The sequence below is a fragment of the Brevibacillus invocatus genome, assembly GCF_003710915.1.
GTDB classification, from domain to species: Bacteria; Bacillota; Bacilli; order Brevibacillales; family Brevibacillaceae; genus Brevibacillus; species Brevibacillus invocatus.
Map to the genome: position 1 here is coordinate 115,343 of NZ_RHHR01000013.1, position 57,671 is coordinate 173,013.

Annotated in this window: 59 protein-coding genes (2 of these 59 running past the window's edge); 15 read left to right on the forward strand and 44 right to left on the reverse strand. The window is 49.7% G+C overall.

Annotation, left to right across the window (positions count from 1 at the left end; genetic code table 11):
- The 6 genes from EDM52_RS09040 to EDM52_RS09060 all read right to left on the reverse strand — a co-directional run.
- On the reverse strand, positions 1–246 hold the 5' end (the start) of the coding sequence (locus EDM52_RS09040) for a peptide ABC transporter substrate-binding protein (RefSeq protein WP_412850192.1). The gene continues 1,407 nt to the left of window position 1, outside the view; the window shows 246 of its 1,653 coding nt (coding positions 1–246); its start codon is at positions 244–246; the stop codon falls past the left edge of the window.
- 169 nt (positions 247–415) lie between these two features.
- The gene (gene abc-f, locus EDM52_RS09045) at positions 416–2,320 is read right to left on the reverse strand and encodes a ribosomal protection-like ABC-F family protein (RefSeq protein ID WP_122908676.1); all 1,905 of its coding nucleotides are present in this window, start codon (positions 2,318–2,320) and stop codon (positions 416–418) included.
- A gap of 153 nt (positions 2,321–2,473) precedes the next feature.
- Positions 2,474–2,635, reverse strand: a complete 162-nt coding sequence (locus EDM52_RS24580; RefSeq protein ID WP_183184936.1) for an RAxF-45 family protein — start codon at positions 2,633–2,635, stop codon at positions 2,474–2,476.
- Between the two features lie 85 nt (positions 2,636–2,720).
- Positions 2,721–3,518, reverse strand: a complete 798-nt coding sequence (locus EDM52_RS09050; RefSeq protein ID WP_122908677.1) for a stalk domain-containing protein — start codon at positions 3,516–3,518, stop codon at positions 2,721–2,723.
- Between the two features lie 186 nt (positions 3,519–3,704).
- Positions 3,705–4,643, reverse strand: a complete 939-nt coding sequence (locus tag EDM52_RS09055; protein WP_122908678.1) for an AEC family transporter — start codon at positions 4,641–4,643, stop codon at positions 3,705–3,707.
- Positions 4,644–4,658: 15 nt separating this feature from the next.
- Positions 4,659–5,060: a hypothetical protein gene (locus EDM52_RS09060; RefSeq protein WP_122908679.1), complete on the reverse strand. Its 402-nt coding sequence runs from the start codon at positions 5,058–5,060 to the stop codon at positions 4,659–4,661.
- 294 nt (positions 5,061–5,354) lie between these two features.
- Between EDM52_RS09060 and EDM52_RS09065 the strand changes: the two genes are divergently transcribed.
- From EDM52_RS09065 to EDM52_RS09075, 3 genes are read left to right on the forward strand one after another with little or no spacing between them, the layout of a single operon-like run.
- Complete coding sequence (locus tag EDM52_RS09065; RefSeq protein ID WP_122908680.1) at positions 5,355–6,197, forward strand: amino acid ABC transporter substrate-binding protein; 843 nt, start codon at positions 5,355–5,357, stop codon at positions 6,195–6,197.
- Entirely contained in the window at positions 6,184–6,879 is a 696-nt protein-coding gene (locus tag EDM52_RS09070) for an ABC transporter permease subunit (RefSeq protein WP_415783049.1), read from the forward strand. Before EDM52_RS09065 ends, EDM52_RS09070 begins: the two co-directional genes overlap by 14 nt.
- A 20-nt stretch (positions 6,880–6,899) precedes the next feature.
- Positions 6,900–7,646 carry an amino acid ABC transporter ATP-binding protein gene (locus tag EDM52_RS09075; RefSeq protein ID WP_122908682.1) on the forward strand — a complete coding sequence of 249 codons (747 nt, stop codon included), beginning with the start codon at positions 6,900–6,902 and terminating at the stop codon, positions 7,644–7,646.
- A gap of 511 nt (positions 7,647–8,157) precedes the next feature.
- Here EDM52_RS09075 and EDM52_RS09080 read toward each other — a convergent pair.
- From EDM52_RS09080 to EDM52_RS09145, 14 genes are all read right to left on the reverse strand, one after another.
- Entirely contained in the window at positions 8,158–8,700 is a 543-nt protein-coding gene (locus EDM52_RS09080) for a nitroreductase family protein (protein ID WP_122908683.1), read from the reverse strand.
- 154 nt (positions 8,701–8,854) lie between these two features.
- Positions 8,855–10,225: a peptide MFS transporter gene (locus EDM52_RS09085; protein ID WP_122908684.1), complete on the reverse strand. Its 1,371-nt coding sequence runs from the start codon at positions 10,223–10,225 to the stop codon at positions 8,855–8,857.
- 159 nt (positions 10,226–10,384) lie between these two features.
- Positions 10,385–11,470, reverse strand: a complete 1,086-nt coding sequence (locus tag EDM52_RS09090; protein WP_245996739.1) for a glycoside hydrolase family 15 protein — start codon at positions 11,468–11,470, stop codon at positions 10,385–10,387.
- Positions 11,471–11,570: 100 nt separating this feature from the next.
- Positions 11,571–12,389, reverse strand: a complete 819-nt coding sequence (locus EDM52_RS09095; RefSeq protein WP_122908686.1) for an inositol monophosphatase family protein — start codon at positions 12,387–12,389, stop codon at positions 11,571–11,573.
- 189 nt (positions 12,390–12,578) lie between these two features.
- On the reverse strand, positions 12,579–12,791 hold the full coding sequence (locus tag EDM52_RS09100) for a CstA-like transporter-associated (seleno)protein (protein ID WP_122908687.1): 213 nt from the start codon (positions 12,789–12,791) through the stop codon (positions 12,579–12,581).
- The gene (locus EDM52_RS09105) at positions 12,788–14,878 is read right to left on the reverse strand and encodes a carbon starvation CstA family protein (RefSeq protein ID WP_122908688.1); all 2,091 of its coding nucleotides are present in this window, start codon (positions 14,876–14,878) and stop codon (positions 12,788–12,790) included. Before EDM52_RS09105 ends, EDM52_RS09100 begins: the two co-directional genes overlap by 4 nt.
- Before the next feature lie 154 nt (positions 14,879–15,032).
- Complete coding sequence (locus EDM52_RS09110) at positions 15,033–15,329, reverse strand: hypothetical protein (protein WP_122908689.1); 297 nt, start codon at positions 15,327–15,329, stop codon at positions 15,033–15,035.
- A gap of 34 nt (positions 15,330–15,363) precedes the next feature.
- The gene (locus EDM52_RS09115) at positions 15,364–16,167 is read right to left on the reverse strand and encodes a LytR/AlgR family response regulator transcription factor (protein ID WP_122908690.1); all 804 of its coding nucleotides are present in this window, start codon (positions 16,165–16,167) and stop codon (positions 15,364–15,366) included.
- Positions 16,142–17,869, reverse strand: a complete 1,728-nt coding sequence (locus tag EDM52_RS09120; RefSeq protein ID WP_122908691.1) for a sensor histidine kinase — start codon at positions 17,867–17,869, stop codon at positions 16,142–16,144. The genes EDM52_RS09115 and EDM52_RS09120 overlap by 26 nt, the downstream gene beginning before the upstream one ends.
- Before the next feature lie 126 nt (positions 17,870–17,995).
- On the reverse strand, positions 17,996–18,736 hold the full coding sequence (locus EDM52_RS09125) for an amino acid ABC transporter ATP-binding protein (protein WP_122908692.1): 741 nt from the start codon (positions 18,734–18,736) through the stop codon (positions 17,996–17,998).
- A 12-nt stretch (positions 18,737–18,748) separates the two neighbouring features.
- Positions 18,749–19,411, reverse strand: a complete 663-nt coding sequence (locus EDM52_RS09130; protein ID WP_122908693.1) for an amino acid ABC transporter permease — start codon at positions 19,409–19,411, stop codon at positions 18,749–18,751.
- Positions 19,412–19,493: 82 nt separating this feature from the next.
- Positions 19,494–20,312: a transporter substrate-binding domain-containing protein gene (locus EDM52_RS09135; protein WP_122908694.1), complete on the reverse strand. Its 819-nt coding sequence runs from the start codon at positions 20,310–20,312 to the stop codon at positions 19,494–19,496.
- An 87-nt stretch (positions 20,313–20,399) separates the two neighbouring features.
- The gene (locus EDM52_RS09140; RefSeq protein ID WP_122908695.1) at positions 20,400–21,062 is read right to left on the reverse strand and encodes a 3-oxoacid CoA-transferase subunit B; all 663 of its coding nucleotides are present in this window, start codon (positions 21,060–21,062) and stop codon (positions 20,400–20,402) included.
- Positions 21,062–21,727 (reverse strand): CoA transferase subunit A, encoded by a 666-nt coding sequence (locus tag EDM52_RS09145; RefSeq protein WP_122908793.1) that lies wholly within the window; start codon positions 21,725–21,727, stop codon positions 21,062–21,064. The genes EDM52_RS09140 and EDM52_RS09145 overlap by 1 nt, the downstream gene beginning before the upstream one ends.
- Positions 21,728–21,996: 269 nt before the next feature.
- On the opposite strand from EDM52_RS09145, the gene EDM52_RS09150 reads away from it, so the two are divergent.
- On the forward strand, positions 21,997–23,430 hold the full coding sequence (locus tag EDM52_RS09150; RefSeq protein ID WP_122908696.1) for a sigma-54 interaction domain-containing protein: 1,434 nt from the start codon (positions 21,997–21,999) through the stop codon (positions 23,428–23,430).
- 70 nt (positions 23,431–23,500) lie between these two features.
- Here the strand turns inward: EDM52_RS09150 and EDM52_RS09155 are convergent, their stop codons facing one another.
- Positions 23,501–24,265, reverse strand: coding sequence for a MerR family transcriptional regulator (locus EDM52_RS09155; protein WP_122908697.1), 765 nt, complete (start codon positions 24,263–24,265; stop codon positions 23,501–23,503).
- A 167-nt stretch (positions 24,266–24,432) separates the two neighbouring features.
- On the reverse strand, positions 24,433–25,524 hold the full coding sequence (hppD, locus tag EDM52_RS09160) for a 4-hydroxyphenylpyruvate dioxygenase (RefSeq protein ID WP_122908698.1): 1,092 nt from the start codon (positions 25,522–25,524) through the stop codon (positions 24,433–24,435).
- 74 nt (positions 25,525–25,598) lie between these two features.
- Here hppD and EDM52_RS25415 point away from each other — a divergent pair, with 74 nt between their 5' ends.
- The 4 genes from EDM52_RS25415 to EDM52_RS24590 are packed head-to-tail and all read left to right on the forward strand — an operon-like array spanning position 25,599 to position 27,249.
- Entirely contained in the window at positions 25,599–25,883 is a 285-nt protein-coding gene (locus EDM52_RS25415; RefSeq protein ID WP_276330100.1) for a suppressor of fused domain protein, read from the forward strand.
- Between the two features lie 47 nt (positions 25,884–25,930).
- Positions 25,931–26,617, forward strand: coding sequence for a class I SAM-dependent methyltransferase (locus tag EDM52_RS09170; protein ID WP_122908700.1), 687 nt, complete (start codon positions 25,931–25,933; stop codon positions 26,615–26,617).
- Positions 26,618–26,638: 21 nt separating this feature from the next.
- Complete coding sequence (locus tag EDM52_RS09175) at positions 26,639–27,097, forward strand: aminoacyl-tRNA deacylase (RefSeq protein ID WP_122908701.1); 459 nt, start codon at positions 26,639–26,641, stop codon at positions 27,095–27,097.
- A complete protein-coding gene (locus tag EDM52_RS24590; RefSeq protein WP_183184940.1) occupies positions 27,094–27,249 on the forward strand; it encodes a hypothetical protein in 156 nt (51 codons plus the stop codon). The genes EDM52_RS09175 and EDM52_RS24590 overlap by 4 nt, the downstream gene beginning before the upstream one ends.
- Before the next feature lie 44 nt (positions 27,250–27,293).
- Here EDM52_RS24590 and EDM52_RS09180 read toward each other — a convergent pair whose 3' ends face one another.
- From EDM52_RS09180 to EDM52_RS09190, 3 genes are all read right to left on the reverse strand, one after another.
- Positions 27,294–28,355 (reverse strand): hypothetical protein, encoded by a 1,062-nt coding sequence (locus tag EDM52_RS09180; protein ID WP_183184942.1) that lies wholly within the window; start codon positions 28,353–28,355, stop codon positions 27,294–27,296.
- Positions 28,345–28,920 (reverse strand): sigma-70 family RNA polymerase sigma factor, encoded by a 576-nt coding sequence (locus tag EDM52_RS09185; protein WP_122908702.1) that lies wholly within the window; start codon positions 28,918–28,920, stop codon positions 28,345–28,347. The genes EDM52_RS09180 and EDM52_RS09185 overlap by 11 nt, the downstream gene beginning before the upstream one ends.
- A 195-nt stretch (positions 28,921–29,115) precedes the next feature.
- Complete coding sequence (locus EDM52_RS09190) at positions 29,116–30,540, reverse strand: hypothetical protein (protein ID WP_122908703.1); 1,425 nt, start codon at positions 30,538–30,540, stop codon at positions 29,116–29,118.
- A 195-nt stretch (positions 30,541–30,735) separates the two neighbouring features.
- Here EDM52_RS09190 and EDM52_RS09195 point away from each other — a divergent pair, with 195 nt between their 5' ends.
- Entirely contained in the window at positions 30,736–31,725 is a 990-nt protein-coding gene (locus EDM52_RS09195) for a glycerophosphodiester phosphodiesterase family protein (protein ID WP_122908704.1), read from the forward strand.
- A 63-nt stretch (positions 31,726–31,788) separates the two neighbouring features.
- Here the strand turns inward: EDM52_RS09195 and EDM52_RS09200 are convergent, their stop codons facing one another.
- The 3 genes from EDM52_RS09200 to EDM52_RS09210 all read right to left on the reverse strand — a co-directional run bounded on the left by EDM52_RS09200 (position 31,789) and on the right by EDM52_RS09210 (position 34,642).
- Positions 31,789–32,814, reverse strand: a complete 1,026-nt coding sequence (locus EDM52_RS09200; RefSeq protein WP_122908795.1) for a C45 family autoproteolytic acyltransferase/hydrolase — start codon at positions 32,812–32,814, stop codon at positions 31,789–31,791.
- A 92-nt stretch (positions 32,815–32,906) separates the two neighbouring features.
- Positions 32,907–33,860: a methyl-accepting chemotaxis protein gene (locus tag EDM52_RS09205; RefSeq protein WP_122908705.1), complete on the reverse strand. Its 954-nt coding sequence runs from the start codon at positions 33,858–33,860 to the stop codon at positions 32,907–32,909.
- A gap of 20 nt (positions 33,861–33,880) precedes the next feature.
- Complete coding sequence (locus EDM52_RS09210) at positions 33,881–34,642, reverse strand: hypothetical protein (RefSeq protein ID WP_122908706.1); 762 nt, start codon at positions 34,640–34,642, stop codon at positions 33,881–33,883.
- A gap of 84 nt (positions 34,643–34,726) precedes the next feature.
- On the opposite strand from EDM52_RS09210, the gene EDM52_RS09215 reads away from it, so the two are divergent.
- Complete coding sequence (locus EDM52_RS09215; RefSeq protein WP_122908707.1) at positions 34,727–36,139, forward strand: RsmB/NOP family class I SAM-dependent RNA methyltransferase; 1,413 nt, start codon at positions 34,727–34,729, stop codon at positions 36,137–36,139.
- A gap of 110 nt (positions 36,140–36,249) precedes the next feature.
- Here EDM52_RS09215 and EDM52_RS09220 read toward each other — a convergent pair whose 3' ends face one another.
- The 8 genes from EDM52_RS09220 to EDM52_RS09255 all read right to left on the reverse strand — a co-directional run bounded on the left by EDM52_RS09220 (position 36,250) and on the right by EDM52_RS09255 (position 44,456).
- Positions 36,250–36,486 (reverse strand): hypothetical protein, encoded by a 237-nt coding sequence (locus EDM52_RS09220; RefSeq protein ID WP_245996740.1) that lies wholly within the window; start codon positions 36,484–36,486, stop codon positions 36,250–36,252.
- A gap of 74 nt (positions 36,487–36,560) precedes the next feature.
- Positions 36,561–37,178 carry a LysE family translocator gene (locus EDM52_RS09225; RefSeq protein ID WP_122908709.1) on the reverse strand — a complete coding sequence of 206 codons (618 nt, stop codon included), beginning with the start codon at positions 37,176–37,178 and terminating at the stop codon, positions 36,561–36,563.
- A gap of 4 nt (positions 37,179–37,182) precedes the next feature.
- Positions 37,183–37,617, reverse strand: coding sequence for an Lrp/AsnC family transcriptional regulator (locus tag EDM52_RS09230; protein WP_122908710.1), 435 nt, complete (start codon positions 37,615–37,617; stop codon positions 37,183–37,185).
- Between the two features lie 208 nt (positions 37,618–37,825).
- Complete coding sequence (locus EDM52_RS09235) at positions 37,826–39,304, reverse strand: DEAD/DEAH box helicase (protein WP_122908711.1); 1,479 nt, start codon at positions 39,302–39,304, stop codon at positions 37,826–37,828.
- A 188-nt stretch (positions 39,305–39,492) separates the two neighbouring features.
- Positions 39,493–40,932: a dipeptidase PepV gene (pepV, locus tag EDM52_RS09240; protein ID WP_122908712.1), complete on the reverse strand. Its 1,440-nt coding sequence runs from the start codon at positions 40,930–40,932 to the stop codon at positions 39,493–39,495.
- Positions 40,916–41,647 carry a GTP pyrophosphokinase gene (locus EDM52_RS09245; RefSeq protein ID WP_122908713.1) on the reverse strand — a complete coding sequence of 244 codons (732 nt, stop codon included), beginning with the start codon at positions 41,645–41,647 and terminating at the stop codon, positions 40,916–40,918. Before EDM52_RS09245 ends, pepV begins: the two co-directional genes overlap by 17 nt.
- A gap of 112 nt (positions 41,648–41,759) precedes the next feature.
- Positions 41,760–43,862 (reverse strand): methyl-accepting chemotaxis protein, encoded by a 2,103-nt coding sequence (locus tag EDM52_RS09250; RefSeq protein WP_122908714.1) that lies wholly within the window; start codon positions 43,860–43,862, stop codon positions 41,760–41,762.
- Between the two features lie 120 nt (positions 43,863–43,982).
- Entirely contained in the window at positions 43,983–44,456 is a 474-nt protein-coding gene (locus EDM52_RS09255) for an N-acetyltransferase (protein ID WP_122908715.1), read from the reverse strand.
- Positions 44,457–44,698: 242 nt separating this feature from the next.
- Here EDM52_RS09255 and EDM52_RS09260 point away from each other — a divergent pair, with 242 nt between their 5' ends.
- The 3 genes from EDM52_RS09260 to EDM52_RS09270 all read left to right on the forward strand — a co-directional run bounded on the left by EDM52_RS09260 (position 44,699) and on the right by EDM52_RS09270 (position 48,376).
- Entirely contained in the window at positions 44,699–45,292 is a 594-nt protein-coding gene (locus EDM52_RS09260) for a TetR/AcrR family transcriptional regulator (protein ID WP_122908716.1), read from the forward strand.
- Between the two features lie 230 nt (positions 45,293–45,522).
- Positions 45,523–48,015 (forward strand): U32 family peptidase, encoded by a 2,493-nt coding sequence (locus tag EDM52_RS09265; RefSeq protein WP_122908717.1) that lies wholly within the window; start codon positions 45,523–45,525, stop codon positions 48,013–48,015.
- Between the two features lie 130 nt (positions 48,016–48,145).
- Positions 48,146–48,376 (forward strand): DUF1128 domain-containing protein, encoded by a 231-nt coding sequence (locus tag EDM52_RS09270; RefSeq protein WP_057134208.1) that lies wholly within the window; start codon positions 48,146–48,148, stop codon positions 48,374–48,376.
- A gap of 152 nt (positions 48,377–48,528) precedes the next feature.
- On the opposite strand, the gene EDM52_RS09275 is transcribed toward EDM52_RS09270, so the two are convergent.
- The 3 genes from EDM52_RS09275 to EDM52_RS09285 form a co-directional block, all read right to left on the reverse strand.
- Positions 48,529–49,698 (reverse strand): amidohydrolase family protein, encoded by a 1,170-nt coding sequence (locus EDM52_RS09275; protein WP_183184944.1) that lies wholly within the window; start codon positions 49,696–49,698, stop codon positions 48,529–48,531.
- Positions 49,699–49,722: 24 nt separating this feature from the next.
- The gene (locus EDM52_RS09280) at positions 49,723–50,586 is read right to left on the reverse strand and encodes a hypothetical protein (RefSeq protein WP_122908719.1); all 864 of its coding nucleotides are present in this window, start codon (positions 50,584–50,586) and stop codon (positions 49,723–49,725) included.
- A 423-nt stretch (positions 50,587–51,009) separates the two neighbouring features.
- Positions 51,010–51,372 (reverse strand): MFS transporter, encoded by a 363-nt coding sequence (locus EDM52_RS09285; RefSeq protein WP_122908720.1) that lies wholly within the window; start codon positions 51,370–51,372, stop codon positions 51,010–51,012.
- Here EDM52_RS09285 and EDM52_RS24595 point away from each other — a divergent pair.
- Both EDM52_RS24595 and EDM52_RS09290 read left to right on the forward strand, forming a co-directional pair.
- Positions 51,371–51,511: a hypothetical protein gene (locus tag EDM52_RS24595; RefSeq protein ID WP_183184946.1), complete on the forward strand. Its 141-nt coding sequence runs from the start codon at positions 51,371–51,373 to the stop codon at positions 51,509–51,511. The genes EDM52_RS09285 and EDM52_RS24595 overlap by 2 nt on opposite strands.
- Positions 51,512–51,659: 148 nt before the next feature.
- Complete coding sequence (locus EDM52_RS09290) at positions 51,660–51,902, forward strand: DivIVA domain-containing protein (RefSeq protein WP_276330104.1); 243 nt, start codon at positions 51,660–51,662, stop codon at positions 51,900–51,902.
- A 59-nt stretch (positions 51,903–51,961) separates the two neighbouring features.
- Here EDM52_RS09290 and cimA read toward each other — a convergent pair whose 3' ends face one another.
- From cimA to EDM52_RS09315, 5 genes are all read right to left on the reverse strand, one after another.
- The gene (gene cimA / locus EDM52_RS09295) at positions 51,962–53,584 is read right to left on the reverse strand and encodes a citramalate synthase (protein ID WP_122908722.1); all 1,623 of its coding nucleotides are present in this window, start codon (positions 53,582–53,584) and stop codon (positions 51,962–51,964) included.
- A gap of 249 nt (positions 53,585–53,833) precedes the next feature.
- Positions 53,834–54,685 (reverse strand): alpha/beta hydrolase, encoded by an 852-nt coding sequence (locus EDM52_RS09300; protein ID WP_122908723.1) that lies wholly within the window; start codon positions 54,683–54,685, stop codon positions 53,834–53,836.
- Between the two features lie 181 nt (positions 54,686–54,866).
- A complete protein-coding gene (locus EDM52_RS09305; RefSeq protein WP_122908796.1) occupies positions 54,867–55,964 on the reverse strand; it encodes a YheC/YheD family endospore coat-associated protein in 1,098 nt (365 codons plus the stop codon).
- Positions 55,965–56,083: 119 nt separating this feature from the next.
- Complete coding sequence (locus EDM52_RS09310) at positions 56,084–57,277, reverse strand: M20 metallopeptidase family protein (protein ID WP_122908724.1); 1,194 nt, start codon at positions 57,275–57,277, stop codon at positions 56,084–56,086.
- 97 nt (positions 57,278–57,374) lie between these two features.
- Positions 57,375–57,671, reverse strand: partial view of a PHP domain-containing protein gene (locus EDM52_RS09315; protein ID WP_122908725.1) — the end only. It continues 696 nt past the right edge of the window; only the last 297 of its 993 coding nucleotides appear in the window; its start codon lies beyond the right edge, outside the window; its stop codon occupies positions 57,375–57,377.

Below are 57,671 nucleotides of genomic sequence, written 5' to 3' on the forward strand. Positions count from 1 at the left end.
AGTAGAGACTACCATGCTAGAAGTCGTATCATCTGACAAGCCTGGGTCAGCCGTAGATGGCTCAGACCCGATGTTGATGCGAAACACCTTCTCTCCTTTGGTTTCCGAGGAAGCAGGAGCGGTCGAGCTGGATGGGCTGGTCGTAGTCGCAGGATCCGCAGAGGTAGGTGCATTTCCAGAACAAGCTGTTAACACACTGGCCATCAGCACAACGGAACTGGTTAATACTGGTAATTTTCTAATCAATCGAATTCCCCCTTTTTTCCAGTTGCCATTACTATAACGCACCGAAATAGGAGGCTTGAAGGGTTCTGGTATAGATTTTATTTCAATTTATTTAAATTTTGTTTCTATTCTGCTTTATTTAAAGTCCTAAAGAATGATTAACAAAAATAACCATCCGTACCCTAATCTCCTATTCACTCTCCTGCATGTCGATCCACGCTAGGCTTAGCTCGTCAATCCTAACCTGCATGCGATCTACTTCCTGCTGCCATGCGAGGAGCTGCTGATAGCTTTCATGTCCTTGTTCGAGCCATTGCCTGCGCTCATCCCGTCCTGCTTCCAGTTGAGCAATCTCCCGCTCCAGTTCAGCCAGCTTATAGGGGTTCGCCTTTTTCACAGCTGGCTTTGTTTCTTGGACTACAGCGACCTCTTTTGGAGCTGGCACGCTAGCTTTGGCGAGCTCTCGCTGCTTGCGTTTATCTCGTGCCTCTTCATACGAACCAACATCGTGCAGGAGTTTGGCATCCTCCACCCAGTAGACGCCATCCACCATTTTTTGCAGGAAATAGCGGTCATGGGAGACAATGAACAGCGAGCCACGAAAATCTGCCAGGGCTTCCTCCAGTGTTTCACGGGCTTCGATGTCGAGATGGTTGGTCGGTTCGTCCAGAATCAACAGATTGATTTCCTGATGCATCATCTGAGCCAAACGCAAGCGCATTCGCTCACCACCGCTCAATTGTCCTAACCGCTTAAACACCTGCTCACCGTAAAACAGAAAACGAGCAAGAAGATGTCGCGCCTCTGCTTCTGTCACTGTGGCCACTTCTCGAAAAACTTCAATGACCCGTCGATTCTGATCGCCTTCCAGTGCCTGCTGAGAGAGATACCCCACTTTGACACTGCTGCCGATCGTCAAAGTCCCCTGATCAGGGGTCACATCGCCCAGGAGCATTTTGATCAAGGTGGATTTACCGCAGCCATTCGGGCCAAGCAGAGCTTTGCGCTCGCCGTATCGAAGCAAAAAGCTGGCGTCTACAAACAGCTCTTTTGCGCCAAATTTCTTGTGCACACCCGTTGCCACCAGCACGTCCTGACCACTGCGCTCCGTTTTTTGAAATTGCAGTCCCATCCGGTCTGCTTCCAGCCTCGGCTTGTCGATCCGTTCGATTCTCGCCAGGGCCTTTTCCATGCTTTTCGCGCGACGATGAAAAGCTTCATTCGGCGGATTCGAGCGGTTGCCCCATTCTTTTAGGCGCTTGATGGCTTCTTTCATTTTCTTGATTTGCTTCTGCTGCTCCTGGTAGGCAGCGAACTGGCGAAGCAGTCTTTCCTCCCTCTCCTTGACGAACGCACTGTAGTTGCCGATGTAAAACTCTGCTTCACCGCCGTCTACGTGATAAATCGACGTCACGACAGCATCGAGGAAGTAACGGTCGTGCGAGATAATCAGCACGGTTCCCGGATAGCTCTTCAGGAAGGTCTCCAACCATTCCATCGAGTCGACATCCAAGTGGTTGGTCGGCTCATCCAGCAGCAGAACGTCGCTTCGCTGGCATAACAGGCGCGCCAGGCCTGTTTTCGTCTTCTCTCCGCCGCTTAGCTGCGCAAAGGACGTATTCAAAAATTCGGGTGACATGCCCAGCCCCTCTGTTACCTGTGCCATACGGGTCTCCCACTGGTAACCGTCCAGCAGCTCAAATTCTTCCTGCAGCTTCTGGTAGCGCTGCATGAGTAGCTCCAGCTCTTTTTCCGAGTCGAAGGCAGCGCTCATCTGCTCTTCCAGCACGCGCATCTGCTTCTGGATCTTCCCGACTTCAGCGAATGCCTCCGCGATCACATCGCGCGCAGACCAGGCTGGATCGTATTGTGGCGTTTGCGGCAGATAGGCCCATACGCTGCCTTTTGCACGGTATAGCTCTCCTGCATCTGGCGCCTCCACTCCTGCCAGCACCTTACACAATGTCGTCTTGCCCGCGCCATTCGGTCCTACGATCCCTACGCGTTCACCTGCTTTTATTTCGAGGGTCACATCCTGCAGAACAGGATCTGCTCCGTATGATTTTTGCAATTGTTTGGTAGCCACGATAATCATGTTTGATTTCCTCCTAGAAATGGGGTTGCATCGGATCGGTATTTCCGGTAAAGAACGCAAAAAAGCTGCAGGCATCTACCCGCAGCATCATTCGTGATCCATTCGTTTTCGTCAAAGCACAAAAATCACGCTTTGCACGTCACGTAATCCTTGCTAGCTCGCACTAACAAGTTCTCCCCGATCGATGGTTGGTACGCCTCTGGTTTTCCGTTCAGTTGTTTGGTTAAAAAAGGGCAGACTGATCCCGTTGACAGTAAAATCATGTGTCATACTGGTAGTCTCTACCACAAACCAAGCGTGAACGGCTCCAACCACGTACCTACACCTCCCTTTCAAAAGAGAAAAAAAAGGAATATGTTTAGACTATACAGCAAGCGCAAAGGAATTTCAACAGAGAATGTTACTCCTGTTCCTTGGAAAAGAGCACCTTGTTCGTATCCGCATCGACGAAAACAACGGTCGTATAGGGAGGTAGCTCCGCTTTCGCCACGACATAGGGGTAAGTGATGACCTGCGGATACATTTTATCCGGATCAGGAGAAGTCAGTTTGACAGAGACGATGAGCTGCTCCCAGGTCCATTGCGTACCGGTTACCTTCAAGCCATAGCCTGGATTTGGCGACTCGCCACGTGCAATGACGAACAAATTTCCCTGCTGGTGAATGCCCTGGTTCATTTTGACCGATTCGACGAACTTCTGCTCTTCCGCTGTCAAGCTATCCGGTTCCAGCAAAGTCAAACCGCCCTCTTTGAGGACCGTTATGATCTCGATTTTCTTTTGCTGAGCGTTCCAAGAAATCTCATGTCCAGCCTGTTCAACAACCCATCTAAGGGGCAGATAGACTTCTTGATCCCGCAGCACGGCATGCTCTCCGTTTTCCTGCTTTTGACCGTTCACGGTGACCTGTTCCTGATCAAGCAGGAAGGTCAGCAAGCGGCTCTCCCCTATTTCCAGCGTGCCAGTATTTCCGTTCCGGTTCCATGTCGCTTGGAGGACCTTCGCTGCGTCTTGAGCGACAATGTACGTTTTTTCCTGTATAAGGATGGGTTCCTTAGTCAAATTTTTCAATTGTCCGTTCACCATTAAGGTCGCAGGGATAGGAGCATTCACTTGGAATGTAGCTTCAGCCGGTAATGTCATCGAAGAAAATCCGATCTGCAATCCCAGAACTATCGCTAAGACGGTCTTGCCCTTCATTAATGCCAACCTCCATTCATTCTGTTCATTCTTGCCGGTTCTACCCTGTAAGACTAGTGTTCGATTCAATTCGTTTCATATCCTCTAGCCTAGTAAGAAAACCTAAATAGCCGAATCCTTCTTATTAAAGGATTCGGCTATTTTGAACATCTTCATTAAGCTTTTTGATCATTTCAAACAGTTTGATTAATGTTGCAGCAGGCTTCCCATGTAGACGACAGCCGGGATGGTGAGCAGCGCAAGCAGGGTGGAGATTAATGTCGTCATCGCCCCCATCTCTTCATCGCCTGCATAACGCGCAAACAAGATCGAAGCCAATGTCAAGGTAGGCATCGCTACCTGAATCAAGGTGATGCTGGCAATCTCCGCATCAATCGGGTACACGGATAGCAAGAGCGCTGTCAGCAAAGGAAACAAAAACAGCTTGAAAATGATCGGAACACTGATCAACCGGATAGGTACAAGGCGTTTGGCCAGCAAAAAATGAGGCATCAGCATCCCGATATACAGCATCGCGAGAGGGGAAGCCAGCTTGGACAACGTCCTGAAAATTTGCTTGGCTGGCTCGGGGGGAACAAATCCGATCAAAGCGAAAGTAAGTCCACCAACAATCGCAAGCATCGGGATGTTGATCAAGGATTTTAATCCCCTCAGAGAGAAGGCCCCTCTTCCTTGCAGCATCATGACTCCGACCGTCCACAAGACGATATCAACACCCGCATCGAAAATAGCTGCCAAAAGAGCGCCTTTTGGACCAAATAATGCAGCGCAGAGCGGAATCCCGATAAATCCGGTATTTCCCAAGCCAGACAAAATAGCGATCTGTCTTCTTTTTTTCTCATCTACGGGCAGCGCACGAGCACCCAGCCAGCCCATAAAAATGCCGAAGCAATTCAGAAGAACAGAGATGAGGAATGTGATTATGATTTGCGTCCAGAGCTGGTCATCAATCAGGGTTTGAAAGATACCATCCAGGATGATGCATGGCAAAGCCACATTAACAATAATCGTGATGACGAGCTGTCTCGAATCATTCGTCAGCGGCTGTCTGAAGCCGATGAAGCCCCCAATACCGATGATGACAGCCATAATGAGGATCGATTGCAGCAACGTTTGGAATTCCACGTCCTATCCTCCGACCTATGGTTCCACAGGGAGCCACAACAGCTTGTCAGGCTCGCCTTTTTCACAGGACCGCAGCAAGTCTCCACAGATGGGTACCACCTGTTCGAGCGGCACGCACCAGTTAGCTGGAAATGCGATCTCCTCTCCCTCGATCACCAAATTCGACATCAGGGCCGATTGCTTGTCCGTTGCAAGAACAAAATGGCGTTCAGCGGGTTCATGCTCCTTCCATTGCACCAGAACCTTCCCGTGATTGCCGCCTGCAACCACAAGATCCACATGATCCCCATAAGCGGCATGAACCAGCGTGTGGGATATGCCATTGAGCTGCGCAATGCCTTTTAACACCTCATGCCAGGCTACATGTTTTTGTTCTTCACCCGTTCCATCCATATAGACACGCCAATCGTTTAACATGTTCGATGACTCCTTTATCTTCTACTGTTCCATTACTTGTGTTGATGGAGAGAATCGTTTCCTTCATACCGTACCCATTGTACGCTTCTTTCCCAAGTTGCTCAACTGTCAAAACCAATCCCCTCTTCAGGCGTATACATACCCTTGCTGTCATACGCGTACACTATAAAAAAAGTGGAAGGAATATTAAAACCAAGTAAATTAATCAGATTTAGCGCTTTTGTTATTGACAAATGGTATAGCGAACCATAACATATATTCATAAAATCAGATCAAGTTAAAGGGGTTTTATTCATGAAGAAGGCTGTTTTCTCACTGTTATTTGCAAGTTTGCTCATCGGAATTACGGGCTGCGGCACTTCGGGCTCCGGTTCCACTGCCCCACAAACTCCGGCTGCTCCTAGTCCTGCTCCAGCAGAAGGAACACAAGAGCAATCCTTGCTGGACAAAGTAAAAGCGGAAGGCAAACTGGTGATCGGTACAGAGGGAACCTACGCTCCATTTACATTCCATGACCAGTCCGGTAAACTGACTGGCTACGATATTGAGGTAGTGACAGAGGTGGCGAAACGGATTGGCGTCGAACCTGTTTTCCAGGAGACACCGTGGGATGCGATTTTTGCAGGTCTGGATTCTAAACGATTTGACGTCGTGGCCAATCAGGTAGGCATTCGTCCTGATCGCCAGGAAAAATATGATTTTTCCAATCCGTACACCGTATCTACGGCTGTTCTGGTGACTCACAAGGATAACACTACTGTGAAAGACTTTGCAGACATCAAAGGACTGAAAGCCGCACAAACCCTGACTAGCAACCTGACCGATATCGCGAGAAACAATGGTGCAGAAATTGTTGGCGTAGAAGGCTTCAACCAGGCTATCGACCTGCTCGTCTCCAAGCGTGTCGATGTGACGATCAACGACGGTCTGTCCTTGCTTGATTTCCTGAAGCAAAAACCAGATACGCCGATCAAAATTATCGCAAAAGATCCGAACGTAGCGAAAAACGGCTTCCTTTTCCGCAAAGGCAGCACAGATCTGGTCGATGCCTTCAACAAGGCTTTGGACGAGATGAGCAACGATGGTACCCTGAAACAAATCTCCGAGAAATGGTTTAATGAAGATGTTTCCAAATGATTGGTTTGATAACCCAGAACGATTGAACCGATTGATTGATATTGCGCAAAGCTCCTTTCTCCCTCTGGTGAAAGGAGCCTTGCTCTATTCTCTCACCTTGGCCATCATTTCCTTTTTTATCGGCCTGATACTCGCGATCCTGACCGCTCTCGCCCGGATTTCCGGGATTCGTCCGCTTGTAGCGCTCGCTCGCATCTACGTTTCGATCATTCGCGGTACCCCATTGCTCGTGCAGCTGTTCATCATTTTTTACGGCTTGCCCAGCATCGGTGTGATGATCGACCCGATTCCCTCCGCCATCATCGGCTTTTCCTTGAGTGTGGGAGCTTATTCCTCCGAGGTGGTTCGGGCTGCGATCCTGTCTATCCCAAAAGGACAGTGGGAAGCTGCCTATTCGATCGGGATGACGTACTGGCAGGCATTGAAACGGGTGATTCTCCCCCAAGCGGCTCGGGTCAGTATCCCGCCTTTGTCCAACTCCTTTATCAGCTTGGTGAAGGATACCTCGCTGGCTGCTGCCATTCTCGTCCCCGAGATGTTTCGCAAGGCGCAAGAGCTGGTCGCATCCACCTATGAGCCACTGCTCCTGTACGTCGAAGCAGCTTTTATCTACTGGATGATCTGCTTTGTGCTCTCCATCTTGCAGGACCGCATCGAAAACAGACTGGATCGTTATGTCTAAAAAGCAGGTGAATAGTTACGATGATTCTCGTCCGAGATTTATATAAGCAGTTTCACTCCTTGCAGGTCTTAAAAAGCCTCTCTCTTTCTGTCCCCAAAGGGAAGGTCGTGGTGATCATCGGCCCTTCCGGTTCAGGGAAGACTACGCTGCTGCGATGTCTTAATGCTCTAGAGCAACCCAACAGCGGTACGGTCCAGATCGGGGAAGTAAAGCTCGACTTCGCTCAAAAAGTCGATCGTGCCCGCATTCAACAGTTGCGCCGACAGACGGGGATGGTCTTCCAAAGCTACAACCTCTTTCCACACATGACAGCTCTGCAAAACGTCATGGAAGGCCCGGTGACTGTGAAAAAAGTGGAGCCACAAAAAGCGCGGGCAAAGGCTTCGGCTGTACTGGCAAAAGTAGGGCTGGCTGATAAGGAGGCGCATTACCCCGCTCAATTGTCTGGCGGTCAGCAACAGCGTGTAGGCATAGCCCGTGCCTTAGCGATGGACCCCCAAGTGATGCTGTTCGACGAGCCTACCTCTGCTCTCGATCCGGAGCTGGTCGGTGAAGTATTGAAAGTGATGAAGGAGCTGGCGCAGGAAGGAATGACGATGGTCGTGGTCACCCATGAAATGAGCTTTGCCAAGGAAGTGGCGGACGAAGTGATTTTTATGGATCAGGGGGTCATCGTGGAGCAGGGAACGCCTGAGCAGTTGTTCCGCAACCCTCGTGAAGAACGTACACGTCAGTTTTTACAGCACCTGCAAGCGAAGGATGCCTGAATGTGAAAAGCCCCTCTGTCCATGTATCATCGAACAGAGGGGCTTCTCTCAATCAAGACGATTCTCAATCATCGCAGAAGCACAGCACCAGCAAAATAATAATGATAATCCACCAAAAACCTCCGTCAAAGCCAAAACCACGCCCCATTCGACTCTCTCCTTTCAGTCATGATTGGAAGGCGCTGCCTTATACGGAAAAGCAGCGTTTCACTTATCAATCTATGAACAGGGGGTCCCGTCCGCGTGGATGCCTGTCTATACAAAAGCCTAAATCTCTAAAAACGGGTGATTGCCGGATCACATTGGCGATAAATTAACAATGACTTCAAACTAGCTATACGCCTGCTTAACATCCAATCTTTAGTATAAAAGATGTCAGCTAAACGATGGACATGACGTCCCCGTTTTTCCGCCCGTTTCGCCCCCTATTGCGGGCGGATTTTTTCCACCAAAAGAGGATGCACCACAAGTTGATTCACCACTTGTGAGCATCCTCTTATCCTTCTTCTACTTATTCGAACCGCGAGAATTTTTGTTCAGCTGGTGTTCGGGGCGCTGCTTGCGGTGCTTCTGCACGATCAAAAAATCCGAGGTGCAGGAACCCGACGATCTTTTCTCCTGGCTGGACGCCAAGAATTTGGCGGGCCTTCGGATCCAGGTTGTGCGGGTTGGTTTTCCACACTACGCCGAGGTCCTTCTCCCAAGCGAGCAGCTGAAAATTTTGAATCAACGCACTGGTCGCGCAGAAGTCCTCTTCCCACTGTTTTTGTCGCGGGTCCTCGTTCATGATGACGATCAGAAAGGCGGAAGGCTCGCTAAACAGACCGCGACGCTTTTCCTGTTGATCTGCTGCGAACGCTGGCATCATGCGTTCGATAAAATCAGCCTTTTTTTCACTGGAGACGAATAAAAATCTCCATGGCTCTCTTAATCCGTGATTGGGTGCGTACACCGCATCGTTGAGCAGCTCAAGAACCAGCTCTTCAGGAACCGGGTCAGGCTTGTATCCTTTTTTTATGGAGCGTCGTTCTCGAATAATGGAAGCAATCGACACATCATTCACCTCTTATGTAAAAGTAGTCGCAGACCGTTTGTTTTGATAATGGTTATCATTTTCATATATTATCCTTTACCTGCTAGAAAATCAAGTAAAACATGCATAGACAAAAACCCGGACTTTTTGCCCGGGTTGATTTATATCTAATGTGTTAGTCCATCATCTGTACCAGTTTTCGAGAGACGAGCAACAGGATGGCTCCCATCACAATGGAAATTGCACCGATCAGGCTGAATACCTCAAAGTAACCCAATGACTGCGTAAAAGCGGCCAATTTCCCACCCAGAATATTGGCAACGCCCGTGCTCGCCAGCCATACCCCCATCAGCAAGGAAGCGAGCTTGATCGGGGCTAGCTTGCTTACCATCGAAAGCCCGACTGGTGAGAGAAACAACTCTCCTAGTGTGTGCATGAAATAGGTAAGGACAATGAACAGGATATTCGATTTCACCACCACATTCTGTTCGTCACTTCCCGTTTGCAGGACAGCCAGTATCAAAATCATGTAGCCGATTCCCAGCATGATCATGCCGATCCCCATTTTGGTGGGAATACTCAGATCTCCTTTTTTCGAGGCAGCCAGCTTGATCCATACCGAAGACAAGATTGGCGCAAAAATGACGATAAACATCGGATTGAGTGACTGAAACCAAGCTGTAGGCACTTCCCAGCCGAATACATGCTTGTCCACAAATATATCCGTATAGAGCGTCAAGGAGCTGCCCGCCTGTTCAAAGCCAGCCCAAAAAAAAACGACAAAGCAGGTGATGATAATGATGACGGCCGTACGTTGTTTCTCCTTCTTTGTCAGCGGTGCATGTGCTGCTGCTGCTTCTTGCGGATCTGGTGATTTGCCGACAGGTCTTTTACCAATGTCCCCCAGGTATCGATCTCCCAATGAATTAAACAGGATCTGGCCAATCACCATCCCGATGGACGCTGCGAGGAAGCCGTAGCGATAGCCGTAATGGACAACCCCTTCCACCGTCGTCTTAAAGATATCCTCTGCCAAGTAGCCGCAAACCAATGGTGCGATGAAAGCACCTACATTGATTCCCATATAAAAAATGGTGAACGCTGCATCCTTGCGCTGATCCTGATCCGAATACAGCTCACCGACCAGTGTCGAGATGTTTGGTTTGAAAAAGCCGTTTCCAATGATCAACAAACCAAGACCTGAATACAGCCCTACCAGGCTATGTTGGGCAAACAGCATGAAATTGCCTAACGCCATCGCTACTCCGCCGATCGTAATCGCCAGTCTTCTGCCGAGATAGCGGTCTGACAAATAACCGCCAGCAAGCGGCGTAAAATAGACAGCGCCCGTAAAAAATCCGTATAGGCTCATGGCTGCACTCTTTTCGAAGCCAAGCCCTCCGCTGACAAAGGCCGTCGTCAAATACAGCGTCAAGAGCGCTCTCATGCCATAATAGCTAAACCGCTCCCACATCTCTGTCAGGAACAGAAGGTACAGACCCGGTGGGTGTTTTTGTCTCCCCTGTTTGCTCAGGGTTGCATTCATCCCATCTCCCCCCTTTTTCATTCGGCTGGACCGATTGCACCTTACCCGATTTACTATTTGTCAGAACGCTCTTTTTATGCCTCATCCGGAACGCTCCCTTGGAAAAACAACATACGGACCTCTCATAGAGGTACCGTTTGTTGTCGTCCCTATTTAGCGTTAGACAAACCCCAATTCATCTGCCAGCACGAGAAACATGGCGTGCGACCAGAGCAGCGGTACAGCAGGTGGCCCTTCGCTTTCCAGCCAGCGATGATAGTCTTCTGGCGCAAGCAGGTGCTCCTGTACCTGCTCCGGCAAGCCCGCAGGCTGGTCTTTGGTCGCGATCCATACCAAGAGCTCCTCTGCCTCTTTGCGTCTGCCGACTTGAACGTAATACCAGCCCAGCCAAGCGGTTAAAAGCGGCCACTGCCCTCCTCCGTAATACGTGTCAGCAGCATAGCGGTGAACCCCGTTTCCAGTCAGAAGCTCCCGCTCAATTTGCGCCACAGTCCCAGCCAACAGGGGATCATCGATACAAACCAAGCCAAAGGGCAAGCCAATCCACAGCGAGCTTGCATCTACTGCGGGATTTCCCAGCGATTTTACAAAGCGATTACCCAGCACGCCTTTTTCCCGAACAAACTGCCGGATTTCAGCTGCCAAGCTGGCGCATTCATCGGCACGCTGGGGAACATGTGGCTCCATTGCCTTGATTCCCGCATACAATGCAGCGAGTGTTGCCGGATGCAGCTTGTCTCCCGCTTCCTCCCAGCAGTCGAAGTTGGGCAAGCGCCAGCACGCCGCCAAATAATCCAGCGTCAGCTCGATTGAGGGTGCGAAGGCTTGAATCCATTCTCGCTCGCCGCTCATGCGGACATGCTCGGCAAGTCCCCACAGCCAGGTACCGTAGCCATCCAGTTGGAAGCTGCCCCACTCGCCCGCTACCTCATCCCCCTCTACAGTGTAGCGGGTATGTAAAAACAAGTCGTTCCAGTGGACTTCTCCCTCATGCTGCCGTACATAGGCAATCGCATGATGCGCTTTACCAGCATGCTTTTGAATGACCCCATCACACCATTGGTAAAACCGGCGAGCGCTCTCATGCTGACTGACGCGGTTCATGGCATACGCTGTAAATGCCCCGTCACGCAGCCAGGCATAGCGATAGTTGGCAAACCCGGGAGAAGCCAGGTAGGCGCCAGTCTTGGACTGATTTTGCCTGATCAGCTGGATGCTCTTCGCAATGAGACTCTCCTTGGTCACGACCATCCCTCCTTCTGCTACCCTATGCTCGCGCGCTTGCAGATAGTAAAAGGAAAAACTCCACCGTCATAGGCGACAGGTGGAGTCTCATGTGTCATCTTCAATCTTTCTCTGTACTTTCCGAAAGGCTGAGATAGTGCTGAAGCTCTTCATAAAAGGCCGGATTGCATGCCATGACGCTGCTTTTCTGGTCGAACGGCAATGGAGTACCTGCCATCGAGGTCACACGCCCGCCTGCCTCTTCCACAATAATTCTTCCTGCCCCAAAGTCCCAAGCGTTCAGGGAAAGGCTGACATAGCCATCCAATCTCCCTGCCGCGACATACGCCATCTCCAGGGCTGCACTGCCCAAAAGTCGCATGCCGCGCACTTTGCCTGCCAGCTTTTTCACGATCAGATCAATGCCCATCTGCTCAGCCCGTTCATTCCAGAAGACACTGGTGCACAGCAAGGCCTCTTCTAGTCGAACATGCCGTTCCAAGCGCAGCAGTCGGTCGTTCAGAAATGCTCCTTCTCCTTTTACCGCATAGAACAACTCGTCGCGTGAAGGATCGTAAACCGCTCCGACCAAACCCTCACCTTTGTGATAAACGGCAATGGAGACGGAAAAATTGATTTGCTGATGGACGAAATTGGTCGTTCCGTCGATGGGGTCTATTACCCACAATGTATCGTACTGACCTGGATCTCCGACAAAGGTCCGTTCCTCCCCCAAAATTCCGTGATCCGGAAAGCGCTCGAGAATCAGGTTGATTACATGCTGCTCGACTTCTTTATCTACAGCCGTAACCAGGTCGGAGGCAGATGTCTTGTATTCTACGGTAAACGGCTCTCTCATACGTGCCAGACTCAATTGTCCCGCTGATCGGGCACAATGCAGAGCCAGCTCCTTTAACGCCGCCAGTGATGATGATTGCACACTTATCGCCACCCAAACATGACTTTGCCTCTAGTGTACCATACTTTACCTCCTGTTACACCCTGACTAGAGGCAGTAGGCTAGAAAGGTGGTCGCCCTGTTTCCTTCCCACCACTACGGCTGGATTAACTTGCACGATAAGAGGGAGATCCGATCTTTTCCTCGGACCTCCCCCTTTACGAAAGCTCTCTAGCAACAACGTGTAACTCCGCCTTTTTCATAACGCTCACGCAAAGCATAGATGTAGTATTCGCGCTCTGTCATCGGGAAAACTCCCGGCGAAGCATGTGTGATATACCAGTGCTGCAGATAACGATCGTAGTCCGGCATGCCAAAGATCGTCTTGATCGCGGAACTCACACGGCGCAAGGACTTGCGAATCGCTCTCCACTTTTTCCTCATGCTACGTGATGTCCCGTTCCATCCAGGATATCCCCTTTGGACTGGATATAGGGGGATTCTTGCAGCTGGTATTTTTTGCCCCGAATGATGCTGGTCCACAACCGTATGCCATCTGCGATGATGCCGATCGTGATGATCATAAAGATCGCACACACCACAGCGTCAATCTGGTCGTTCAAGATCATTTTTTGCGCGGCTTCCACTGATTTCACCCCTGCCGGAAGTGTTCCTGCATCCAATGCTTTCTGGAACACATCTGCGTGTGCGAGGAAGCCGATTTTCGGATCAGCATGGAACAGCTTCTGCCAGCCTGCCGTGAGCGTAGCCGCTGTCAACCAAGCCATCGGTACGAGTGTTACCCAGGAATAACGCGCCTTGCCCATTTTGAAAATAATCGTGGTTCCCACGGTAAAAGCAATGGCTGCCAGCATCTGGTTGGCAATTCCGAAGAGTGGCCACAGTGTGTAAATACCTCCAAGCGGGTCCATGACCCCTTGCAAGAGGAAGTACCCCCAGCCAATCGTGATAATGGCAGAACCGATGAGATTGCCCGGCAGCCAATTTACCTGCTTCATTTTCGGGATCACGTTGCCCAGCATGTCTTGCACCATGAAACGCCCTACACGTGTACCTGCGTCAATCGTCGTCAGAATGAAAACGGCTTCAAAAAGGATCGCAAAATGGTACCAGAAAGCCATCAGTGCTTTACCGCCCAAAATTCCCGAGAATATCGTTGCCATCCCGATCGCTAGTGATGGTGCGCCACCTGTGCGGGAGAGAATCGTCTTCTCCTGAATGTCATCAGCCAGGGTCGTGATCATGTCAGGCGTAATCGTATAGCCCCAGCTGGAAATGGTTTGCGCTGCGGCGACCGCATCCGCACCAATTACGGCTCCCGGTGAGTTGATCGCAAAATAGATGCCTGGCGTCAATACACACGCCGCGATCAAAGCCATGACCGCTACTCCGGACTCCATCAGCATGCCGCCATAACCGATCAGCGGAGCATGTGATTCCTTGGCGATCATCTTCGGCGTCGTTCCCGATGAGACGAGGGCGTGGAAACCAGATACGGCCCCGCAGGCGATCGTGATAAACAGGAACGGGAACAGATTGCCCGCAAATACAGGTCCGGTACCATCGATAAACTTGGTCAGGGCAGGCATTTGCATTGGTGGCAGAGTCAGAATAATCCCTACGGCCAGCACCGCAATCGTCCCTACCTTGAGGAATGAGCTGAGATAGTCACGAGGCGCCAGCAGCAGCCAGACTGGCAGCACGGATGCGACAAAGCCGTAGACGATAATCATCCAGGCCAGCTGTACTTTGGAGAAGGTAAAAGCAGGTCCCCATGTCGGAGAAGCCGCTACCGCCTGACCCCACCAGAGAGACAGAAACAGGAGCGCAAGTCCGATCAGGGAGCCTTCCACGACTCGTCCAGGCCGGATGTATCGCATGTACAATCCCATCAATATCGCAATTGGCAAGGTCATAAAGATCGTAAAGGTAGCCCAAGGAGACTCTGCAAGTGCGTTGACCACAACCATTGCCAGTACGGCAATCAGGATGATCATAATCGCAATAATACCAACCAACGCAAGTGCTCCACCTACGGGTCCTATCTCTTCCTTGGCGATCTGTCCCAATGTTTTTCCATTGCGGCGCATCGAACCAAACAGAATGATGAAGTCTTGCACAGCACCGCCGATCACGACCCCCACAATGATCCAGATCGCGCCCGGCAAATACCCCATCTGGGCGGCGAGTGTCGGACCTACGAGCGGTCCTGCACCGGCAATCGCAGCAAAGTGGTGTCCGAACAAAACCCATTTGTTCGTCGGCACGAAGTCCTTCCCGTCGTTGTTCACCTCTGCAGGTGTGGCCCGATTGTCATCGAGACCCATGATTTTCTTGGCAATGTAACGGCTGTAAAAACGATAAGCAACGGCATAAGTGCAGACAGCAGCAGTCAGCAGCCAGAATGAGTTGACTGATTCACCGCGTGACAGGGCCAACACACCAAAACCGACGGCCCCTAGCGCGGCGATCCCGCCCCAGATTAGGACTGAGAGAAGCCATTTCTTCATTCATTCTCCTCCTCGCTTCAATATTCAGGCAATTCACCTGAATCGAAGGTATCATAGCGAGGGGACAGACCATAGGGAAAGTGGATGAATGGTAGAAAATGGGGCACGAACGGTAGCAGACGGGACATGGATGTAAGCGGATTCATAATAAATCCTAGAACACATAGAGCATGAGCAGATAGACGATAAAGCTTGGAAGGGCTACGAGCAGCAGATTTCTTGTCCAGCGGAATCTGCTGTTGGCGTTTTTATGTTCAGCCTGTTGGTCTTGAAAGTAAGCCGTTGAAGTGTCAGGCCCCAATGAAGTAATACTCATCATGGCTACGAGCAGGATGCATGATCCCACCAGATAAAACGATAAGGTATCTGCCCAGGTAAGATCCTGCATGAAAAAGCTGATCAGCCAAATGACAGCCTGAAGTATACAGCCGACGATCAGTGATTTCAGCATGTGCTCCACTCCTTTCACTTGCTAGCTGATTGCATCAAAATCCCAGTCTGCGCTTCAATTCCTTCACGACATTGCGGCTAACAGGAATTGCCGTATTCCGCTGATCCTGCATGACCAGGTGGATCGCCCCTTTGAACCAGGGCACCAGCTCGGCCGTCTTTCCAAGGTTGACTATGTAAGCGCGATGGGTACGGAAAAACTGGTGTGGTGATAGTCGATTCTCCAGCTCCTGCAAGGTAAAGGAAGTCGCGTATTGCTCGCAAACGGTGTAAATGCTGGCATAGCGCCCTTCCAGCGTTGCGTATACAATCTCGTTGGGGTCGATCAGCATGATCTTGCCATTTTTTTCGACGGGTACGCGGCGTGGATTTTGTTCGGTCAGCACGTTTTGCAGCAAATGATGCAGTCTCTCTTCCAGATTTTCCGCAGGCTGCGCTTCCGACGATGCTGGATTGGGCTTTCCTTCCCTAGTACCCATCAGCCTCCGCAGCCGATTCATCGTTTTTTCCAGCCTCTCCTCGCTGAACGGCTTGACGATGTAGTCGACTGCCTCCGTCTCAAATGCGCGTACTGCGTGGATTTCATACGCACTGGCAAAGATGATCACAGGTGGCTTGTGCATCGATTCCAACAGCTCCTGGCCGAGGTCTACCCCGTCCCGATCGTGCAAGTGAATGTCTAAAAAAATGGCATCTGGATTCATGATCATGACCTGCTCCATCGCTTCCTCGCCATTGCTCGCCTCGCCAATCACCAAGACGTCTGAGAATTGCTCCAGTAAAAATCGAAGCTCTGCTCGAGCAGGCGCTTCATCATCCACGATGAATACTCTTAGCACTCACATTCACTCCTACAGGAAGTTGTATGACGCAGGTCGTTCCGTGGTTTGGCTCGCTCTTAATGGTAATGCCATGTGGAGGTCCATAGATGGATTGGATACGGCTTTTAACATTGGTCAGTCCGATTCCGGAAAGGCGCCTCTTTCCGTCTTTTTGCTGCTGCGGATGGTGGATTTCCTGCTCGGTCATGCCTACCCCGTTGTCGGCGACAGTCAGCTCCAGCACTTGATTTTCCAGGCGGCGAGCCGAGATGGTCACGACCCCTCCTTCTTTTTTGGGTAGCAATCCGTGCTTGACTGCATTTTCCACCAGAGGCTGCAGGATCAGCCCTGGAACGACACATCGCTCAATCCCTCGCTCAACCTCGTAGACGACTTGCAGCTTCTCTCCAAAACGGGCACGCTCAATCGACAGATACGCCTCAATGTGCTCCAGCTCCTCCGACAGAGTCACAAATCCCCCGGAGTCATGCAGGTTTCTGCGGAAGTATTCGCTCAAATGAATCAACAGCTCACGTGCCTGTTCGGGCCGGAAGCGGATGAACGAAACGATCGTATTCAAGGCATTAAATAAAAAATGCGGATTGATCTGTGCGTGCAAAGCTTTGATTTCCGCATCTGCCAAAAGGCGGGACTGCTTTTCCAGCTCGGCCAGCTCCAGCTGAGTCGAGATCAGGTTGCCCAAGCCTCGAACCAGCTCCAGATCGACGGCAGACAGCTTGCGGGAACGATCCTGGTATAGCTTCAAAACACCTACTGTCTCCCGTTTGCGCAGAAGAGGAACTAAAATTGCGGAGCGTAGCGCGCAGTTTTGTTCCCTGCAGCCGATCTCCTCTTTATTGCGGGCGATCAGCACCTGCTTGGTATCGAGTACCTCTCTCGTCGCTTTCGTCGTGATCCCCTGACCGACGACGTGATGAGATGCCCCTGATCCGACGTGTGCCAGCACCGTTTTTGTATCCGTGATAGCGACGGCAGCAACCCGTGTCGTGCGCAATATCTCCTCTGCTACTTTTCGTGCAGACTCGTAGGTCAATCCTTGGCGCAGATAGGAGAGCGTTTTGTCCGCCACCTGCATGGTCCGCTGTGCCTGAAGGGCCCCTACGCGGTCCTCCTCTTTTTTAGCCAGATCAATAATGATAATCAAGATGGCGATTCCCACTGAGTTGACGACGGACATGGGTACGCTGATCGACTGTACGAGCGCCAGAGCATCGGCATACGGACGCGCTACCAGCAGGATGATCCCCATCTGCATCCACTCGGCTACAAAACCGACGATCAAAGCGGTTGTCCACCCAATTTCCTGGTTGAGGTTCCGACGATACTGGTAGACTAAACCCGCGATCACCCCTTCACTGATGGTCGAGATCGCACAGGCCAGATCGGTAAAGCCGCCCAGTGAATAACGGTGAATACCGGCGATCAGTCCTGTCAGCAGGCCAACCCAAGGTCCTGCCAAAAGCCCTGCCACAACCGTACCGATCACCCTGGAGTTGGCGATAGCGTCCTGATACCAGATGCCATTGTAGGTTCCCATGATTGAAATGGTCGAAAAAATCAATACCATGATTGCATTTTCCTTGCGTGTCGCCCGTTGATTCAAAATACTCCGAAAAGCGCGAACACGCGTAAACAACAGAGCCGCCACGATCAGAACAGCGGTCCGCTCCGCCAAAGGGATCATCAATTCCAGATTCACGGGCCTTCACACCTCCACGAACTTCCACTATCTCTCATTATTGTGAAGAAATGAAGATTTGGTCAAGTAAACGCAAAAAAAAGCGACAGATCAAACCACCGCTTTTCATTGCATCTATGCTTGTTTTTATAGGACACGCATTAAAAATTCGCGCGTGCGATCCTCTTTCGGGCTGTTGAAGATATCTTCCGGTGCCGCCAGCTCCAAAATTCTTCCGCTGTCCATGAAGGCCACCCAATCCGCTACTTCCTTGGCGAAGCCCATCTCATGCGTCACGATGATCATGGTCATTCCTTCCTTGGCCAACTGCTTCATCGTCTCCAGAACCTCCCCGACCAATTCCGGATCGAGCGCCGACGTAGGTTCATCAAACAGCATGATCTCCGGCTTCATCGCCAAGGCACGAGCAATCGCTACACGCTGCTTCTGTCCCCCGGAGAGACTGGACGGATAGACATTTGCCTTTTCTTCCAAGCCTACTTTTTTCAGGAGCTGCATAGCTTCCTTTTTGGCTTCTTCCCGGTTCGCCTTGCGGACGATGAGGGGAGCTTCGATGACATTTTCCAACACCGTCTTGTGCGGAAACAGGTTGAAGTGTTGAAAGACCATCCCTACCTTTTGCCTGATCTTGGACAAATCATCCTTTTTCGGGTCAATGCTGTTTCCTTCGATCAGAATTTCTCCGCCGTTCTTGATCTCCAGAAAATTGATGCATCGAATCAAGGTGCTCTTTCCCGATCCGCTGGCGCCAATCAGCACCACCACTTCTCCTTTGTTCACTTCCAGGTTAATGTCTTTCAACACCTCAACCTCTCCGAAGCTTTTCTTCAAGTTTCTGACGCGAATCATCTCATGTTTCCCGCTCATGGTATCCCTCCTCTAGTCCCCTTTTGCCAAACGCTTTTCTAATTTGTTGACCAGATATGTGAACAGCATCACGATCACCAGGTAATATACCGCTACGATCAAGAAAAACGTCATTTCATCGAAGGTCTCTGCTGATAAGCGACGGGCCATCGAGAAAAGCTCGTCCATTGCAATAAACGCCGCCAGAGAAGATTCCTTCAGTGAGAGAATAAACTGATTGCCCAGCGGTGGAATCGAGCGCTTCAAAGCCTGAGGCAGGATGATTCGACGCATGGTTTGGGCAGGAGACATTCCCAGCGATAGCCCGGCTTCCATCTGTCCTTTGTCGATGGATTGGATGGCACCTCGAAAGATTTCTGCGATGTACGCACCACTGTGAACCGCAAGAGCGAGAGCGGCTGACCAGAATTGTCCCAAATCAACCACCTTATAGAACCCGAAGTAGAGAACAAAGATTTGAACGATCAGAGGCGTACCGCGAATCACCGTGATGTACACATTTGCAATCATTTGAGCGAGTGAAAATCTGGATACTTTTAATAGAGCGATGAACAAACCGATCACCGTTCCGACGAGCACAGAAGCAAACGTCAATTCAAACGTCAATAGCAACGGCTTTAAGAAAAACGGGAATGTCCGGATAAACTCTTCGATCAGATGTGAGATACTAGGCACCTTGCCACCCCTCGCTTGTCATGGAATGAACCTACCAAACTCTCGCAAAAAAGTTTGGTAGGTTGTTTGGATCATGGACGATTTAATCTTTTTTGCTGATGTCGCGTTGGAAGTACTTTTCGCTCAGCTTCAGGTAGGTGCCATCCTCGTGCATTTGTTTCAGCACCTCGTTGATTTTGTTCAGCAGTTCCTCGTTGCCTTTGCGCACTGCAATCCCATGCTGTACTTCTGTGAGGGCAGCACCGCTCTTTTTGATCTTCAGACCTTGCTGAATAGCAATTTCACCAACTACGCTATCTGTAATCACTACGTCATGCTTGCCTTGCTCCAGCGCGCGCATGGCTGTCACGTCACTGTCGTAGGTCTTGATGTTGTCTGTATATTCGCGAGCCATTTTCTCATGTGTGGTCCCCAAAGCAACCGCCACTTCCTTGCCTTTCAATCCCTCCAAGGTGCTGATATCTCCGTCAGGACGTGTGAAGAGCTGTCCGCCAGACAGGTAGTAAGGATCGGCAAAATCGACTTGCTCTCTGCGCTCGTCTGTGATCGCATGGCTGGCGATGGCCGCATCGTATCGCCCTTCTTTTACCCCAGCAATGATACCGGAGAACGGAGAGGTTACTGGCTTCGGTTCCAGGCCCAGACGTTTGGCGATTTCGTCTCCGATCTCGATGTCAAAGCCAGTCAATTGACCATCCTTGAAGTAGCTGAATGGCTGATACTCACCCGATGCCGCATAAATGAACTGACCTGCTTCTTTGGTCATGGAAGAGCCGCTTGCTGCTGGCGTGCTGGCTTGTCCACCATTTCCTCCTGCTGGTGCGGCAGACTGACCACATCCCACTACCAGTAATGACATCGAAAGCATCATGACAGCTAACCCGCTAATTTTCTTTTTCATTTTTTCTTTCCCCCTATTTGGAATCAGTTCGGTTTGGTTTACCTATCAAAAAACGCCTCTCGCATTCCCACCTCCCTTCGACTGACACTAATCATACATTTGTAAATTTTCAGATATAATCAGCGGCGCATCCGTCTTGGTAATGACTTCCTCCAATGTGAAGGGATACATCACTTCTGCCAGGTACAAGCCTCCCTCGGTAACCTCGATCACTGCCCTCTCCGTGATGATCATGTCAACGCAGCTCTTGGCAGTTAGCGGTAATGTACATTCTCGGCAGATTTTGGGTTCATCCCTTTCATTCAGATGACTCATCAGGACGATGACTTTTTTGGCGTAGCGTACCAGTTCAACGCCACCACCGATGCCATAAACACGCTGTCCGGGCACAATCCAGTTCGCCAGATCACCTTTGCGGCTCACCTGCAAGGCTCCCAAAAAAGCCACGTCCAGCATTCCTCTTCGAACCATGCCATAGGCTATGGAGCTGTCGAAAAACGATGCTCCTGAATGGATCGTGACGGGTGCCCCACCTGCATTGAAGAGGTGCACATCCTCTTCCCCTTTTGTAGGAGTGGGACCAACCCCCAGGATGCCGTTGACCGAATGGAACATCACATTCCATTCTGTCGGGAGAAAATCAGCTACCAGCTCCGGGATTCCGATTCCCAGGTTTACGGCCATGCCCGGGTAGATCTCTCGCGCGGCACGGCGTGCAATCATGTTGCGATGATTGATGTCCAGAACCATTAGCCATTCCCTCCGCGAGTCAGTACGATGTAATCGACGAAAATACCGGGAGTGACGATGCTCTCCGGGTCCAGCTCCCCCACTGGAACGATCTCCTCCACTTCGGCTATCGTAGTCTGCGCAGCCATCGCTACCAAAGGATTGACATTTCGAGCCGCTTTTTCGTAAATCAGATTTCCGTAAGTATCCGCCTGCTTCGCATAGACGATGCCCACATCCGCTGTCAGTGCAGGTTCCACGAGATATTTTTCACCAGCGTACACGATGAGCTGTTCTTTCTTGGCGGTCACGTCACCCATGCCCGGCTCTACTAGAATCGCCGGGATGCCGACTCCACCAGCCCTGATTTTTTCGACCAGAATTCCCTGCGGAAAAAAGATGACCTCCAGCTTGCCCTCCATCATCTGCCGTCCCGCCTGAGGATTCGAGCCGATGTGGGTAGTGAGCATTTTCTTCACCCGTTCTTGCGTAATGAGCTTGCCGATCCCTCGATTCGAGAAGCCCGCATCATTGCCAATCAAAGTCAGGTCACGAACCCCTTTGTCCAAAATCTGGTCGATCAAATGGTCAGGAGATCCCATCCCTCCGAATCCGCCGTACATCAAGCGAATGCCATCCTGTATTAGCTCTGCAGCCTCTTCCATCGTGATTAATTTTGAAACCATTGCGGCCATTCCTTACCCTTCTTCTATCTTTTGGGGCTCCAATGCTCTTTTTATCTAGCAAACATCATGCCAATCGATACAAACCTGTGGTTGCAGCTTTTTCGACAACTCTCGATACTTCCTTGAATCGATTTCGATTCAAAACCATGCACTTTTCTGAAAAATACCTCTTTTCAATCGAATCGATATCGATTCACTTGTCATCAAAATCGATTCAGTTTACAATTTGCTTACTGAAAATTCATGAAATAGATGGAGGATCTTTCATCATGGAGAGAGATGCAGAAATTCTTGCCTTGTTTCAAACAAGCCGTTTCATCGATATTTTCAACGCTTTGGCTGACGGAATCTACATCTCTGACGCTCAAGGAACCACAATCTGGCTGAACAATGCCAGCGAAAATTTGTGCGGTTTGCCCAAATCCCAGCTCATTGGACAAAATGTCGCTGATCTGGAATCAATGGGGATATTCAATCCTTCCGTCACTCGTCTCGTCATGGAGTCTGGAAAATCGACTACGACCATCCAGTTGGTCAATAAAAAGGGGAAATTTCTCGTTACCGGACACCTGATCACAGACGATCAAGGAAACCCGGAGCTGATTGTTTCCCATTCCCGGGATATTACCGAAGCAGCGAGGGCAAGCTCGCAGTTGGAGGAAACCGTCGCTCTCCTGAAGCGCTACAGCGAAGAGATTCAGCTCATGAAGCGAGAAGCCAATCAAAACCTGTCCACCGTCATGATCGGCAATAGCCGCACTTTCCTCGCCCTGCTCGATCTGATCAAAAAAGTGGCCGTTGCAGACACGACTGTCCTGATCACTGGGGAAACTGGGGTCGGGAAAACCTATCTGGCTGAACAGATTCACCAGCTAAGCGAGCGCTGTGGCGCTCCTTTTGTCCACGTCAACTGTAGTGCTATTCCGGAATCGCTCATTGAATCAGAGCTGTTTGGGTATCAAAAAGGTGCTTTTACGGGAGCCAATCATTCCGGAAAGATGGGTCTGGTCAAGATGGCGGATCACGGTACGCTTTTCTTGGACGAGATCAGTGATCTGCCCTATCACCTGCAATCCAAGCTGCTGCTGCTCTTGCAGAATAAAACCTTCATGCCGATCGGTGGTACCAAGACCTATACAGCAGACATTCGCATCATCGCTGCTACCAATGCCAACCTGCTGGAACTGGTTCGTCAGGGAAAATTCCGACATGACCTTTACTATCGGCTCAATATTTTACCGATGAATGTACCGCCACTTCGTGAACGTAAGGAAGATATCTTTCCCCTGCTCCATCACAACCTGCAGAAATTCAATACCAAGCACAATCAAAAGCGCCGTTTTTCCGCAGATGTGCTGGATCTCCTGCACCATTACGAATGGCCAGGCAATGTGCGTGAGCTGGAGAATCTCGTAGAACGCATCGTCATCACCGCAAAGACAGACGAGATCCTAATCACGGACCTGCCAGAGGAGCTGCGCAGTATCAATGAACTCGATGAGAACATCCTGACACTAGGTGGACACCTCTCCCTGAATGAACGAATGGAGAAGATCGAGATCGAAATTATTACAAACGCACTAAAGCTGCACAAGACCACAAGAAAAACAGCCTCTGCCCTGGGCATCACACAATCCTTGCTCATGCGCAGAATTAAAAAATACGAGATTCAGCTAAATCCCGAGACAGAGAACATCGGATGAGTATTCATCTCTCACGAAAAAAGGAAAGGATGGACTGTCGCCGAAGCTTCAGTCCATCCTTTTATCCGTATTATGACTTGTTACTCGTATATATCCATACCGCATCCCGCAAAAACTCTGCCATACCAGCCTGATGCTTATCGTAATAAGCCTTGAATCGTTCGTCCACTACGTACATCTGGACGATGCCAGCGTGAGCCTCCTTGCTGTACGCATTCCACGAAAAGGAGAGCCACTGCCGATGGAGCTCTGCGGCTTTTTGGGCAAGCTCCCCTGCTGGATCGCCCTGTTGAAACGCTTGCGCCAGCATTGTCATGACTTCCTCTTCCAATCGCTTCATCGCTTCATATTGCTCCGGGGTCATCCCCCTCAGCTTTTCATTGGAGCGTTCGACGACCTCGTCTCCGTATTTCTCCCGAATTTCTTTTCCGTATTTCTGTTCATTTTCGTCGATCAAGCTTTGCTTGAAGCCTTCAAATTTCTCACGGTCTGTCATCGTCATTCTCCCCTCTTTTTGTGCCATTGTCTTTTCCACGTTGGCAATCAATACATCCAACTGTTTTCTCTTTTCCAAGAGCTGCTCGCGATGCTCGCGCAGCGCTTTCGCATCATCAAAAGCTGGCGAATTCACCAGCTCCTTGATCTGTTCAAGCGGTAGGCCCAGCTCTCGGTAAAACATGATCTGCTGCAATTTGTCCACTTCGGCCAGCCCGTAGATCCGGTATCCGGACGAATTGATTCTAGCTGGTTTGAGCATCCCGATCTGGTCGTAGTAACGCAAGGTTCGCGTACTGATTCCTGCCAGTTGGCCCAGCTTTTGCACGGTGTATTCCATCTGCTCACCTCCCGACAAACTCACTGTACACATTGACGTAATGTCAATGTCAACACGTTCTCCAGCCTTTTTTCCTTCTTATATAGCGTTAGCTAAATTCTCTTTTTGAAGGCGCAAAAAAGAAACCCACCGACATCCAATGTGCCGAATGGGTTTCTAGTCTTCTTTTACAGATTTCCGCGCAGCTCCTGCTCACGCTCCAGCGCTTCGAACAAGGCCTTGAAATTGCCGTTGCCGAAACCGCGTGCCCCTTTACGCTGGATAATTTCAATGAACAAAGTAGGACGGTCGACAATCGGTTTGCTGAATAACTGGAGCAAATAGCCTTCATCATCTTTGTCCACCAGGACTTTCAGCTTTTTCAATGTTTCAATATCCTCGTCGATCTCACCAACGCGATCCTTCAATTCATCGTAGTACGCGTCCGGCACGGAGAGGAAATCCACACCATTGGCACGGAGCTTGGATACTGTATCGATGATGTCGTTGGTCAAAATCGCGATATGCTGGACTCCCGGACCTTTGTAGAACTCGAGGAACTCCTGGATTTGCGACTTGCGGCGTCCTTCCGCCGGTTCATTGATCGGGAACTTGATTCTCCCTGTACCGCTCTGCATCACTTTGGACATCAGCGCCGAGTATTCCGTCGAAATATCGTCATCGCTAAAGTTTTGAACGGCTGTGAAGCCCATTACTTTTTCATAGTAGGAAACCCATTCATCCATCACTTCTACGTTGCCGACGATATGATCGATCCCGATCAAGCCTGTGCTTTCGCTGGTAATCGATGATTCGTAGGCGACATAGCCGGGTAAGAACGGCCCGTTGTAGTTTTTGCGTTCAATAAACGAGTGAACATTTTCTCCATAAGTACCAATCACAGCTTTCTTCACCGTTCCGAACTCATCGGAAAATTCAGTCGGCTCCATGATTGGAATAGCCCCTCGGGAAATCTCTTCTCGATATGCCTGCTCACAGTCCTCTACACGCAGTGCCACGTCTTTTACACCGTCTCCGTGCTTATTCACGAATGCTGCAACCGGGTGATCCGGCGTCAAAGCTCCACTAATCACAAATGTCATATGTTTTTGCTTGAGTACATAGGATACTTTTTCCCGAGATCCGGTTTCCAAACCTGCATAGGCAACTGCTTGAAAACCAAATGCCTTGGTAAAGTAGTGCATCGCCTGTTTGGCGTTTCCGGTATAAAACTCCAGGTAGTCCCAATCCTGAATCGGGAAAAAATCAGTGTTGCCCATCGTTAACCCTCCATTTACTTGTTTTTACACTTTTGGGATAATTGGTATGATTTTGTCGTTACTTAGAGAATATATTGAAAACGCTTTCCCTCGCAAGAACACCAACCACCGCGAAAACGCTACAACGCTTTCATAGCTTAAAGTGCTGGATTTTTCCAAACCTCTGGTACAATAAGGGCAGAGACACCGTAAATGGCAGACTCGATTTCTTGCAACTTGTCGGGATTACGGAAAAAGAGCTGCAGACCATAAAAGGAAAAAACAGAGAAGAACGTGAGCGTTTTGTCAAAGTGATGCAGCAGGACAATCCGGATCTCATCACGGATATGGCACGTGAGAAGGAGTATCTGGATTTTTAAGAGCATGCAATCATCGGGGAAAATTCGGATCCAGGAGGACGTACCAGATGAGTCAATGGAATGAAAAAACAGCGAAAGCATTCGACAACATGGCAGAAGAATGGAACCAAAAAAGCGATTCGATGTGGGAAACAGGAAGCCGCAAGACAATCCTCCCCTTCTTGACCCGTCAGGTAGCACTACAGCAAGGTCCAGTATTGGATGCCGGTTGCGGGGATGGGTACGCCAGCTGCAAGCTAGCTGCTGCAGGCTATCAGGTCGAAGGTGTAGACATTGCCGGGGAAATGATTCGGCTTGCCCAGGCACGGGCAGAAAAACATGGCGAAAATGTCCATTTCCAGACAGGCGATATCAGCCAGCTGCCGTTCGCAGATCAAACCTTTGCAGGGATCCTGTCGATCAACGTGGTAGAATTCACCCCTTCCCCTCTGAAATCACTCATGGAGCTGTACCGTCTCCTGAAGCCAGGAGGTGTTCTCGTTCTGGGCATTTTGGGTCCTACAGCCGGTCCACGCAATCACAGTTATCGCAGACTCTATGACGAGGCGACGATCCAGAATACCATGATGCCTTGGGAAGCCAAAAAGCTGGCTCAGGAAAACGGCTTTGTCCTGATAGATGAGGAACCGGTGTACAAGGAAGGTGTTCCGTCCGAACTGGCAGAGCACCTTCCTGAAGACTTGCAGGAGGCATTGAGCTTCTTGACGCTATTTGCCTTGAAAAGACAAGACTGATTGAATTGCGGTGATGGATGAATGGATATGCTCAAGGAATTGCTGCAGCAAAACGATGTCGACTATGAATGGATCAGCCACGATCGGCCAATTCGTACAGCACAGGAAGGGGCTGCTATGCTGGGCATTGAAGTGGGCCAAACTGCCCCTACGCTGGTGCTCAAATCGGAGAATGGGTACATGGCCTTGATTCTTTCAGGCTCCCGCGGTCGCATAGAACTCAAGTCGGTAGCCGAGCTGGTAGGCTGCAGCCAGTTGAAAATGGCCCCTCCCCATGAGGTGGAGCAGATTACCGGATACACGGTGGGCAGTGTGCCACTCGCAGGTCACGCTCTCCCTACCATCCTCGATCGGGAGCTGTATCGCCACTCCTCGATCTACGGCGGTACTGGAGTCGGTACCAACACCCTTAAAATCAAGCCAGCCGATCTTGAAAAGCTCAATCAAGTGATTGCTTTTTTACCAGCTCTGCCTGAATGACAAACACGCTTTTCATCTATTACGATATTCAAGGATTGGCGACCTTGACCTCACTCTCGAATTTTATCTTCAAAACGTCATACCATTTGGAGCAAGGCATTCCGAACACAGAAATAGCCGGTTTTCACCACATTAAGGGTGTAACCGGCTAATTTAATCTAGGAGCAATCACTTCAATTTTCTATTACTCTCTTTGTTATTTCTTCTGTGGTGTTTCAGATTTGTATTCAATAACTTGTAATACTTTTGGTTCAATAGCTTTTAACAGTTGTTCATCTGACTGATTGCTTTTAAGAACATCTCCATTGTTTTCATCCTGAACTTGTAATTCAACCTGTGTTTGTGCAATGACATCAATCACTTGTTGCTTGGAGATATTTTTTGATGCTGCAACCTCCACAACAGATTTACCTTTTGCTAATTCTTGTTTTAATTCTGTTGGGCTCATTTTTAGTAAAGAAAACAGTTTTTCATCGTTTAAAAAGGCATCAGCAAAATAATCAGGCTTACCATTTGTAGAGAAGAAGCCTTCGACTTTCATGTTTGAAGGTGTAGTCTTACCTCCGATCAGAGAAACACTGATTGTATTACCTTGAACAAATCCCTGATAGAACGGTGTTTTCGATCCCTTTTTGGTGAAATTGAACATAAACGTTTTTTGATCCGGGTTCTCCATTTGCTCCATAGCATACTCGTACTCTTCGATGTTGATGCTGCCATACATCTTATCAATGAGATAGTCTACCTTCGACTTGATCTCCTGGCTGGTTAAAGTAGTGAGTGGCTTCTCATCAGGCTCCCAATTCTCTTGAATCACGTGTTCAATCGCACCCGTAATACCGTTTGTATGAAGGGTAATCTTTTTGCCGATTCCTCCTTTTTCCTGCAGGATGAGGCTTGTTTGGACACCTTGCACGTTGCTAGCATCGATAATCTCAAACGATTTTGTTTCGGGAAATGCGCTGTACAGTTTTTCAAGTGTTGCTTTGCCAACCTCATCCACCTGCAATTGTTCAGCAGTCATTGGTGTTCTAGTAAGCATTTCAATCAGGGGAGGTGCCGCAAATGCAGCGGTTGGAACCAAAATCGCAGCAGCAGCAATTCCACTAATTAATCGTTTTTTCATAGTAATTTCGCTCCTTTTTCGTTGCAAATATTGAGAATAGGATTGTTCTATTCGTTTGGATATTGCCGGAGGGCACTCCATCGTTTCTGCTTCTTTGTGCAGATGTTCACGGATTGTGCGTTCAATAGGCATTGTTCTTTTCCATCCTTTCCAGGGGGAGATTCCATAAGTTTTTTCGAAGCGCCTGGAGGCCAGCATGATATCTGGACTTGACTGTACCCAGCGGAATATCGAGCAAAGTCGCAATTTCATCAAGAGTATAGTCGTGAAAAAAGCGGAAGATAATCACTGTTCGCTGTTTGTTGGTCAGTTTTTGGATTGCCTGCGTTATCTCTAGGTTCGTTCCCTCCGTCATCACAGTGGGGTGATCCCAATGATGCTCTTCCCGAGAGAAGATACGGATGCGTTCAAAAATTCGGAATCTCCGCCAGCTCTTGACCCGAAATCTCTGTACTTGACGGATTACCAAGCCGTGTAGCCAGAAGTGGAAAGGACGGTTCATATCGTAGTTCTCGAGTGAGGTCCACATTTGCATATAGATCTCATTCATGACATCTTCCCGATCCTGCTGATGATCCACCAGAAAGGTGACTGTCCGGTAGATGTCCTGATAGGTGGCATCATACAACGTATGAAATGCCTGTTGATCACCATCTTTCATTTTTGTGAGTAATTGGTACATATATTTACTTTCCATTCAGAGGGCCCTCCTGAGTAAGCAGCTTACACACTATATTGTCTCTCTATCAAAAAAAGGTTCGGTTCTCTTCTTCATTTTTTGCTAAAGGTTGCGTGTAAGAGGCTATCGATCCAATCAGAAATACCACGCCCCATAGTTTGGATACGAAAAAACAAGCAGGCACTTTGAATGCCTGCTTGTTGCATGCTTGAGTTATTGCACTTTTACATAAGGAATGTTGTTGCGCTGAATCCAGCCCCATTTACTTTCGATCAAACGGGCGAGCGTCGGCTCTTCCCAGCCGTACAAAGCCTTGTAGAGTCGCTGCGTCTCCAGTAAATCGTTATAGGTCAGATACGGATAGTCAGCACGGGCAAAAGTACCATCCGGGAAGTAGGCGTAGTGCAGATCGCCGTTCTCCAAAATCCATTTTTCTCCCAGGTTGGTCGCACCTGCCAGCATCGTATCGGCCAGCTCCTTGTCTTGCGGCCTGCCGAACTTCTGGTACAAGCTGTACAAGTAATTGACTTCTGCCAGCTGGTGATTGAGCGATACATGTGTGCGAAGATGTGGTGTAGTTGAAGCATAATCCTCCACCAGCCAGCCTGTTCGCGGCCCTTCTATCACATAATGATTGGCTTTGGCATGACGCTGAAAATAATCCGCGTATTGGAGGGCTGACTCACAGAAATCCCCATCCTCATACAGGGTACAGCCTTTCAGCATCAGATTGGCCGCTCCCGTATTAAAACGCGTATCGTAAAATCCATCCGGTATCCCGTAATCATCACGCAGCCATTGAGAGAGTGGCAGTGTTTTCCAATGGCCATCCTCCTCCTGCTGCTCCAAACTGGTCTTCAGCATGACGTACCCCATATTGCTTGCCGCCTTGCTACCTCCTGTAAAGAGGAAGGAACGGAGGATATAGTTTTCCGGAATGCGCCAGTACCCGTTTTCTGCTGTCGGTTCATAGGTTGTTGGACTTTTGTAATGGTAGCCATTGTACAGCCACTTCGCATTTTGTGTAAGATCCAGAGAAAGCCAGACCTGGTCCAAAGAGTATTCGCCCCATCTCACGAGCGGCTCTCTCGACTCCATCGCCCAGATTTCACTGACGTATCCCGCTCTTTGAGGCAGGCGAATCTCTAAATTGATCCCCCGTGATGTCTGCACGACTTCGATCGGAAGCTCCATCCCAGGGAACGTCTCTACCGTTCCATTCCCCAGTTCTTTATAGACGATCGGCTCACCGATCCAGATGTATTTGCCTGAAGTCTCGATAAACCCAGGTGCCACAGGAAGGGTAGTTACGTCACGCAGGTTGACTATATTCCAGTAAGGCTTTTTGTCTTCTCCCTGAGAGAATTCTCGATAACGAAATGTAGCAAACTCTTCTCGAAGCGGAATCGTGATGACGTAAGGCTGGTCATTGTAGTCTGCTGAAACTTGATTCATCCAGTATGTATCGCCATCTTCAAACCTGAATTCCCTCTTTTTCAATATAGACCCGCCCATGATGTCCAGTGTATCTTTCTGAATGGGCATTTTAGAGTTAGCGTTGGTCGGAACATCAGAAGTAAACAGTCCCGTAACCAGAACAGCAAGCAGAGCGAGCAAAGGTAGTATACGTCTCGACATGTCATCCCCCTATTTTCTTAGAGTAAGTTGGCCTGTCTTGCTTTTCTCGTCGGCATAAGCCTTCTGACCGAACTGCCCGCGCAATGTGGAGAGCTTCAGACATTAGTAAGGACGACTCAATTGTGCATAATGTTTCAATTCATGTTTTCGTCTGGACTGTTCTTGCATTAGAATACCTGTATGGAAGGAGGAATTATGAACAAATACAAGAAAAAATCCAAACGTAAATGGTTCCTGATTTTCTTGGTATTCGTGGCTTTTGTCTACGTAAATAACAGTTCACTGCTGGCCACACCGAAGAACGATTCCCCAATCCTTCTCGCACATCGAGGACTTGCCCAAACCTTCTCTTTGGAAGGTGTAGAAAACGACACCTGTACGGCTCAGCGAATTTATGAGCCTGAGCATCCCTTTCTGGAAAACACGATTCCTTCAATGGAAGCAGCCTTCCAGGCAGGAGCGGATATTGTGGAATTTGATATCAAGCCTACCAAAGACGGGCAGTTTGCCGTGTTTCATGACTGGACGCTCGACTGTCGAACCAATGGTCAAGGAATGGCCAAGGACTACACAATGGCTGAGCTGAAAGAGCTGGATGTCGGTTACGGGTATACCGCTGATCAGGGAAAAACCTATCCTTTTCGCGGTAAAGGAGTTGGTTTGATGCCTTCGATGGATGAAGTGCTTACCCACTTTCCTGACAAGTCTTTCCTGATTCATATCAAGAGCAATGATCCTGCAGAAGGCGTGCAGCTAGCCGAATACCTCGCCAAACTGCCGGAAGAGCGGTTGAACCAACTAACGGTTTACGGAGGAGACGAGCCGATTGCTTCCTTGAAGGAATCTCTTCCACAGGTCAGGGTCATGTCGATGGCAACGTTGAAAGCAGGTTTGATACCGTACATCCTGATCGGCTGGACAGGCTATGTCCCTGAATCCTTGCAGCACACACAGCTGCATATACCGGAGAAAATTGCTCCGTGGCTGTGGGGCTTTCCAAATCGGTTCCAGAACAGAATGGATCAGGCCGATACGCGGGTCATTATCGTGGGTGGAGACGGCAGTGATTTTTCCAGCGGATTTGATTCACTAGAGGACGTCCAACGATTGCCCGCTTCCTATACAGGAGGCATCTGGACCAATCGCATTGATCGTATAGCTCCAATCTATAACAGGAATAGGTAAAAAAAGGGCTGTCCCTTTGTCTGCGTTAGACATCTGGGACAGCCCTTTCGTTCGTTCATACAGTTATTTCTTATTTTCCTCAATGATGCCTTCCAGGAACTGTGTCTCGATATTGTTGCCCCTCACCCAATCTGCGAAATCAATGGCGAGGATCTGGCTGCCCCTGGCAACGGACGTCATGATTTTTGCATTCTCGTAGGCGTAGGAAAAAGTATGCAAGGTGCCAAACAAATCGGCATAGTCAGTAAAAAAGAGGGGGGACTGTACGTCCTTGAAGAGAGCAAACATCTCCTCATGGTTATGCGCTTTGTCCCGCAAGCTTTGAAAATAAGCCTGGCGCTTCAATGAGCCTGTAATGACCGATCTATTTTTTTCTGCAAGCTGATCAACCTGGAAGTGATTGACACAAGACAATTGCTCTGGATCTCTTCTGATCTGCACGAGCTCAGGACTTGCTTCAACCACAGCCATATTCCCGCTCTTGTCACCTAGCGAAAAATTGTAGCAAGCTGCATGGGGCATCTCCTTCAACATCAGAATGGCTTCATCCACACTGGTACACGTATCCAGAATCATGCGGATTGCCGACCATGCCGACAGTCCCTTGGTATAGCCGTGATTGCTGACGAAGTGAAGTCCCATTGTCAATCCGTGCTGGTTGACACCATCATGTCTTCCGATCACCTGTAGGTTGTAGCCAGCTGTCGCGAATGCCGAATTAGACTGGAGCAGGGTAAAATAGCCATCGTACAGTGCCGGTGAAAAATCGTAATTTCTCACGTAATACGCGGGCGTCATCATGGCTGAACAACCCATTGCGTCTGTTTTTGGCACGTCATAGCCGCCAAACAAGGCTGCTGCCTTTTCCCACGAAATCCCGAGCCCTTCGCTAATTCCTTGCAGCTCATCCAGCAAATGCGGTGCATAGGCACGGTAAATCGCAGCCATTTCCTGCACGTCAATCTCTTCTCTGGTGATCATCTCGAATGTTTTGACAATAGGATTGCTACGTAATTGCTGCCCTAGCACAAGACCATTTTGGTAAGCAGAATCTCTCAACTGCAGGACCTGCACCTGAAAGTTTGACATCGCCATACTCCCTCTTTCCCACCTAGAGTGAAAAAAGGACAAGGAAATTCTCCTTGTCGCTTTTTTGTCAGTCGTTACGTATATGTATCAGCTTATGATGGCAATAGCTTTTTCACTACCTGCACGCTCTCTTCTACTTGACCTTCGACCTGATCAGCTTGCTGCACCAGACGCCCCATTTGCTCCTGCAAATGGTCCAGCATTTGCTTCGCTTGCGTAACCTCACGCGCTACTTCGTCTGCAAATTGCTTTTGATGATCGATAATTTGCATGACGCCCGAAACTTCTTCCTGTACATCCTGGAAGGAACTTACGATGCCTTCCATCTTTTTCGATGCTTCCTTGCTGATGGAGAGCCCGCTCTTGATTGCGTCGCTGTTCTTTTCACTATTGGACAGCGCCTCTTTGGTTTCCTCCTGAATTTTGCCAATCAATTCGGCAATATTTTTCGTGGAATTGGCAGTCATCTCAGCAAGCTTGCGCACCTCGTCCGCCACAACCGCGAAGCCTCTGCCCTGTTCACCTGCACGTGCAGCCTCAATCGCCGCGTTGAGTGCCAAGAGATTGGTCTGGTTGGCGATATCGCTGATCACCTGTACGATGCTCGTGATCTCTGAAGAGCGCTCTTCCAGTCTGCTCATGGACAGAGAAGTATTGGTTGACTCCTGTTCCAGCTGCGACATGACGTTCACTACATCGTTCATAGCTTGCATGCCACCTTCGACTTGTCCAACAGATTGGAGGCAAATCGTTCGTAGCCGTTCTCCACGCGTATGGAGCTGTCCTGCTGACTCATCGTCATTTTCGTTGATCCGTTGTATGTTTTCCACGATCTGATGCATCTGTTGGCCCAGCTGTTCGATTTGCGCTTGCTGGGTGTTCAGTGATGCATTTTGTGCCAGGATGTTGCCCAGCTTCTCATAAATAGCTTGCAATTCTTCCTGCAGGGCTGCTTCCTCTTGCTTCTCTTCCGGTACGTCCAGCGTTGCAACAGATGTCGCTGCAACCTCATTTTCCACGTTCCCTTTGTTCTTTCGCCAAAACATCTCCAATCCTCTCCTTCTCTCTACAAAGGTTTGTCTACTCGATAGGCGAATGTGCGTGATTCCATGATTCCCGGGTGTTGTTTCGCCAATAAAAGCAGGTTCTCTAGAAAATAATAATGGCCCTCCAAAATTTCTACGTCCTTGCGTTCAAAATGCTTGGCCTGCAAGTACTGCTGCATTTCCCAGGCATAGCGCTCGAGCTTGTCGTGGAAATCATTGGCGCGTATCATTTGTTCGACTTCAGGGTACAACGTCTTTAGACGATTGATTTCCGCGTACACTTTGCTGCCCTCTAAGATCATTTGATAGGCAGTCCGTTCCAGCGAGGCCAAAGAAGCCGCCTCTTCCTCTTCACGCTGTTCGCGCAAAGCAGACAAGTACGTGATAAAATGGTAGACAGTTAAAAATAAAGGGCCCAAAAATAAGATAATCCCTGCTTTGTACACATGCTGATTGTTCAGGTTGCTGATCAGCAGGAACAAGTGAAACAAAATGGCTCCTAGCCATACGTAGATGATGACCTGGTGATTGATCGCCCCTGCCCTTTGCTGGCGTGAAAAGACAAAGGTCAGTCCGAGCAGATAGAAGGCAAGCAGCGTAAAGCTGGCTGAAAACAGGGCCATTTCCATCTCTTGCAGCCAGACAGCATCCACGGGAATCTCGATCAAGAACTCGAAGGCAAGCACCAACAGTGAGAAAAGCAACCCCATGATCCAAAACCGGCTGACATCTGAGTCGTTTCTCCGCCGGGAGCGATACCGTTCCGCACGGGTTCCTTTCATAACATTCTCACCTCAAATGCTATGATTCGCCATCATTCTACCTTTTCCCTTTATTATGGGCCAAAATCTGACAAGGAGGCTTTCATGACATCAACTCTGCCTGCTGCTTTTACAGAACGCATGCAATCCTTGCTCCACCAGGATTTTGAAGCATTTCTGGAATCCTACCGCAAAAGCATCTCCCACGGTCTACGAGTCAATCCATTAAAGATCGATCGGGATGCTTTTATCACGCTCTCTCCCTTTGAGCTGGAGAGCATCCCCTGGTGTCCAGAGGGCTTCCGTTATCCAGACGGAGCTCGTCCAGGCAAACACCCCTATCATGCATGCGGTCTTTACTACCTGCAAGAGCCTAGTGCCATGTCTCCCGCTGAAGCTCTTGGCGCACAACCCGGTGAGCGCATTCTCGATTTGTGTGCCGCCCCTGGGGGCAAATCGACGCAGCTGGCTGCCGCTCTGCAGGGTGAAGGACTTCTGATCGCCAACGAAATCCATCCGCAGCGAGCCCGTGCCCTATCGGAGAATCTGGAACGTTGTGCTGTACAAAATGCCGTCGTAACCAATGAAACGCCAGAACGACTGATGGAACGCTTCCCTCTGTTCTTTGATCGCATTCTGGTAGACGCTCCCTGCTCAGGGGAAGGCATGTTCCGAAAGCTGCCAGAGGCAATCGAAGACTGGTCCCCGGAAAAGGTCACAGAATGTCACCACATGCAGCTGGATATCCTCGATGCTGCTGCCCGAATGCTTGCGCCCGGCGGTACCCTGGTCTACTCGACTTGCACCTTTGCTCCGTTGGAAAATGAACAAAGCATCACCACGTTCCTCACGCGCCATCCGGAGTTCGAGCTGATCCCTTTGCCTCATCCCGAGTGGTTCGCTCCAGGTCAACCCGCATGGGCAAAGCCACAGACCGATGATTTGCGCCTGACCGCAAGACTATGGCCCCATCTGCTGGAGGGAGAAGGGCATTATCTCGCCAAATTGCGTAAAAAAGAGGACAGTCAAAATGATCAGGAGCCTCCGAAAAGAAAGGAAAAACGCGCGTCCAAGTCACTGCCCGCCGGCCGCAAAGAAGCGATTGCTGCCTGGCAGAAATTTGCTGTCGAAGTCATTCCGTATACAGCAAAACGCCTTTCTGATGAATCTGCCTTTTTGCTGTTTGGCGACCAGCTATTCTACTCTCCTGCTCCAACCCTCAATTGGGATGGCTTAAAAGTACTCCGGGTAGGTCTACACCTGGGCACCGTAAAAAAGAACAGATTTGAGCCGGGTCATGCTCTCGCTCTCGTCTTGTCTCCCGAAGAAGTGGTCGGCCACGCAAATTTTAAGGCTGATGACCAAGAAGTCATGCGCTATTTGCGCGGCGAAGCACTTCTTCGGGAAGGTGAACCTGGTTGGACACTCGTTACCGTAGACGGTTTTTCCATCGGATGGGGTAAGCAAGCAGATGGGCAATTGAAGAACCATTATCCAAAAGGCCTGCGCTGGGTCTAAGCCATTGAGATACTCCTAACGAGGCTATTTCCACAGGGAGCGACTTAAAAAAATGTCCACATGCCCATCAGCACGTTTTGCTTGGGCAGTGGGCTATTTTTTCATCTCATTTATCTTCTGTGAGTATCCTGATCGACTACGGTCAAGGAACCGTCCCTGATAAAACGCAAAATTTTGGAGACGGAGACACCCGTTGCATTCGCAATCTGCATGGCATTGGAATTGGGATAGCTTCTGACGTAATTGCGGATCAGCTGGTATTCTTCTCGATCATTCTGTCCGCACACGGAACAGATCAGTTCTTTGGGGTTCATTGGACTACCGCACTTCAGACAAGCATCTGTCATCAACGTTTCTCCTCATACCTTGTACTTGTTCTCCTTCTATTCTACCCAGTTTGGGGTATGGGGGAAACATGATTTCAGCTCATAATTCCTTTTTGCAACAAGATTATGGCAAATCCGATCAAAAAGACTCCCACCATCTTGTCCAAACGATTGATCCAGAGCGGATTCAGGAATCTGGACATCCACTGACCAAGCACTGCTATTCCAGTCAGAAACATGAAGGTTGACAGCAGGCACCCTACGACAAAGCCAGCCAGCGACATACTGTCAGGGAGGGTATGGGAGGCCATGAGAGAACCAAAAACTCCAGACCAAAACAGGATGGTTAGCGGATTGGTCAGCGTCAGCATGACACCGTACCAAAAGCCCCCCCTTCCATTCTTCTCTGTTTGACTATTCCGCTCCGGTGTATGCTCTACGGGCTTCGAGCGCAGACTGCTGACGCCAAACCAGACCAGGATGGCGGCGCCTCCTATCAAAACCACACCTTTGACTAGGGGAATCTGCAAAAGCAAGGAAAGTCCCCCGATGGCTGCGATCATATAAGCAGCATCCACACTGGCAACCCCGACAATCATCTTCAGCGCCTCTCGTATGCCTTCCTTGATCGAACGCTGCCATACGGCCATGCATACGGGCCCTACGGATAATTGAAGCAGCATCCCAAACAGCAAGCCTTCCCATATGGCCATCCCCTCACATCTCCTCTTTCATGGTCGAAAGAACGATCATCGTATTCGTTTTGGATACTCCTTCTAACCGCTTGATCTGTTCGGAGATGAGCTGTTCCAATTCCCCCGTGCTTTTCAGCGCCACCTTCAACAGATAGTCATACTCTCCGGCGAGATGATGACATTCCAACACGCTTGGCGTCTGTACGATCATCGTTCGGAAGCCCGCCACGTGCTCCGGCTTTTCCAGCTGGACCATGATGAAGGCAAGCAGATGAAGTCCGGTCTGCTCTCTATTCAGCCGCACCGTGAACCTGTCGATGACCTGCCCTTCCTCCAGCTTGCGAATCCGTTCCGAAACGGCAGGTACAGACAAATGTACGTGCTTGCTAATCTCTGAACTGGTCATCCGCCCGTTTTCCTTTAGTAATTTCAAGATTTCTTCGTCGATCCGATCCACTCGAATCCCTCCTTTTCCCTATTATACGAAATTACTAAATTAATTAGGGTGTTTATCTAAATCAACGAAAATATTTACGAAATCACATTAAAAAGTTTATTTTTTTCTGATTATCAAGTAATGCTTCTGGCTATTCGAAAAATATTAATGCACAAAAAAACTGCCCACTCCCCTGATGGATGAATGGACAGTTGTTCGCGATTGAAATTTAACCTCTGGATCTACCTTTGCCGTTCGAAGGGCGGTTTGGCTTGCCAGTGTTGCCAGCACGATTGCTTCCGCCTTTGCCAGCTGCTGTACCTGGCTTCGCGCTCTTGCCCGCCTTGCGAGCCGCGATCGCTTCTGCGCGTCTGCGGTTTTGCTCGTACTTGGTTTGCAGCTCATCCAGCTCGCGAGCCAGCTTTTTCTTGTAGCCGGGCTTGACCTTTGCCTTTTTCTTGATTGCTTCCCGAACTGGCGCGAACTCTTTATCTTTTTCCTTCTTCTGTTCTTGCTGCTGTTGCTTGCGCAGCTCGATGAAGTGGGCCTCGCGCTCCTCCGCACGTTGACGACGACCAGCATCCAGATGGCGCCCCGCCTGCAAAATCCGCTCCTCGATCGACGCCTTGGTCGTTTTCGCAAAGCGTCCCATCAGGTTCTTCTGACGTGGAGAGATCAAGGAGATCGCTTTCCCCTTTTGCCCAGCGCGACCCGTACGTCCCACGCGGTGGATATAGCTCTCCACGTCGTTAGGCAGGTCGTAGTTGATCACGTGTGTGACGCCTTCCACATCCAGACCGCGCGCAGCGATATCCGTCGCGATCAGATATTGAAAGCGGATCTCGCGGAACTGCTTCATCAGCTGTTCTCGCTTGTTTTGCGATAAGTCTCCATACAGGGCTTGAGCGGTCAAACCGTTCTCCTGCAAGCGTGCCGTGAGCTGTTGGACGCGAACCTGCGTATTGGCAAAGACGATCGTCAGGTACGGCTGCTCCTGCTCCAGCACGTCTACCAGCGCGTCCGTCTTGTCACTTTGGTTCACTACATAGTAAAACTGCTCGATTTGCTCGACAGTCTTTTGTTTACCTTCGATTTTCAAATGAGGCGGCTGCTTCATAAATCGATGAGCCAGCTTTTTTACGAGATCCGGCATCGTCGCGGAGAACAGCAGCACCTGACGCTGGGAAGGAGTACCCACGATGACTTGCTCTACGTCTTCGAGAAAGCCCATCTCCATCATCTTGTCTGCTTCATCGAGGACGAGCGTAGAGATGCGGCCAAAGTGCAGGGAGCCGCGCTTCATGTGGTCCAGCACACGTCCGGGCGTTCCTACGACAATGTGAACGGTCTCCTTCAGTTTGGACAGCTGTCGATCGATATCTGTTCCACCGTGCAAGGAGAGAACGTTGACGTTCAGATGCTTGCCCAGCTTCTCTACTTCTTTGGCGATCTGGATCGACAGCTCGCGTGTAGGAGTCAGGATCAAAGCTTGAATATCCCTTTTACCCTCCAGCAAGCCATTGAGGATCGGCAGCATGAATGCCGCTGTTTTTCCTGTTCCGGTCTGTGCTTGTCCGATCACGTCTTTTCCTTCCAGAATGAGCGGAATCGCTTCCTCCTGGATCGGGGTTGGTTCTTTATAGTACAGGTCTTGAATCCCTCGCATCAGCTCAGGTCGAAAACCAAAAGATGCAAATGATTTTGCCATTCCTTCCACTTCCTTTCACAAGCGTGCCGATTCTTGCCATCCCATCATGCATGGACAAAAAGGGGTGGACAATCCATCAGCTACCTTAAACGCCATCCTACCTATACTAAATGAGTGGATGCAAAAACACAACAGAAGGCAGCCTGAGAGATAAGGGAATGCCTCTCCAACTGCCTTCCTTCCTGTCGTTACTTCGCCAATTCGTAGATCGCCTGGGCGTAGATGGCCGTTGCCTTGACCAGATCCTCTACCAGGATGTACTCGTCACGCTGGTGCGCACTGTCCGGTCTTCCTGGGAACAACGGGCCAAAGGCAACGCCCACATCGAGGGAACGACCGTAGGTAGCACCGCCGATAGCGATGATACCCGCTTCTTCTCCCGTCTGTTCGGTGTAGACACGCTGCAAGGTAGTCACGAGCGGATGCTTCGGATCTACACGGTGCGGCGGAAGATGCTCAACGACTTCGAGAGAAAAGGCAGCTTCCTGCAGGCGCTCTTCCAAGATCTTCGACCACTGATCATACGAAACCGAATGCGGATAGCGAATGTTCACCCGAAACAAAGCGTCTTCATCTGCTTCGTATTCCAATACGCCGGTGTTGAGGGTCAGCGCACCCATTTCGGCATCCTCATGGGCAATACCAATCGTCTCGCCGTAGTGCTGTCTGTACAGATAGCGGTCAGCGAACGACGTGTATTGATCAGCGCGTTCATCCAATTGGAGTGTGCGCAGGAAATGAATCAGTTCTGTTCCCGCATTCACACCTTTTCCTGGGTCCATGCCGTGCACGGATACGCCCTCCATCTGGAGAGCAACCCGCCCATCTTTTTCTTCAGCATGCCCGTTCATTCCTGAATCCTTTAGATATTGCTGGAAACGCTCCACTAGCTGCTCATGCGTCTGTCCCGCTGGCTCCAGAATTGCCTGTCCCTTGTCTGGTACCATATTCATTCGAAGACCAGCCGCAAACGAGACGAGCCTCGCATCTGCTCGCGATGCGGCAGGCACCTGCTGGGCGCGATAAGCTTCACTGGTTTGACGCAGCGTCAGATCGGTCAGTCCCTTTTCCGCATAGATCAAAGGAAAATCAGCATCAGGGGTGAAGCCCATGGTTGGCATTTCTTCGCTCTCGAAGTATCGCTTCACGCACTGCCAGCTGGATTCTTCATCGGTCCCGAAAATCAGCCGAACGCGCTTGGAAAGCGGAAGTCCCAGCTCCAATACGAGTTTGGCTGCGAAAATGGCTGCCATCGTTGGCCCTTTGTCATCGATCGCGCCACGAGCAACGATCTTGCCATCGACGATCTCGGCCGCATATGGCGGAGTGCTCCAGCCATCTCCCTCAGGAACGACGTCGACGTGACTCAAAATGCCGATGATTTCTTCACCTGCACCAAATTCGGCGTGAGCTGCATATCCATCGATATCTTTGATCGCCATGCCGGACTCTTTGCACACATCCACAGCAAAATCGAGAGCCTCGCGAATTCCTTTTCCAAAAGGCGCTCCATCTTGAATCGTCTCGGGGTCAAGCACGCTTTTGATTCGCAAGAAAGCCTGCGTCGTCGCTAGCAGCTCCTCTTGTCTTTTCTTTGCTTCCTCCAGCCAGTTAATGGTTGTCGTCATTCTTTTCGATCCCTTCGTTTTGGCTCATATCCTCGATTCCCGCATCGATGTCCAGATCAATCTCCACCAATGAAATCAAGGATTCCATCGGCACTTCTTTCTGGGTAAATTCTGCTTGTGCTTCCTTGATTTCGTCGCGGATGTTGTTCATCTCGTTATCCAGCTTGTAGGAGGCCTTGGCTGCCTCGAACAAGCGTTGACGTACATTGGAAGGGATAATTCCCTCGTATTTGTAATTCAATGAGTGCTCGATCGTCGCCCAAAAATTCATTCCGAGTGTACGAATTTGAATTTCTACAGGAATGGTTACTTGTCCATCTGCCATCATCAGCGGGTACTCGACTGCCAAATGGTACCCTCTGTAGCCGCTCTCCTTGGGGGTTGAGACATAATCCTTTTCCAGATAAACGCGCATGTCCCCGCGTTTGCGAATCATTTCGACCACGGCTGGAATATCCTCGATAAACTGGCAGATGACGCGTACGCCAGCGATGTCCCGAATCTCCCAGCAGATGTTTTCGTCGATGGGGAACTGCAGGCGATTGGCCTTGTTATAAATGCTCGGGATCGATTTGACCCGCCCCATAGCGAACTCGATTGGAGAGTGTTCCTTTCGTTTACGCAGCTCGTTGCGTATATTTTTCAGTTTTACCTTGATCTCTTCTACAGCTTGCTCGAACGGCAGCAGATATAATTCCCAGTCTAGTTTGTGCACGCTTTCGTCCCTCCGGCCGGTTACTCCAACATCTTTATCATTCAACATTTTGTTTCGGATATCCTTCCAAAATGGAAAAAGAGACCGCGAATTCCGGTCTCTCGATCTGAACTTATCCTGTTTGAGTTTGTAATTCAGATGATTCAGACAATACAAACGATGATAAAGACGACCGCAGCTCCTCGGCCAGAGTAGCCAAATGGTCAGCCGAATGAACGATTAGCTCCATCGACGAGCTTTGCTCCTCTACGGCAGCGGAGATCGTCTGGACACCTGCAGCAGCTTCACTGGAAGCTGCGGAAACCTCGTGGGCCACAGCGACGACCTGCTGGGCTTGTGGTGCCATCCTGCCGAAAGCCTTGCTCACACTCTCCATCTCCTGAGACACGCGCCAGATGTTTTGCTCGATGCTCTGGAACATTTCTCCGGATCTGCGTGCAGTGCTCATGCCACGCGCTGTCGTTCCTGCCCCTTCTTCCATCCGCTCAACGGCAGCTTTTGTATCCTTCTGAATAGCACTGATCATCTTGACGATTTGTTGGGCTGCTTCATTCGTGCCTTCAGCGAGCTTGCGCACCTCTCCGGCAACGACAGCAAATCCCTTTCCATTTTCACCTGCGCGTGCAGCTTCGATCGCAGCGTTGAGAGCCAGCAGATTCGTCTGGCGCGCGATCTCGGTAATGACGGCAATAATCCGCGAAATATCCTGCGAGCGCTGCTCCAGGGCATGGATCACTTCCTTGGCTGCATCCACGGAGCGATTGATCTCCTCCATGCTGACGATGACTGCGGTCACCGCCTCTCTTCCCTGCTCAGCGTGCTGTTTCATCTCCTGTGAAGATACGGAAACCCGCTGTACATTTTCGGTCACACCCGCGACATCTCGGGTCAATTCTTCCGCCAGGTGAAGCGTCTCACCCATTTTATCCAACTGATTGTCAGCCGAGACGGCCACACTGTCAACCACCTGCACGATCTGCTGGCTGGAAGCAGCGATTTCACCTGTATTGCCATGAATGTCGCGGACAGAGTCTGTAACGGACGTGGAAGCCTGGCGCACCTGCTGCAAAATGGCGTGAAGCTGCTGGCGCATCTCATAGAGGGAACGAGCGAGCTGACCCAGCTCATCCTTGCGCTTCAGCAATTTCGGAGGAAACATGCTGGCAAAATCACCTTTGCCAATACGTGCTGCTACATCGAGCATTCCCTGGAAGGACTGGTTGAGCCAATTGGCTGTATAGGTAGAAATGATGACGATTAAAAGCAGCACAATTCCATTGAAGAGGATCATGGTTTGCATGATCTGGTTCGGGCCCTTCATGATCTCAGTCATGTCGATTTCAGCGAGAATGACCCAGTTGTGTTTGCCTACCGTGACCTTGTCGTAGGAGACGAGCACTTCCTTGCCCAAATAATCGATGCTCTGCTTTGTACCTGTCGATTGCGGGGAGAAAAGGGCTTCTTTCACAATCTCTGTGTCGACCTGCTGATTGAGCAAGGTATTCTGCTCATTCCCCAGCTCCGACCTCATCAGCTTGTCTGCGCCAACCATGTAGATTTTCCCCGTCTCTCCCAGCCCTTCACGACGATTCAGCTGGCGCGAGATATACTCCAGGGAAACCTCCACTGCTAATTGACCAATGACAACGCCTCTCTCATAGATGGGAACCGAAATAAAGACTCCAGGCTGGTTGCCTGACGCTTCATACCGTCCCAGGTCAGACATTTCCGTACTCTGCAGCTTGGCTACCTTCTGCACAGTCTGACCCAGAACCGAGCTTGCATATTGACCCGATAGGAGATTTGTCCCCAAATCAGCCTGCGGCTTGATCTGATAGATGACATCCCCCTGCTCACTGATCAAGGATGCGTTGGTGAAGCCATAACGGGCGGACTCCATCTTGATTTCTTTCGTATGTGCCGACTCTGCTTCCTGATACGCTGGATGGTCCTTCCCTTGTCTCCACACCTGGTCAAATGCCTGTATCGCCGTGATGATTGTTCCAGATGCGGCCAACGTCTCCACATTGCGCGTACGCTCTCGGAAGTAGTTCTCGACTTGTTCTTTGTTGCTGTTACGTAAGGACTCTAAGATGGCGGCACTGCTGTTCAACAATTCTTCTTTGGTTTCGTAATACGAAAACACACCCGCAGCCGTCAACGGTACAATTCCGGCCAGCAATAAAGCAATCAGCACACGTGCCCCCAGCTTCATGTACAGCCCCCCATAATCCAATCTTTCTCTCCGGCTTCGAAATTCATATAATCTCTATTTCTATGATTTCTATGAATATAGTACCAGAAAAGAAAAAAGGAAGGCTATACCAATCTGCAGTTAGGCCGTTTCAAATATCATGGCAATTTCATCGCACATAGGTAATTTGGAGCAGTTGATACAGTCTTTCCATACTTTTTGCGGCAGGGATTCCTTTGCTACGACCCAAAATCCGCATTTTTCAAAAAAGGCCTTTTGATAGGTCAAGGCGAGCACGCGATTGATGCCCAGTGTGCGGCATTGATCGACCAGATGCAGGACGAGATGTTTTCCAACGCCCATCCCTTTTGCCTTCTCGGAGATGGCCAGGGAGCGGATTTCCGCCAGGTCCTCCCACAAAATATGCAAACCAGCCACGCCCACTACCGTGTCCCCGTCATGCGCGACGATAAAAGATTGCAGGTGCTCGCACATCGACAATTTCGTCCTTGGCAGCATCAACCCTTGCCGTGCATATTCATTAACGATCTCCAGCATCGCATCTACGTCTTTCATAGTCGCCTGACGTACTGTCAGAGCTTTCGTGACACTCATCTTACACTCCTCCACTCCACGCTTAGGAAGCCTGGTACGATATCATAATTATTCATTATAGTATATAAATATACAATCGACTTTCGCAGAAGTCTATCCCTTTTTTCGCACTCTCGTCCACTTTCATTCAATTGAATTCTTTCGATCGAAGTAGTTATGCTATAATTAAAGAAGGAGATTCGTCACGTAACGAAATTCAAGGCCTTATATATTCAAGGCTTCACAGTGGAGGTGCCAACTATTTGACAACACGCAGAGAACGCAAAAAGCGGGAAACACGGGAAAAAATCTTCAATGCAGCGATCAAGCTGTTCAAGTCGCATGGCTTTGAAGGGACCACGATCGATATGATTTCGGAAGAAGCCGATGTAGCACGCGGTACGATTTTCCTCCATTTCACTTCCAAGGAAGCGATTTTAGCAAATTGGGGTTATGAGCGTCTGCATGAAATAGAGGAACGCCGTGACGAGTGGGACATCGACGATGACTGCAAAGCAAAGGTTCTTCGGATTTATAAAATCATGAACGAAGTAACCATCACGAACTTTGATTTCATCAAAGTAGTAGTCGAATCTTCCATGAAGCACCGCAAAGTGCTCGAATCGGAGAAAAACATGTATTTCGAGCTTCGTCAGCTCTTCGCGGATCTGATCGAGGATGCGCAGGACAAAGGACAGTTGAAAGCCAAGTTCAACCCGCTGGTCGCCGCCAACATGCTGGAGAATATCTACTACAACGCCTTGTACGATTGGGTACGAAGCGAAGGAGCATGGGCATTGGAAGAAATAATGGAAGAAAAGGTTTCGATCGTATTCGAAGGGCTGCACGCAGATTAATTCTCGCGATCAGCCCTTTGCAGTTCTTCCATGCCCTTTTCCCCACATACTGCCCCTCCTCCCCTCCTGGTACCATTCGGTGTCCATCAACTGCTGCCCCACATTCATCCCAACCAGTCTAAATCCTGCATTTTCAACATCTACCAGTCTGGATTTCGCTTGCGGTCACTTGCACAATTCCCTATGATGTAGGTAGCTTGTTTGTAGACCTTGGAGGTAATGACATTCAGATGCGAAATGGAATCAAACGTGAAGATATTGAATTGCTGGCACCCGCTGGGAACTGGGACTGCTTAAAAGCCGCTGTAGCCAATGGAGCCAACGCCATTTTTTTTGGAGTAGAGAAGTTCAACGCTCGTGCGCGCGCCGAGAACTTTCATATGGCTGATCTGCCAGAGATCATGTCCTACCTGCACATGTACGGTGTGAAAGGGTTTTTGACCTTTAATATTCTCGTATTTGAAAATGAACTGAAGGACGCACAGGAGCTGATCGACGCCTGTATTAACGCGGGTGTGGATGCCGTCATCGTCCAGGACCTCGGTCTGGTCAAACTGATCCGTGAAATGTCTCCTGACTTCCCGATTCACGGATCCACACAAATGACGATTACCTCACCCGAAGCAGTCGAGTTCACCAAGCCATTCGACATCGAACGCGTGGTGCTCGGTCGTGAGAATTCGTTGAAAGAAATTCGCAAGATCGGTGAAAAGGCCAAGCTGCCGATGGAAGTGTTTGTACACGGCGCTCTGTGTGTATCCTACTCTGGCCAATGCCTGACCTCGGAAATGTGGGGCGGCCGCTCCGCCAACCGCGGTGAATGCGCACAAGCCTGTCGCTTGCCGTACGATCTGATGGTAGACGGTGTTCAAAAGGAGATGGGCAATATCGCATACCTGCTCTCTCCCAAGGATTTGGCTGCACTCGAACTGGTGCCGGAGCTGATTGAAGCAGGCGTTACTTCCTTTAAAATCGAGGGAAGACTCAAGACTCCTGAGTACGTTGCCAACGTAGTCAGCAAATACCGCGCAGCGATTGACCGTTATTTTGACGGAATCGACACGCCTCCTGCCGAACAGGAAATCCGTGAGCTGCAGCAAAGCTTTTCCCGCGGATTTACACATGGCTTCCTAGAGGGAACCAACAACAAAACGCTGGTAGACGGCAGCTTTCCAAAAAGCCGCGGTGTTTTCCTCGGAACCGTGAAGAAAAAAATGACCAACGCCTTGCTCGTAGAAGTCACCTCCCCTGTCAAACGTGGAGACGGCATTGTGTTTGACGCTGGAGATCCAACCCAGAAGGAAGAAGGCGGACGGATCTACGACATTCTCTCTCGCAGCAAAAAAGTGGAGGGTGAAGTGGCGAAGGGTCTTTTTGAAATCGTTATGGGCCGCAATGACGTCAACCTGAAGCGAATCAACGTCGGGGATCGCGTCTGGAAAACCAGTGATCCTGAACTGGATAAGCGCCTGCGCAAGACCTTTGAAACCGAAAAGCCGTATCATACCTTCCCTGTGGCTGTACACGCCAGTGGAAAGCTGGGTGAAAAGCTGAAGCTGACCTGGGTGGACCTGCAAGCTCAGCATGCTGTTTCCATTCAATCGGAAATTCCGCTGGAGCAGGCTTTGAAGCGTCCTTTGACGCATGAATTGCTGCATGATCAGCTGGGCCGTCTGGGCGGCACGCTTTTCCATCTAAATGCTGCTGATCTGACGATAGAGCTGGAAGGCGAACTGATTTTGCCTGTGAGTGAATTGAATCGACTGCGCAGAGAAGCAGCCGAACAGCTCCTCTACCTTCGCTCCAAGCCACCGGTATATCAGCATCGCCACGTCGACGTATATGCGGATGTGCAGGTGAAAAAGCAGGTGGAACAACCACTGCTGACTGCCTTGTGCCGGTCGATGGAGCAATTGGAGGCAGCAGCCCAAACAGATGTAGACTTCCTGTATGCCGACTTTGAGTTCGTCAAGCAATACCCGGATGCGGTAAAGCTGGCTCACAAGTATGGCAAAAAGATCGGTATCGCTACGATGCGTATCCACATGCCGGATGAAAACGGCGTGCTTGCCCTGATCTCGAAAGCCAAGCCAGATGCCATCCTCGTACGCAATACAGGTGCTTTGTACTACTATTTGTCCAGAAAAAATGAAATCGACATCCCGCTGATCGGCGACTTTTCCCTGAATATCGCCAATCACAAGGCGGTAGAGCTGTTCCTGGAATCCGGTCTGGAGCGAGTCACTCCTTCCTACGATCTCAATATCCAGCAGATGGTCGATTTGCTTGAGCGTTCTGATGCAGCCCATATGGAGCTGGTCATCCATCAGCACATGCCGATGTTCCACACCGAGCATTGTGTCTACTGCACGTTTCTCAGTGAAGGAACCGACCATACGAACTGCGGAACGCCTTGCGAAACCTCTCGCGTCTCTCTCAAGGACCGAGTCGGCTTCTCCCATCCCGTGCGCGTAGATACTGGCTGCCGCAATACGGTCTACAATGCGATCGACCAGTCCGGCGCCGAATATTTGAGGGAGTTCCGTGCCTTGCAAGTTGGCAGCTACCGGATTGAATTTCTAGAAGAAGAGCCTGCCCGCGTAAAAGAGGTCATTTCTCTGTATCGTCAAGCGCTGCGTGGGGAAGTAAGCGGCACGCACGTCTGGCGCACCCTCAAGGCGACCAATCAGTTGGGCGTCACACGTGGACAGTTGAGCAAATAAACGGTCATGACCGTATTTGCAGACCGCAAGCGGTCACATTCTATTAAATGAAAAACGTCGAGACGTTTTTCACTGAAAAGCGAAGAGACGTTTTTCACAGAAAAGCGAAGAGACGAGAGGAGAAAGTGGAATGGCTGATCTTACCCAACCTACTGTAGAAAACCTTGCCGTACTCATTGAAGGCATCAAGGCTAAACTGAACATGGCCAACACAGCCGTCATGCGTCCGGAGGATTTTGATCTGGTCCATTATGAAGACCTGCTGTATCTGTACAACATGGTTCAGAAGAAAACAGCTTTTGGCATCAATGAAATGACAGCGATCGTGGAAGAACTGGGTCATATGCGCAAGCAAGGCTAAAACCAAGCAAAAGAGTATGAGCTCGGGCTAATCCCGCTCATACTCTTTTTTCATGTGTGCAAGAACATCGCAGCTCTACTCGTTAAACCGAAGCGGCAGCTCAATCAATCCTGCCGTCATGACGGACATCACAGGTAAATATGAAACATTTTTCAACGAGACGGAGACATAGCCTTTTCCTGTTTCTTTGTCCTCTTCTCCCGTTCTAATTCCACAATGAGCTCAGCTGCCATACGTTTGTTTACTTGCAGTCCTTCGATTGACTTTTTTGTTTCATCCAGTAATTGATTCAATTTTTCAATCTGTGTTTTAGTTGGAGGCTGATTCTCCATCAAGTATTCAAAATTCTCAAAGGCAATTTTTATAGCTGCTTCCGGTGTTAAGCGATCTATCACTTCGTAAATGGCTTCATACGCGAATGCAAGGGACGATAACCCATATCCGCTATCTGTACTCAAAAAGAACCTTGAGGGAAATTGTTCCATTAATGGAATGTATCTGTCCATCTCACTCTTACTTTTTACCGAGTAACCAGCAAGAAAATCGATATACAGGTTATCATGGCTTTCCAATAGCTTTTTCAATATTTCAACCTGTTTGGTTGATTCACCAACATTTCCATGTGCCAAGATAAAATTTGTATCTGGATGTTTTTGTAACGCTTCCTGCAAGACTGATACTTGTGCGCTTGCCAGCGGATCAATGTGCAGCAGAATAGGGACCTTATACTCGGCACACAATGCATACACGTCTGATAAATACCCATCCAATGCATCCTTCCCCTTCCAAGCAACCTTGGACACCACATCTGAATAGGTTGAAGCCGCAATTACTTCACCTACCCCCATATAACCCTGCTCCAAGTTTTTCCTAACCATTGCTATGCCTTCTTCACTATGCATATCGAACCCGGAAAAAAAGGGATAATAACGTTCCGTACTTTTCAAAAAAGCTCGCCAACTTTTTTGATCATCACCCATAGCCGCCGGTTCGCTCACTTTTCCAAATATTGCAATTTTATCTATAAAAAATTCATCCCATATGGGTTTGACAAACTCAATATTGGGTCCATCATGACTATGTACATCGATCACTTTCAAGTCCCTGTACTTTTCTGCAAGGGTTCCGACTGTTGTCTTGGTTCTTGCATTTTTTATCACGTCGACCATCGTTAAATCAGGTTTGTAGACATAGGATTCGAAATCTGTCTCTTTATTAACCAGGTTCAGCAGGCCAACAACAGCAGTTCCAACAAACAATCCAATCCCAGTCAAAAGCCACTTTTTGTTGATCAAAGAAAAAACCACCTTCTTTGTTGACACGTTTTAAAAAGTATCCAACCCGTTTTATTCTTTTATTTCGACCACGTATGGGAACGCTCTAACTTTTTCACCCTGTTTGAATTCGGCCCAAATTTTATAAAGACCAGGCTTCTTAAATTTGGTTTGAAATACTGGATCTTCATGATTTACGGGATGAACGTGAACAAAATTTTGAGCTTCTTCATCAAGAATGACGACATGTCCCATCGCTCCCAAATACGGAGTCAAAGCCGTTCTGTTTAAATCAAATGATAACGTTACAGTCTCATTGATCAGATCTGTACTCATGTTTAGTTTAACGGTCTCACCATCAATCTCCTGGACGAGTGTCTGGTCTGCCATAAGCCTGTGGCCGTGAGACTGTTCAACTGGATTTCCGACTACGAATAACACTGGAGTAACCTGGTAAGCCAATTTTTCAGGTTTTATATCAATAAATCCTTTATAAAACCCATCTGGCAGTACATTGTCGATGTGAAATTCTCCTTTTCCAATTTGCTCCGGATGCAGGTGATAGTATTTCTGCAGTTGCTCATCCACAACGATAAAATGCAGAAGCTTCTCATGATTCACTGCAAGCTCATCTACTGCATTACCCAAGTAATCTTTCAGGTAAATCCTGATTCCGTTGCTCTCTGATTGAACATACGTATGTACTTGGCTACCATCCCCATGCCCTGCTTCATTTTCATGACTGTCGCCGCCGTGCTCTTCTTTGCTATCCTCGTGGCTATCCTCGTGGCTATCGTTTTGAGACGTATGGGTAATGCCCGGATACTGTTCTTCAACTGCGACTTGTTGTTCTTCAGTGAAGTACTCATTATAAACAGCATATCCACCCAAAACGATTGCAACATAGAGAATGGCACCTGCTATACCTTTATACATGTTGATCTACCTCCGCATTCGTTTTTTTAAGTGCTATTGCAATGCCTGCACTCTACGCTCTTGGTGTCCATATTAACCGGATCCCTCTTCTAAAATCGCGCAAAAAAATGCGGTACACCCGCAATTAATGCGTCGTCAAGTTGAATAGATCGTGTTTTTTTGTGGAAGCGAGAAAGTGATCCTGCGGTTATTCGATAATAGCTGCTGAGCAGTCCAATGGATGGATTCCATAAAGGGGAGAGGTCTCAACAACGAAATTTAGACAAAACTCAAGCAGCCAGTCCCCGATTCAAATTTTCGGCAATTGGCTGCTTAATTGGCTAAGCTGTTTTGATGCTTTTTTGATCCCTGTCCCATGGACGCGGTTCAGTCCCCTAATCCGGCTCATATTCTTTTTTTGTGTGCAAGGACATCGCTTTACCTTCACGAAGGCTGGGGGGCTTTCCTCTTTGCCTTCACTCCCTCCATCTCCCCTACTTCAGGTGAGGAATCACGCAAGAAGAACGCGAGGATCAAGCCGACAACTGCAAATAACGTAGCGATCAAAAAGGCGTCATTCGTTCCCATTGTCATACCTTGGTTGGTAGCTAGCGCCATCTGAGCCTGATCTGCTGGATTGATCTGCTGCTCTCGAATGATGGCTGCTATGTGTCTTTCGGAACGGACCGACATGATCGAGACGAACAGAGCGGTTCCAATCGCCCCTCCGATCGCATTGATCGTGTTGGTCATCGCGGTACCATGCGGGTTCAACCGAAGCGGCAGCGCATTCAATCCTGCCGTCATGACGGGCATCAGTCGTGTGCAGCGTCAATCGCGTCAAGCCGAATGTCGTCACAATCATGATGGTCAATCCGATAATCGCCAGTCAGCGAGCCCCGTATTTATCAAAAAGCGGCTACTAAAAAGCACCATATCCGCATGATCAAGCGGTTTTATCGTCTGATCAACCGAGTAGCTCTCGATTTCACAATAAGGTTAGGAACAATTCCAAAAACTCCAAGTGAGGAGGTTTTTTTCTTTTGCTGCTAGATGCAAAGACCATCATAAAGGAGAACATTTCTTTCACTCCCTTGGATGTATATAATCAGGCATTTCGGGAACGAGGATTCTTTATTTCCAGCTATGATAGAGACGAGGTAAATGAGTTTCTAGACATCGTTATTAAGGATTATACGACTTATACTCTCATTATTGAACAGCTGATAGAACGTCTCAATGAGGTGGAGTCGGCGTTAATTGAGGAGTCTACCGTTACACTAGAGTCACTAAACGACAGAGTTTCTCTGATTGAGAAACTATTAAGGTCAAAGTGACACGGATGATGAAAAAAAGCCTGGCCCCATCGGCCAGACTTTTTTATGTTCACTCTCCATCAATGGTTTACAATCCCGACACGCGCTTCTGCTGCAACAAGGCTTCTCGCCTCTTCATAGCCTTCCTTCCACAGGAGATAGCGAATACTGTCAGCCAAAGCCTCCCAGCTCGCTTCGATCACGTTGGTCGAGACTCCTACCGTGCTCCATTTCTCCCCATCACATGCCGATTCAATCAATACACGGACTTTTGCCGCAGTGGCACCATTCTCATCCAGGACGCGTACCTTGTAGTCGGTAAGATGCATCTTGGAGATAATTGGGTAATAGCCTTCGAGTGCTTTTCGCATGGCGTTGTCCAGCGCATTGACCGGACCGTTGCCATCTGCTGCTGTATGAACTGTCTCCGAATTGACACTGATTTTGACAGTGGCCTCAGATGTGATGGCCTCGGCAGCTGATTTTTCCATCAAAATTTTGAAGGAGTCCAGCGTAAACAGCTTTTTCAGCTTGCCTGCCGCTTCCAACAGCATGAGGGTAAGGGAGGCTTCCGCTCCTTCGTACTGGTAGCCCTGGAATTCACGCTCCTTGATCTGCTTGATGATCTCACGCGCTTCTGCCCGCTCCAGGGAGAAATCGATCTCCAGCTCCTCCATTTTCGCCTGTAAATTGCTCTGTCCAGCCAACTCCGAAACAAGGACACGGCGCTTGTTGCCGATATTCTCCGGCTCGATATGCTCGTAGGTCTTCGGATCGCGCAGCACTGCGCTGACGTGGATGCCACCTTTGTGGGCAAACGCGCTGTTGCCGACAAAAGGCTGGTTGTTTGGAAGCGTCATGTTGGCAATTTCAGCCACGTAACGAGAAAGCTGTGTCAACTGCTGAAGCTGCTCGCTGCTGACGCAGGTATAGCCCAGCTTTAATTGCAGATTGGGAATGACAGAGATCAGGTTTACGTTTCCACAGCGCTCTCCGATTCCATTGATGGTGCCCTGTACCTGTGCTGCCCCCGCCTGAATGGCTGCAAGCGCATTGGCTACCGCAACGCCGCTGTCGTTGTGCGGATGGATGCCCAGCGGCACCTGCAATTGGCTGTTCACATGCTTTACAATATCGTATATTTCAGTTGGCAGACTGCCACCGTTTGTATCACACAAAACAATCCAGTCCGCTCCGGCCTGCTCGGCAGCTTTCAATACCTGTAAGGCATACTCGGTATTTGCCTTGTAGCCATCAAAGAAATGCTCGGCCAAAAACAGCGTGGTCAAGCCTTTCGATTTCAAAAAGGCGACTGAGTCCGCTACCATCCGAAGATTCTCTTCCAGTGTCGTCTTCAGTGCATCCGTGACGTGCATATCCCATGACTTCCCAAAGATTGCTGCAGCTTTTACTCCGCTGGCAATCAATGCACGCAGGTTGTCGTCTTCCGAAGCCACTACATGTGGACGACAGGTGCTGCCAAAAGCTGTGACCTTGGCATGCTGCAGCGGAATTTCCCGAATTCGTTCAAAAAAGGCCATGTCCTTTGGATTGCTCCCCGGCCATCCACCTTCGATAAAATCAATACCAAACTGATCGAGCCGCAGAGCGATCTTTATCTTGTCTTCTACCGACAGGCTGATCCCTTCTCCCTGCGTACCATCACGCAGGGTCGTATCGTACAGATACACCTTGCTCTCCATGTGTCTCCACCCCAACTATTGTCCGTTTTTTCTTTTTTCAGAATAATCTCACCATTTTAATTACTGAACAATACACAGTATAGCATAGCCCACAAGGAAAGAAAATGCGGGAAAACACTGGGTTTTCCCGTTTTCCGGTGAAAACCCAGCAGCTACAAGCAAACAAAACGGTCATGACCGTTTTGTTTGACCGCAAGCGGTCACATCCACTTATATGAAAAACGTCGAGACGTTTTTCACAGAAAAAATCTACTGTTTTTCAGCTGTCCACCTGTCGAGGACAAATTCGGCTGTCAAGTGAATCGCTTCATCCAGCTGAGAGGTACTGCCGGCAAACGGATGCCTTGCGTTAAACGTATGATCGGCTCCTTCGATCCAGATCAGCTCACTCTCATTCGCTGCTTCATGCAGTCGCTGCGCTCCCTTTACCAGACGGACAAAGTCCTCCCGCCCCTGAATGATGCGCAAAGGCTGTTTCATCTCTGCCACTTTTTCCAGCAAATCATAGGCTTGTCGATTTTGATCCACGTCTTCAATCACGACACGGGTAATCGGCATGTCCTGGCCTGTACGAGCATTGGGGATGTAGCCAACCCCATTCTCCGCGATCTGGTTGCGCAGCTTTTCGTCGAACAGATTGACATCCGCCACTCCGTTCCACGTGATGATGCCTGCTACCTGTGGATTATCGGCTCCAAACAGGATGACGTCTGCCCCGCCTTTGCTGTGGCCTGTGACGAACAGCTTGTTACGGTCTGCGTAATCTGGCAATCCCAGCCTGCCTTCGCGAATATACTGCGCCAAGACTTGCAGGTCCGCCACCTCACGTGCATATGTATTGCGCCCGAACTTTTCCAGCTCATCAAAATGGGTTTCACTTTCTCCAACACCATTGCAGCTGAAGTTGAATCGGATTGTTACAATTCCCCGTCTGGCCAGCTCGTCGGCGACATACGGAAAGCTTCCCCAGTCTTTAAAGCCCTTAAAGCCGTGGCAAAAAAGCAGTACAGGCTGTCGCTCCCCTTTCGTGGGGTCTGCATGCCAGTTGCCGCGCAGCGTAAGTCCTTCTTCTAATGGCAAAGAAAAGGTTCCCTTGTTCATTTCGCTTCACCTCGTATTTTTTCAGACTGCATCCATTGTGGCTTTCCTATTATTATGCAGGGCTGCCCACAGAAAAGAAACCATGCGTCTTAAAATCGTTGTACAAGTAAATAAGCAACAGCGGCAGACTAGGACTTTTTTCAAGTCTTCGTACTCCGCTGTTGCTTTTGGGGGAGACGCCTTATGAAAACTGCCATTTTTGTTCGGCATCCAGCAGATAAAGCGCGTATTCCAGAGGCCTTCTTACTGCTTCCAGATACTGCTTTTTTTGACCCAGCTGGCGAAAAATTTCTCTTCCCGGCTTAGGATTCATTTCGATCAACCACACGTTTCCGTGCACATCGATGCCCAGATCAATACCGAATTCCATCATCTGACCGAAGTGCTGCTCGATGCGAGCCACGGTGCGCAGGGCAACCTCCCGACATTCGCGAATGATCTGCCTAGCCATTTTCAGCCCAAAGTGCTCCGTCAAAAAGGAGCCTGTCGGTATGGCCTTTCCGCCACTATGCAGGTTGGAGGTAGAGGACTGTCTCGTCCCCATTCGGATTGCCATGCCGGTCAAGCGCCAGTTTCCGGTACCGTCCTTCTGAGCGAGCAGGCGAGCATCTACAGTACGTCCTGGCACAAGGCCTAGCTCCAATCCCTGCTGTAGAAAAAACTGCTCGTTTCCGCTTTTCTCCTGTCTCATCCACTGCTCTAGCCGTTGAGACAGTGCCGAAAAGCTGTTCAGCTTCTCCACGATTTTCTTTTTCGTTTTCGTTCGGCCATGCAATTCATATCCGGTCGGTTTACTTTCGATTCGCAGGATGCTGCGTCCTCCTGTGCCATTGGTAGGTTTCAGATAAATGACGCGATGATGTGCCAGCATGATCGACAATGCCGCTCGGGAGTAGGATAGCGTCTGCGGCAGCCATTTTCTTAGCTCAGGCTCCTGTTCCAGCACCTGGTGAACAGCGAATTTATTGGCGAAGCGGCTGTTGGCATACCGAAACCAGGATTGCTTGCGAAAGGTGAGGTATTTGGTGTGCTTGGGTACCGGATAGTAGCGGTATCGGTCAATCACGATGTCGGGCCAGGCGTACCAGTTGCTTTTCCAGCCTGTCACATCAGGCGTATAGCCTTTGATTGCTTTTGCATTCAAATAAACATCCTGCGGACCAAAGAGGAAGATTTCACAGCCCATCTTCTCACCCTCGCGGACCAACAAACGCAGGAAGCCTGGTTCAACAAAGCCTTTTTCCCCTCTGTAGGTAAGGATGCCAATCCTTTTCTTCACTGGTGGCAACACCGCCTTCCTGTGCACTTCCCCTTTTATTCTCCTAGTCAGTTTATGGCTGAAATGAAAAAAAGCGCCTTTGCCCCTACTAGGCAAAAGCGCATCTTCATTTTGTATCCTTATGACTGGTGCTTCTCCAGGAAATGCAAAGCAGTTCTGCCCAAAAGCTCCCCCGCGATCAGCATCGCGTCTTCATCAATATCAAAGCGCGGATGGTGATGCGGATATTCAGCCAGCTTTTCCAGATTGCCCGCTCCAACAAAGAAGAAGGCACCAGGAACCTTGCCCAAGTAGTAGGAGAAGTCCTCTCCTCCCATGAGCGGCTTCATCGGCAGGACTCGCTCTTCGCCAAATGCGGCCAGTGCTGCCTCACGTGCCAGCTCGGCTTCCTTCTCGCTGTTGATGACGGCCGGATAATCCCGAATATAGCGAACCTCCGCGCTGGCCCCCATCATCGCTGCTGTTCCTTTGGCGATCTCGGTCAGCCGCTCCTCGGCGCGGTCACGCACCTCTGGCAGGAATGTACGGACTGTACCCGTCAGGCGGCAGGAATCCGCGATGACATTGTTATTGTCTCCTCCGTGAAACGTTCCGACGGTGACGACGACACTGTTCATCGGGCTGACATTGCGGCTGGCGATGGTTTGCAAGGCTCCCACGATCTGCGATCCGACGACAATCGAGTCAATCGTTTCATCCGGGATGGCACCGTGCCCCCCCCGTCCTTTAACCTCGATGACAAAATCATCGATGCTGGCCATAATCGGCCCAGGACTGATGTATACGTTGCCGACTGGCAGCATGGACCAGAGGTGAACCCCAAAGATCGCGTCCACACCGTCTACTGCCCCGTCCTGTGTCATCTGGATGGCGCCGCCTGGCGACTCCTCCTCCGCATGCTGGAAAATAAAACGAATTTCACCGGCGAACTGATCGCGATGATTGGCGAGAACACTGGCCAAGCCAAGCAGCTGAGAGGTATGCGCATCGTGACCACAAGCATGCATGACCCCAGGGACTTTGGATTTATACGTAACCTCTTTTTGATCCTGGATGGGCAGCGCGTCGAAATCCGCGCGCAGGGCTACGACTGCGCCAGGACGGCTTCCGCGCAGGACGCCAACTACCCCTCGTCCCCCGACACCTGTGCGAATCTCGTCAAAATTCAGTCCTTCCAAAATTTCAGCAATCATCTGTGGTGTCTTTTCTTCATGAAAAGACAACTCCGGATATTGATGCAAATGACGACGCCAACTGATGATTTGCGGTTCCATTTCTTTCAAGCGGTCTTTGAGCTGCTCCTGCAATGACATGCTGTGCACTTCCTCCCATACCATGCGAATGCGATTCTTGTCCTATCGTTTATCCTTATCATAGCAGAAAAAGTAAGGAATCTGGATGGAAGATTCGTCAAAGGGGCAGAATCTGCTGCTTTCTTTGCTCATAGACGGCTATTGATTCAAACCCTGCACGCTTGAGCGTCGCGCTAGCCATGTCGCCATGATTCCCCAATTGATCCGGGCGTGTCGCTCCTGAAGCTGTCGTCACAGCTACCCCATGTTGAGCCAGAATCTCCAGCATTCGGGAACTTGGACTCATTTCGCCGACAGTTGGGTGGCGGTACCACATGGTGTTCAACTCGGTCGCCACCCGGTTGCGCTTGAGGGAACGGGCAATACGCTGGTAATAAGACAGCAGAGAGGTTTC

Excerpts from the sequence above, each read along its gene's own strand:
- EDM52_RS24595 (WP_183184946.1), top strand. The coding sequence starts at position 51,371 with ATGACGGGCATCAGTCGTGTGCAGCGTCAATCGCGTCAAGCCGAATGT.
- cimA (WP_122908722.1), bottom strand. The coding sequence starts at position 53,584 with ATGGAGAGCAAGGTGTATCTGTACGATACGACCCTGCGTGATGGTACG.
- EDM52_RS09270 (WP_057134208.1), top strand. The coding sequence starts at position 48,146 with ATGGCTGATCTTACCCAACCTACTGTAGAAAACCTTGCCGTACTCATT.
- EDM52_RS09050 (WP_122908677.1), bottom strand. The coding sequence starts at position 3,518 with ATGAAGGGCAAGACCGTCTTAGCGATAGTTCTGGGATTGCAGATCGGA.
- EDM52_RS09255 (WP_122908715.1), bottom strand. The coding sequence starts at position 44,456 with ATGAGTGTCACGAAAGCTCTGACAGTACGTCAGGCGACTATGAAAGAC.
- EDM52_RS09235 (WP_122908711.1), bottom strand. The coding sequence starts at position 39,304 with ATGGCAAAATCATTTGCATCTTTTGGTTTTCGACCTGAGCTGATGCGA.
- EDM52_RS09075 (WP_122908682.1), top strand. The coding sequence starts at position 6,900 with ATGATTCTCGTCCGAGATTTATATAAGCAGTTTCACTCCTTGCAGGTC.
- EDM52_RS09265 (WP_122908717.1), top strand. The coding sequence starts at position 45,523 with ATGCGAAATGGAATCAAACGTGAAGATATTGAATTGCTGGCACCCGCT.
- EDM52_RS09145 (WP_122908793.1), bottom strand. The coding sequence starts at position 21,727 with ATGGTTTCAAAATTAATCACGATGGAAGAGGCTGCAGAGCTAATACAG.
- pepV (WP_122908712.1), bottom strand. The coding sequence starts at position 40,932 with ATGACGACAACCATTAACTGGCTGGAGGAAGCAAAGAAAAGACAAGAG.
- hppD (WP_122908698.1), bottom strand. The coding sequence starts at position 25,524 with ATGGGCAACACTGATTTTTTCCCGATTCAGGATTGGGACTACCTGGAG.
- EDM52_RS09100 (WP_122908687.1), bottom strand. The coding sequence starts at position 12,791 with ATGAGGAAAAAGTGGAGAGCGATTCGCAAGTCCTTGCGCCGTGTGAGT.
- EDM52_RS09175 (WP_122908701.1), top strand. The coding sequence starts at position 26,639 with ATGGATATGCTCAAGGAATTGCTGCAGCAAAACGATGTCGACTATGAA.
- EDM52_RS09220 (WP_245996740.1), bottom strand. The coding sequence starts at position 36,486 with ATGACAGATGCTTGTCTGAAGTGCGGTAGTCCAATGAACCCCAAAGAA.
- EDM52_RS09185 (WP_122908702.1), bottom strand. The coding sequence starts at position 28,920 with ATGGAAAGTAAATATATGTACCAATTACTCACAAAAATGAAAGATGGT.
- EDM52_RS09285 (WP_122908720.1), bottom strand. The coding sequence starts at position 51,372 with ATGACGGCAGGATTGAATGCGCTGCCGCTTCGGTTGAACCCGCATGGT.
- EDM52_RS09180 (WP_183184942.1), bottom strand. The coding sequence starts at position 28,355 with ATGCCTATTGAACGCACAATCCGTGAACATCTGCACAAAGAAGCAGAA.
- EDM52_RS09070 (WP_415783049.1), top strand. The coding sequence starts at position 6,184 with ATGTTTCCAAATGATTGGTTTGATAACCCAGAACGATTGAACCGATTG.
- EDM52_RS09300 (WP_122908723.1), bottom strand. The coding sequence starts at position 54,685 with ATGAACAAGGGAACCTTTTCTTTGCCATTAGAAGAAGGACTTACGCTG.
- EDM52_RS09150 (WP_122908696.1), top strand. The coding sequence starts at position 21,997 with ATGGAGAGAGATGCAGAAATTCTTGCCTTGTTTCAAACAAGCCGTTTC.
- EDM52_RS09105 (WP_122908688.1), bottom strand. The coding sequence starts at position 14,878 with ATGAAGAAATGGCTTCTCTCAGTCCTAATCTGGGGCGGGATCGCCGCG.
- EDM52_RS09225 (WP_122908709.1), bottom strand. The coding sequence starts at position 37,178 with ATGGCCATATGGGAAGGCTTGCTGTTTGGGATGCTGCTTCAATTATCC.
- EDM52_RS09060 (WP_122908679.1), bottom strand. The coding sequence starts at position 5,060 with ATGTTAAACGATTGGCGTGTCTATATGGATGGAACGGGTGAAGAACAA.
- EDM52_RS09135 (WP_122908694.1), bottom strand. The coding sequence starts at position 20,312 with ATGAAAAAGAAAATTAGCGGGTTAGCTGTCATGATGCTTTCGATGTCA.
- EDM52_RS09170 (WP_122908700.1), top strand. The coding sequence starts at position 25,931 with ATGAGTCAATGGAATGAAAAAACAGCGAAAGCATTCGACAACATGGCA.
- EDM52_RS09065 (WP_122908680.1), top strand. The coding sequence starts at position 5,355 with ATGAAGAAGGCTGTTTTCTCACTGTTATTTGCAAGTTTGCTCATCGGA.
- EDM52_RS09205 (WP_122908705.1), bottom strand. The coding sequence starts at position 33,860 with ATGTTTTGGCGAAAGAACAAAGGGAACGTGGAAAATGAGGTTGCAGCG.
- EDM52_RS09085 (WP_122908684.1), bottom strand. The coding sequence starts at position 10,225 with ATGAATGCAACCCTGAGCAAACAGGGGAGACAAAAACACCCACCGGGT.
- EDM52_RS09155 (WP_122908697.1), bottom strand. The coding sequence starts at position 24,265 with ATGGAATACACCGTGCAAAAGCTGGGCCAACTGGCAGGAATCAGTACG.
- EDM52_RS09280 (WP_122908719.1), bottom strand. The coding sequence starts at position 50,586 with ATGTATAAAGGTATAGCAGGTGCCATTCTCTATGTTGCAATCGTTTTG.
- EDM52_RS24590 (WP_183184940.1), top strand. The coding sequence starts at position 27,094 with ATGACAAACACGCTTTTCATCTATTACGATATTCAAGGATTGGCGACC.
- abc-f (WP_122908676.1), bottom strand. The coding sequence starts at position 2,320 with ATGATTATCGTGGCTACCAAACAATTGCAAAAATCATACGGAGCAGAT.
- EDM52_RS09250 (WP_122908714.1), bottom strand. The coding sequence starts at position 43,862 with ATGAAGCTGGGGGCACGTGTGCTGATTGCTTTATTGCTGGCCGGAATT.
- EDM52_RS09200 (WP_122908795.1), bottom strand. The coding sequence starts at position 32,814 with ATGTCAAACTTTCAGGTGCAGGTCCTGCAGTTGAGAGATTCTGCTTAC.
- EDM52_RS09210 (WP_122908706.1), bottom strand. The coding sequence starts at position 34,642 with ATGAAAGGAACCCGTGCGGAACGGTATCGCTCCCGGCGGAGAAACGAC.
- EDM52_RS09110 (WP_122908689.1), bottom strand. The coding sequence starts at position 15,329 with ATGCTGAAATCACTGATCGTCGGCTGTATACTTCAGGCTGTCATTTGG.
- EDM52_RS09190 (WP_122908703.1), bottom strand. The coding sequence starts at position 30,540 with ATGTCGAGACGTATACTACCTTTGCTCGCTCTGCTTGCTGTTCTGGTT.
- EDM52_RS09125 (WP_122908692.1), bottom strand. The coding sequence starts at position 18,736 with ATGAGCGGGAAACATGAGATGATTCGCGTCAGAAACTTGAAGAAAAGC.
- EDM52_RS09215 (WP_122908707.1), top strand. The coding sequence starts at position 34,727 with ATGACATCAACTCTGCCTGCTGCTTTTACAGAACGCATGCAATCCTTG.
- EDM52_RS09310 (WP_122908724.1), bottom strand. The coding sequence starts at position 57,277 with ATGTCATTGCAGGAGCAGCTCAAAGACCGCTTGAAAGAAATGGAACCG.
- EDM52_RS09195 (WP_122908704.1), top strand. The coding sequence starts at position 30,736 with ATGAACAAATACAAGAAAAAATCCAAACGTAAATGGTTCCTGATTTTC.
- EDM52_RS09140 (WP_122908695.1), bottom strand. The coding sequence starts at position 21,062 with ATGGTTCTGGACATCAATCATCGCAACATGATTGCACGCCGTGCCGCG.